Source organism: Deltaproteobacteria bacterium, assembly GCA_016210005.1.
In the GTDB taxonomy this organism is placed as follows: domain Bacteria; phylum Desulfobacterota; class Binatia; order HRBIN30; family JACQVA1; genus JACQVA1.
The window spans coordinates 1-42,826 of record JACQVA010000144.1; the positions used below are offsets into that span (position 1 = coordinate 1).

31 protein-coding genes and 2 pseudogenes are annotated in these 42,826 nt (G+C 65.1%); 4 read left to right on the forward strand and 29 right to left on the reverse strand.

What is annotated here, in order from left to right:
• The first annotated feature begins 118 nt into the window (after positions 1 to 118).
• Positions 119 to 727 (forward strand): DUF1329 domain-containing protein, encoded by a 609-nt coding sequence (locus HY699_13665; protein MBI4516854.1) that lies wholly within the window; start codon positions 119 to 121, stop codon positions 725 to 727.
• A 261-nt stretch (positions 728 to 988) separates the two neighbouring features.
• Here HY699_13665 and HY699_13670 read toward each other — a convergent pair.
• The 28 genes and pseudogenes from HY699_13670 to HY699_13805 all read right to left on the reverse strand — a co-directional run bounded on the left by HY699_13670 (position 989) and on the right by HY699_13805 (position 37,890).
• Positions 989 to 1,325: pseudogene (locus tag HY699_13670) on the reverse strand (DUF86 domain-containing protein).
• A gap of 45 nt (positions 1,326 to 1,370) precedes the next feature.
• Positions 1,371 to 1,628 (reverse strand): annotated as a pseudogene (locus HY699_13675) (nucleotidyltransferase domain-containing protein).
• A gap of 401 nt (positions 1,629 to 2,029) precedes the next feature.
• Positions 2,030 to 2,398, reverse strand: coding sequence for a DUF5615 family PIN-like protein (locus HY699_13680; GenBank protein ID MBI4516855.1), 369 nt, complete (start codon positions 2,396 to 2,398; stop codon positions 2,030 to 2,032).
• The gene (locus tag HY699_13685) at positions 2,395 to 2,646 is read right to left on the reverse strand and encodes a DUF433 domain-containing protein (protein ID MBI4516856.1); all 252 of its coding nucleotides are present in this window, start codon (positions 2,644 to 2,646) and stop codon (positions 2,395 to 2,397) included. The genes HY699_13680 and HY699_13685 overlap by 4 nt, the downstream gene beginning before the upstream one ends.
• Before the next feature lie 677 nt (positions 2,647 to 3,323).
• A complete protein-coding gene (locus HY699_13690) occupies positions 3,324 to 4,910 on the reverse strand; it encodes a hypothetical protein (GenBank protein ID MBI4516857.1) in 1,587 nt (528 codons plus the stop codon).
• A gap of 346 nt (positions 4,911 to 5,256) precedes the next feature.
• Positions 5,257 to 5,904, reverse strand: a complete 648-nt coding sequence (locus HY699_13695) for a hypothetical protein (protein MBI4516858.1) — start codon at positions 5,902 to 5,904, stop codon at positions 5,257 to 5,259.
• A 19-nt stretch (positions 5,905 to 5,923) separates the two neighbouring features.
• Positions 5,924 to 6,409, reverse strand: coding sequence for a hypothetical protein (locus HY699_13700; GenBank protein MBI4516859.1), 486 nt, complete (start codon positions 6,407 to 6,409; stop codon positions 5,924 to 5,926).
• A complete protein-coding gene (locus HY699_13705; GenBank protein ID MBI4516860.1) occupies positions 6,406 to 11,142 on the reverse strand; it encodes a hypothetical protein in 4,737 nt (1,578 codons plus the stop codon). Before HY699_13705 ends, HY699_13700 begins: the two co-directional genes overlap by 4 nt.
• Positions 11,143 to 11,427: 285 nt before the next feature.
• Positions 11,428 to 11,805, reverse strand: coding sequence for a four helix bundle protein (locus HY699_13710; GenBank protein MBI4516861.1), 378 nt, complete (start codon positions 11,803 to 11,805; stop codon positions 11,428 to 11,430).
• A gap of 54 nt (positions 11,806 to 11,859) precedes the next feature.
• The gene (locus tag HY699_13715; GenBank protein MBI4516862.1) at positions 11,860 to 12,210 is read right to left on the reverse strand and encodes a type II toxin-antitoxin system PemK/MazF family toxin; all 351 of its coding nucleotides are present in this window, start codon (positions 12,208 to 12,210) and stop codon (positions 11,860 to 11,862) included.
• A gap of 3 nt (positions 12,211 to 12,213) precedes the next feature.
• Positions 12,214 to 12,465, reverse strand: a complete 252-nt coding sequence (locus tag HY699_13720) for a toxin-antitoxin system protein (protein MBI4516863.1) — start codon at positions 12,463 to 12,465, stop codon at positions 12,214 to 12,216.
• Positions 12,466 to 12,704: 239 nt separating this feature from the next.
• A complete protein-coding gene (locus tag HY699_13725) occupies positions 12,705 to 15,563 on the reverse strand; it encodes a DEAD/DEAH box helicase (GenBank protein ID MBI4516864.1) in 2,859 nt (952 codons plus the stop codon).
• Positions 15,564 to 15,578: 15 nt separating this feature from the next.
• On the reverse strand, positions 15,579 to 15,839 hold the full coding sequence (locus tag HY699_13730; GenBank protein MBI4516865.1) for a type II toxin-antitoxin system RelE/ParE family toxin: 261 nt from the start codon (positions 15,837 to 15,839) through the stop codon (positions 15,579 to 15,581).
• Complete coding sequence (locus tag HY699_13735; GenBank protein ID MBI4516866.1) at positions 15,832 to 16,029, reverse strand: hypothetical protein; 198 nt, start codon at positions 16,027 to 16,029, stop codon at positions 15,832 to 15,834. Before HY699_13735 ends, HY699_13730 begins: the two co-directional genes overlap by 8 nt.
• Before the next feature lie 96 nt (positions 16,030 to 16,125).
• Positions 16,126 to 21,210 (reverse strand): DEAD/DEAH box helicase, encoded by a 5,085-nt coding sequence (locus tag HY699_13740; GenBank protein ID MBI4516867.1) that lies wholly within the window; start codon positions 21,208 to 21,210, stop codon positions 16,126 to 16,128.
• A 184-nt stretch (positions 21,211 to 21,394) separates the two neighbouring features.
• Positions 21,395 to 24,244, reverse strand: coding sequence for a molybdopterin-dependent oxidoreductase (locus tag HY699_13745; protein ID MBI4516868.1), 2,850 nt, complete (start codon positions 24,242 to 24,244; stop codon positions 21,395 to 21,397).
• Positions 24,245 to 24,407: 163 nt separating this feature from the next.
• Positions 24,408 to 25,184, reverse strand: coding sequence for an SDR family oxidoreductase (locus tag HY699_13750; GenBank protein ID MBI4516869.1), 777 nt, complete (start codon positions 25,182 to 25,184; stop codon positions 24,408 to 24,410).
• A gap of 168 nt (positions 25,185 to 25,352) precedes the next feature.
• Entirely contained in the window at positions 25,353 to 26,246 is an 894-nt protein-coding gene (locus HY699_13755) for an alpha/beta hydrolase (GenBank protein MBI4516870.1), read from the reverse strand.
• A gap of 1 nt (position 26,247) precedes the next feature.
• The gene (locus HY699_13760) at positions 26,248 to 27,579 is read right to left on the reverse strand and encodes a DUF1329 domain-containing protein (protein MBI4516871.1); all 1,332 of its coding nucleotides are present in this window, start codon (positions 27,577 to 27,579) and stop codon (positions 26,248 to 26,250) included.
• A 9-nt stretch (positions 27,580 to 27,588) separates the two neighbouring features.
• Positions 27,589 to 29,634, reverse strand: a complete 2,046-nt coding sequence (locus HY699_13765) for an FAD-dependent oxidoreductase (GenBank protein MBI4516872.1) — start codon at positions 29,632 to 29,634, stop codon at positions 27,589 to 27,591.
• Positions 29,635 to 29,842: 208 nt separating this feature from the next.
• Positions 29,843 to 30,211 (reverse strand): hypothetical protein, encoded by a 369-nt coding sequence (locus HY699_13770; protein MBI4516873.1) that lies wholly within the window; start codon positions 30,209 to 30,211, stop codon positions 29,843 to 29,845.
• 189 nt (positions 30,212 to 30,400) lie between these two features.
• Positions 30,401 to 31,675 (reverse strand): hypothetical protein, encoded by a 1,275-nt coding sequence (locus tag HY699_13775; GenBank protein MBI4516874.1) that lies wholly within the window; start codon positions 31,673 to 31,675, stop codon positions 30,401 to 30,403.
• A gap of 3 nt (positions 31,676 to 31,678) precedes the next feature.
• On the reverse strand, positions 31,679 to 31,834 hold the full coding sequence (locus HY699_13780; protein ID MBI4516875.1) for a hypothetical protein: 156 nt from the start codon (positions 31,832 to 31,834) through the stop codon (positions 31,679 to 31,681).
• Between the two features lie 214 nt (positions 31,835 to 32,048).
• Positions 32,049 to 33,344 carry a hypothetical protein gene (locus tag HY699_13785; protein ID MBI4516876.1) on the reverse strand — a complete coding sequence of 432 codons (1,296 nt, stop codon included), beginning with the start codon at positions 33,342 to 33,344 and terminating at the stop codon, positions 32,049 to 32,051.
• 136 nt (positions 33,345 to 33,480) lie between these two features.
• A complete protein-coding gene (locus HY699_13790; GenBank protein MBI4516877.1) occupies positions 33,481 to 34,791 on the reverse strand; it encodes a hypothetical protein in 1,311 nt (436 codons plus the stop codon).
• A gap of 22 nt (positions 34,792 to 34,813) precedes the next feature.
• Complete coding sequence (locus HY699_13795; protein MBI4516878.1) at positions 34,814 to 36,118, reverse strand: hypothetical protein; 1,305 nt, start codon at positions 36,116 to 36,118, stop codon at positions 34,814 to 34,816.
• Between the two features lie 20 nt (positions 36,119 to 36,138).
• Positions 36,139 to 37,155 (reverse strand): NAD-dependent epimerase/dehydratase family protein, encoded by a 1,017-nt coding sequence (locus HY699_13800; GenBank protein MBI4516879.1) that lies wholly within the window; start codon positions 37,153 to 37,155, stop codon positions 36,139 to 36,141.
• Between the two features lie 294 nt (positions 37,156 to 37,449).
• The gene (locus HY699_13805; GenBank protein MBI4516880.1) at positions 37,450 to 37,890 is read right to left on the reverse strand and encodes a PaaI family thioesterase; all 441 of its coding nucleotides are present in this window, start codon (positions 37,888 to 37,890) and stop codon (positions 37,450 to 37,452) included.
• Positions 37,891 to 37,983: 93 nt separating this feature from the next.
• Between HY699_13805 and HY699_13810 the strand changes: the two genes are divergently transcribed.
• The 3 genes from HY699_13810 (at position 37,984) to HY699_13820 (ending at position 42,254) form a co-directional block, all read left to right on the forward strand.
• Complete coding sequence (locus tag HY699_13810) at positions 37,984 to 38,763, forward strand: hypothetical protein (protein ID MBI4516881.1); 780 nt, start codon at positions 37,984 to 37,986, stop codon at positions 38,761 to 38,763.
• A 42-nt stretch (positions 38,764 to 38,805) separates the two neighbouring features.
• Positions 38,806 to 39,723 carry a transketolase family protein gene (locus HY699_13815; GenBank protein ID MBI4516882.1) on the forward strand — a complete coding sequence of 306 codons (918 nt, stop codon included), beginning with the start codon at positions 38,806 to 38,808 and terminating at the stop codon, positions 39,721 to 39,723.
• A gap of 119 nt (positions 39,724 to 39,842) precedes the next feature.
• Positions 39,843 to 42,254 (forward strand): response regulator, encoded by a 2,412-nt coding sequence (locus HY699_13820; GenBank protein ID MBI4516883.1) that lies wholly within the window; start codon positions 39,843 to 39,845, stop codon positions 42,252 to 42,254.
• A gap of 140 nt (positions 42,255 to 42,394) precedes the next feature.
• Here HY699_13820 and HY699_13825 read toward each other — a convergent pair.
• Positions 42,395 to 42,826, reverse strand: a 432-nt coding sequence (locus HY699_13825) for a MoxR family ATPase (GenBank protein MBI4516884.1), incomplete at its 5' end; no start/stop codon positions are given.

Here is a 42,826-nt window from a genome sequence, read left to right on the forward strand (position 1 = left end):
AACACCGGCCCCGACCCGCCGCGCTGACCGGTGGCGGCGCAGCCGGTTCCCACCCCGCTGATCCGTCGCTCCGTCTCGGTGGCCCGGTCGCAACCGATCGCCCCGGGAAAATCGAGCTATGCATGCTCACCGGAAGGACACCTCCGACGACGCCTACGTGTGGTACGGCAAGAACCAGTCGATGAGCTGGAAGCTAGTGGGCCAGCAGGACATCTTGGTGCAAACGGCGCTGCCCGACCCGGTGCCGCTGGTCGCCGGGCCCGAGGGCGACGGCGGCACCTCGTGGATCTTGCGCAAGGACTTCCTCGGCGCCAAGTTCGGCTACGAGACCCCGGGCTGGACCGGCGCGCCCTGGGCCATGACCAACATGATCTGGGTCAAGCGGCCGGTGTGGGTGGTGGAAGCCTTCCCCAAGGACCCGTACTACAATTACGGCCGTCAGGTCATCTACGCCGATCGCGAGAACGGCCTCTTTTACTACAAGGTCAATTACAACCGCGCCGGGGAGTATTGGAAGCTTTCTCTGGCCGACTCATCGTTGGCGTGGTCGCCGGACGGCAAGCACCGTTACTACAACACGTGCGTACAAATGGACATTGACGACCGCAGCGATCACGCCGGCGTCGGTACCGGCACCGGCACTCAAGGCAACATCTCCGAGTACAACACCAGCCGCCTGCGCCCGGACATGCTCGCGGTGGACAGTTTGCTCAAATGGGGGAAATAGGGGGCGCTTACGAGCAACCCTGCCCGGGGCACGGTCCGCGTGCTCCGGGGCGGGGTTGCGTTGCGCCCGCGTGCAGGAAGCCAGTCGGCACTGGCCACGGATTGCCTGGGGTATCGCTCTCGAACCTACTCCTCCGTCAGGCGCACTGCGGGAGCAGCGGGGGTTTCGCCGCAACGATGTCTTTCAGCATGTCCACGTCCCGACAAGCCATCGCAGCGAGTCGTCAGGGTATGCCTGGCTCCCGCCTCCCACGTGATTTGCTCACGTCGAGGCACCTGGGCGTGGCAGCTGCGCCTTGAGCTGCGGCAGATCGCGCTCGATGTCAGACGATGTCGAGATCAAGGCCGAAGTACTCATGGACGATGCGGTTTCGAAAACCCGCGATCCGGTGCCACGAGATGTCCGGATGCGCGGTGACGAACTCGGCGGGCATGCGACGTGCGGCCTCACCGATGATTTCGAGGTTCCGCACGACGGCGTCGATGGTCTTGTGGTCCGCGAGGAACGCCTCGCGGGTGACGCCACGCGTATAGCTGTCGATCTTCTCGATCGCCGCGAGAATGTCGTCGATGAGGAGATCGGCGTCCCGCTTAGGCATCGATGAGCTCGGGCTCGATACGCTTCCACAGGGCCGGTTTGATCGCGCGGCGGGAAACCGGGAAACCAGATCGACGTGGCGGCCCAATGCCTGCTCAATCTCGTCCGCGAGGTCGACAAACCGCAGCCCAATGGAGCCGTCAACCTCCACGAGGACGTCGACGTCGCTGTCTTCGCGCGCATCACCACGCGCCCACGACCCGAACAGCGCCAAGCGATGGATGGGATAACGGGCGCTGAGCAGCTCGTGCTGCCGACGCAGCGTAGCAAGGATCTGGTCGCGAGCGCTCATGTCGGTAAGCATATACGAGCAGGCCGAGCGGATGCCAGCGCCGGGCGGTGGGTGGAGCCGAGGGTGTCGCGGGTTTGGCCGCGGTCGTTTTGGTGGAAGCCGTGGCCAGGGTCGAGAGCCTGCCCTGAACTACTATGACCGAAAGTCTTGCCGTGGTGCGCAGAATCTCGCACAACGCCTCGTCCGTCATTCCCGCGATCGTCTGGCGGGAATCCATCCCAAGCCCGCCGCCCATGGATGCCCGCCAACAAATTGCGGGCATGACGGAAGATGAATCTCATGGTTGGGTTGCGGGCGCGAGCCCGCGCTAGGCCCGTCGAAGGGTCGGTCCAGCCGTAACAGGCGAGGATGGTGCGGTCCATCGCGGCGTGCAGCTCGCGCAGGCGGGCGATGTCGGCGCGAATGGCCTCAGCTCACTCGCCGGATGTCGGGGCTTGGGGAGGCCGGACTCGCACGCGGCCAGGCTCGACGGTGATAATGGCACCCCGTTGCAGGTCAGCCTGGTACTGTTCGAGAACTCGAAGACACACGACCGCTTGTCGTGTGGCGGCTTGATTGACCAGCCGAATGATTCCGCAGTGCAAGTGGCCACGGATGATCGCCAGCTCACCGAAGTCCTTGTCCAACGTAACGACGATTCGTTGCTGCTGGCGGGCGATGACGAGGATTTCGTCGTCGCCGGGGTCTTCCGCCCAGTCGCCGGCCCACACGACGTCGTGCCCCGCAGCGCGCACAACCTCGGCTGCACCACCCCAGACACAGGCGTCCAGGAGCAGCTTCATTCGTGATCGGTAACGATTGCAGGCTCGACGCGCTCATGGGCAACCAGGCGTCGCGCGTAGAGCAGACAGGCGCGAATATCCTCGGCCTCCAGCCACGGGTAGCCCTTGAGCAGCGTTTCGGGACTATCACCCGCGGCCAGCATGCCAAGGACGTGCTCAACCGCGAGCCGACGGCCGCGCACGAGCGGCTTCCCGCCAAAGATTTTCGGATTCACCGTGATGCGTTCCAGGAGCTCTTCCTCATTCATCCGTGAAGCCTCGCGCTGACGTGAGTCTACCCTGCCGCGCCGGCGATTGCGAATTGCTTACGCAGCCTCGGCCGGGTGCGCCACGCGCGGGTCGGCTGGCGGTGGGTCGAGACGGGTTCCGTACGGCTGGCCGGTTTCGATCGCCCGCTGCATCGCGTCGTAAATTTCCAGGATCACGCGCTTGGTGTCGCCTACGCTCCATAGCTTCGGCGACGGAGCGCGGTACTCGCCTGCCTGCGCCGGGCCTCCGGCAGGCAGGCCGAACTGGGCTTCGTCTTTGCGCTGGACGATGCTCTTCTTCGTGGGTCAGACGGGCGGTTCGAGTAATCCGGTCCGGACATCAGCTCGTCGGCCCCGTCAACTCGATGGCTTCGGCGGCAAGCGCGTCGAGCCACTGCCGGCCCTTTCACGTGTACCTGGTCGTACCGGGGCGGCGACGACGATGCGGTCATTCTCGTGTCTTGTGGACCTGCCAAGTGACGCCGCACGCGCTCGCGGAGCCTGCCGCGAGACCGCCTCCGTTGCCCCGGATTCAGTCGTCGGTCTCTCCGCTTTGCTTTCGCGCCTTTGCCAGCACAGCATCCACATCCTCAACACCGTATTCTCGGCGCATGCTCTCAGGCCAGTTCTTCACCTCCTGCGCGGCCTTCTCGAGTTGGCGCCCCAGCCATCCCGGCCTAAGCATTCCTTTCGCCTCCCTTTGTGCGCTCATATCTCAACCCCTTCTCCACGAGTCGCTTGAGAAACTCCGTGGCTGTCGCCTTTTCTCGCTCCAAGTACCCAACGGCGGACGGGAATCGCACGGTCGCCGCAGCCTTCTTCCACTCCACACGCTTTCCCTTCTCTTTACGCGCGGGCATCGTGAATAGATCAATGTACCGCCTCGGCGCAACCCCGACGAATGGCCGAAACTGCACGTGCCCCTCACAGCTGCTCGGCGTCGCGTCCACAGCGATCGAATCGAGATAGAGGTCAGGAGCCAAGCTCTTCGGATAGGGCTCGACGTACACCACTCGCCGAATACCGGCCGCCACGATGTGCTTGGCGCAGTCGTGACAAGGGAACGTGGTCGAATACAGAGTTGCGCTCCTGACGGCCGCTCCCCGCGAGGCGGCATCCATGAGCGCAGCCATCTCCGCGTGAACCACGCGACCGAACTCGATGAGATTCAGAAAGTGTGCACCTTTCATATGAGGCGGATCGTCGTCGGCGCGCGTTTGCGTGATCAAAGTATCCAAGAGCCCACTCGCCCCGTCAGGGTCGGGCCATGATGCGGTCTTGAGGCGCTCGAGGATGTCGATGAAAACGCTCCGCTTGATCCGATCGTTCGAATCGTACCCCAGTTGGAAGTCGCGTTGGTCGGGGCTGTCTCCTTCCCAGTACAGGCCCCCGCCCGCTTTCGGAACCTCGTTTGTGCCCAGGGCGACAACGTCGCCGTCTGAAGTGGCGATTGCCGCGCCGACTTGTCGGCCGAGCGACGCGGAGCGCAATGCTGCCGCGCTCGCGAGGTACATCCCGTATTCGTCCCGCGTCGGCGTATGGAACGGGTGACCGAACAGTAGTTCGATGAGCCGGGCGGCCGACCGCCGGAGCGCGTCGGCGTCACCGGCATCGAGAAAGGCATCTGCAAGCGGAAACGTGTCACGGACGTTCTGGCCAAACGGCTTCTCTACGTCGGCTTCATCGCGTTGATTGATCGCTTCTGCCTGCTGCCGGAAAGCCTGAGATTGGGCTGCATTTCGAGAAGCTGCGATGCGTGACGCCAAGCGGGTGATCCGCGCTTCGCGCGGGGCGTACGCAGCCACGAGGACAAAGCCCGGGCCGTACAGTTCACGCAACGCGGTAATTTCGGACGGATGCTTGAGGGAATTGAGCACGTACGCAACACGTGGCGGGGTAGAGCCCGGACTCGAGGTCAGGCTGTCACGGGCATCGGCGATGGCGGTTACGGCGAGCAACGCAACCGCATCCGTGCCGATCATTTCACGCAGCTCGTCACCCGCATTCATGTGCTGCTGGATCCGCTCATCTTCAAACTGGGTGGAGGCGAGTCCTGCCCACTTTGTGATGCCGTGCAGGAGCGTGCTGATTCGGATCGGCACCACGGTGTAATCGAGCACCTCAAGTGCTTCGTGGAGCGCGTCCGAGACCGCCTGCAGGTCGGTTCCCACAGCACCGACCAAGCCGATGAAGAGTTCTCGCTGATGGGGGAGACGCGGACTGTCGGCAACAGGTTGTTCGACCATGAGCGAAATTCCGGTCACATTTCAATTCGCACAAGGTGACTTTGCTCCCAGGCCCCGCCGGGGTCAAGTAAAGGCCGTCTCCGCACACCGTCACGCTTCACAATATCCACCGGCTTCTCGCGCAGCGATTTCCAAATTTAGCTCTAGCAGCCGCCGCAGCAACTCCCGCCGCGCGGTCGGGCTGATCGTGTACCGCGTCTGGCCGCGCTCGTTTTGGTGGAAGCCGTGGCCAAGATCAAGAGCTTGCCCTGAGCCTGTCGAAGGGTCGGTCCAGCCGTAGCAGGCGAGGATGGCGCGATCCATCGCGGCGTGTAGTTCGCGCAAGCGGGCGATGTCGGCGTCGGTGCAGTCCTCAGGCAGATCCTCAGCGCGCCTTGAAGTTCTTGAACGCCTCCTGGAAGGAGCTCTTCAGCCGACTTGTGGGTACAGGTTCCGACGGTACGACTCGGTGCTCCCACCTTCTCTTCTGGTGGGCAAGGAGGCGTTCTGCCGAATCCGAGTTGGTGTTGGTCACAAAGAAGCAGCGGTCAGCCGTGAAATCCGTGCAAAGGCCGAGAAACCCGCGTGCGAGGCCAAGGCCCAGGCTGGTCGTGTAGAACTTGCACTCGACCGTCAGGATGAGCGACGCGCTTCTCGGAGCCACTCGGTTCTGGCGGCAAGTAGCAGCTTCGACCCGCGAGAGGACGGCAACGTCGGCTTCGTGCAGGACGCCGGATTTCCCGGTCACGAAAACTCCAAGATGGGCCTCAAGCTCAGGCTTGCCAGGAAACTGCACGACCGCGTGGGTATACGGCCGTGTTGGGGACCAGATGTGTCCTGGGCTGGTTCGGAACGTGAGAGCGTTTGTCCGCGCTCCATCAACGTTCTCGAACGTGACGGAAGCCCCCTCATCTACTGCCGCCCTGAGAACGATCGAAAAGGTGTACGCCTCGAAGATGTCTGCGGCGGCCGATGCGTTGGTGAGATTGGGCACGAGCGCGGCGCCCACCGCGGAGCGTATCTCGTTCAACATGCCTGCGCGGACTGGCACGTCACACCTCGCCCTTCAGCTCCTGGAGGAGTCTCCGCAGCTTGCCGGCACTGTCAGCGCGAGTTGCCCCCTCGGCGTGGCTGATGGTTCTAACGGTCGGTTCGGAACCCTCGCGAACGAGGGTCGTCTCCATCTGTGGCCCTTGCGAAAACTGGCTCCGGAGTTCTGCTTCCATCTCGGCGGTATCGGCGATTGCCGCCTCCATAGCGTCGATCCATACCTTCAACGCCTCGCGAGCTTCATACTCTCGTGTGCTGAGGAATCTCGCCTTTCGACCACGAGGATACGTCACGGGAGGTAGGGAGAGAGACCGACGTTCACCTGAGCCCGCAGGTGAATACCTCTCGCCAAACGTTTGAATCTCTTCCTCCGTCGTTTTCCCAAGGCGCAAGTGTTGCTCGACCTGCTCGATGACCCACCCCAGGTTGTGGTGTTTGAGGACGTCGGCGAGATGCCGTCGCCATTCTGCTACCTCATCTTCGGTCATTGGTTTGCCTCCGCGTCCGTATCATCGACACGCTCCACCGTTTCTACCCACTCGGCGTCAACGACGTCATCTTCGGTGGCGGCAAAGGTTGGGAACTCGGGATTCAGAGAAATTAGCCGCGCAGGATCTCCCGACTCGCCCTGGCGGCACTCCTTCACAACGAAGCGGCCGCCGCGTTCTGGGTCTTCAGCTTGCTGGCGTCTCACAAGGACTCGTGTGCCGTTGCGGAGGCTCGCCGGACGCCGAAACAGGCAGTACGCGCCGTCTGGGATTTCTGGCTCCATGGAGCGACCGGTGACCTGTGCGACGAAATAGAACCTGCCCGCCCCCTGTTGGTACGGCTGAGAAGTGCGCACGAGAACCTGCGTGGCCGAACCCACCGCTTGCGCCTCCTCAAACGGACCGGCCGCAGCCCGCAGATCATAGAGGGGCAATCGGATCATGGCTCCGCCTCGAGCCCTGGTCTTGGTCTCTATGGAGCGCACGGTTGTAGCGAGGTCGGCGAGTACTGTGCGACGTGCGTCGTCTTTCCCCGTGTGCGCTACGCGCGGATCGGCGGGCGGAGGGTCGAGGCGGGTTTCGTACGGCACGCCGGTGGCGATGGCGCGCTGCAGGGCGTCGTAGATCTCCAGGATCACGCGCTTGGTGCGGTACTCGCCTGCCTGCGCCGACCCGTCCTCCGCAGTAGCACAGCTACGGAGGGAGGAGGCTTCGGCAGGCAGGCCGTACTGCGCTTCGTCCTTGCGCCGGACGATGGGGAAGGTGTCCATGATGTAGGCGGCGGCGTCGCGTGGGGTTGGGAAGTGGCGCAGCAACTCGGCCGGCTGTGCACCCCATTCGTCCGCGGTGCCGAGGTAGAGATGGAAGAACGCCGCGTCCAGCTCGCAGCGCAGCAGGAAGCGCCGGGCTTCGTCCCAGCGAAACGGCGGACCGTCGTAGCCGCAGTCGTGCGCGAAGGCGGCGAGGTCCCACGCGGTGTAGGTCAGCTCCAGGACGCGCGCCAGCAGCCAGTCACGCACGCGCTCGTGCGGCAGCCAGGGTACCAGCTGCTCGTAGGTTGTCGGCGCAAGGACCGGGAGCTGCTTGAACACGTGATACTTCAGATGTGTGCCACCGACCTTCTGTCTCGCAGCGAAGTCGAGCGGGAAGCTGTCGAGGCATGCGGCACACAATCCCGCCTTGGTGAGTGCGTCTTCACTCGGCAGCATCAGAAGCACTGTGTCGCCGGACGCCACCTGCGGCAGGACGCTGGCGATGACCGTGCGCTCGTCGGTGCTGCGACAGATGTCGCGCCAGCCGAGCAGCCAGCCACGCTCCCAGCGGTCGCGCAGCCGTGCCTCCACTTCGCTCCCCGGCACCCAGTAGCGCGGCAGCACGACGTAGTCCGGGTCCTGCAAGTGCTCCAGCGGCACCTCGGGCAACGCTGTGCTTTCGGAACCTGCCGGCTTATCCGCGTAGTCGCCGAAGCGATGATCGAAGTGATGGATCATCTTGGCTTCGTACAGCGGCAGGTACCGCGACAAGGTCCTCTCCCCTGTTGCCACCCTTCGACCTTGCTCAGGGCGGGCTTCCGGCAACGGGGGAGAGTCAGAGAGGGGGCGGCCCACGAACACGTTGCCCTCCAACCGCCAATCTTCGGCTTCCAACTGCGCCCGCGTGCGGAACAGGTGCGAGTCGTTCGACATGTCGAACAGCCTCATGAACGACACGCCCCAGGGGTTGTTCTCTGAAGAAGACGCGGAGACGCGGTCGGCGGAAGACGCGGAGCCCCCACCCCTCTCCGCGTCTCCGTATCTCGCCGTCTCCGTGTCTTGTCTCGTGTCTTCCCTGACCAGCACCGGTACGCGGCGGTAGATGGCCTTCGTCAGCTCGGCGTCGCGCACGCTGCGGAACACCGGGCAGGTGCGCGTGTTGGGGTTGAGCAGGGCGATGTCGGCGGCGCTGAGGGTGAAGCGGCGGTCAGGCGCCCGCAGCTCATCGGGTGAGCGCAGATCGAATGCGAACTCCGCCGCCCTGGCGCCCCGACCCGCGGCGGCTGCGCTCGTGAGCAGGCAGAATGGGTTGCGACTGTCGGTGCCGATGAAGATGCGCCGAGTTTCGAAGAAGCTGAAGAGGCTTACCAAGTCCCCGGTGCTGATGAGATCGGCGAAGAAGAACTTCGTCGTATCGTCAGTCGCGATGCCCGAGGGCACGATGCATCCCAGACGGCCGTTGGGTGCGATGAGCTGGCGCATGGTCTCGGCGAAGACGGCGTAGGTGTTGATGTCGCCGCGGCCGGTGAGCGGGCAGCGGCCGCTGTGGCGCAGAAATGCGCTGGCGCCGGCCGCGGCCCGCAGCGCCTCGACGAACTCGCGATGCAACGGCGGATTGCGTTGCAGCAGATCGCGAATGAGGCGTGCGCGCGCGGCCTTGTTCGGTGCGGTAGCGATCGCGGCGTCGCGCGCGGCGAAGAACTCCTGCTCCTGCAGCTTCACGCGCTCCCAGGGGGGATTGCTGAGGACCACGTCGAAGCCAGACGCGGAGACGGGGAGACGCGGGGACGCGGAGAGGGAATGCTCGGCAAAGACTTCCGGGAATTCGAGCGGCCAGTGGAAGAAGCGGTACCGCGTCGACAGATCGAGTGCCATGCCGGTCAGACGCGCGTCGATCGCGCGGCCGGCAAGGTGGTCAGCGAGCACGCCCGAGGTGATGGCCGGTACATTGGTCGCGAACTGCTGAAAGAAGGCCGCGGTCCACAAATCGCAGGCTTCCCGTTGCCGGAGCCACGCCGGATCGGCGTGACTCTCCTCGAAGAGCCGGCGCTTGCGACGAATCGCGTCGGGCGTATCGTCGCCGATCGCGTCGACCTCGCGGCTGTGCTGCGTGAGACCGGCGAGGGCAGCACCAGGGCTCCACGCGAAAAGATCGTGTTGGCCGCGACGTTCGTCGCGATTGCGCTTGGCAAGCTGGCGGGCGGCAACCTTGTCGTCGCCTTCCAACGGTTCGAACGCCTTGTCCGGAATGCCCGCTTCAAGCACGCGCAGGTCGAAGACGCCCACCAGTGCATCCCCGCAGCGGATGCGATGATCGAGAAAGGTGAGCGGCTTGCCGCCGGTGTGGCTCTCCAACCACAGCGCGACGCGGCACAGGTCGACGGCGAGCGGATTCTTGTCGACGCCGTAGATGCAGTGAGCAATGACTTCGCGCGTCGCCTCGCGCGTGCGTTCGGGTGCGGGCTCGTCCTCGCCGGTGCGCACGCGCGCCAGCTCCTTCCCCAACCGCCGCGCGGCGGCGAGGAGGAAGTGCCCCGACCCGCAGGCCGGATCGCAGATGCGGATGGAGAGGATCGCTTCCTCTGGGAAAGACGCGGAGACCCCGCCCGTATCCGCGTCTCCGTGTCCCCGCGTCTCCGTGTCTTGCCTCACGGTCGCGAGCCGGTCGCGGATGACGGGTTCGAGCGCGGACTGGATCAGCTCGTTCACCAACTGGGGCGGCGTGTAGTACGAACCGGTTGTCTTGCGCTCGGAACCAGCGAGCAGCGCGAAGACCGGTTGCCCGGCGGCGTCGGAGTCCACTGCCGGATGAAAATCGAGCAGGCTCTCATAGACGGAGCCGAGTTCCTCGACGTCGAGCGCGGCATAGTTCACGCGGCGCGGTGCGGCCGACGGGCTCTCCTGATACCAGGCCAGGCGCCAGAAAGCGTCAAGCAGATCGCGATTGCTGAGCGTGAAGCCGTCGAGCGCTTGCGGCGCGAACAGCTCACCGTTGAGCGGAGCGAGTTGCAGAATGGCGGCGAGCTTCTCGTCGCTGAGCGCCTTCCAGAGCACGCGCAGCGATTGCCACAGGTCGTCGTGATCGCTGTACGCGGCGCGGCTGTCGAGCAGGCGGCGCAGGCGCGCGATGCCGTAATGCTCGCGGTAGATCGGGTCGGGGCTCAGCAGCCCGCGGTCCTCGGAGACAAGCAGGAACAAGAACCGATAGACGAGCCGGAGGATCTGGCGGTAGAGGTCTTCCGCGGACAGAGGAGACGCGGAGACTGGCAGACGCGGAGACGCGGAGACAAGGAGGCGCTGGCGCAGTTCGTCGTTCACCGGATGGCGCAGAAATCCGTTGGCGAGACGCTGGATGCACTCCTCGACACCATCGCGCAGCCGATCCCGCACGCGGCCGCCCTGCTCGACGCTGTGGCTGTAGTATTTCTCCAGCAGGCAGTCGCTACCGTCGGCCATCCCGCGCGGGAGACGTGTGCGGTGCAATAGCCGATACAGCGCAGCGAAGTCGTGGAAGCGTTGCTCCTCGAAGATGCCGGTGAGATCGAACTCGACGTACGCCTGGCGCCGCACGAGTGTGCAGTCGCGGAGGAGGCGGAGCGTCAGACCGTTGGTGACGAGACCCCAGACGTGCTCGGTGCGGTTCAGGTACTCCTGCACCAGCGAATGCGGCGCCAGGCGCGGCCGTCCGCTGGCGGGCACGCGACCGAGTTCTTGCCCGGCGCCGACGATGTGCACGGGAGGGAAATCAGACGCGGAGACTTCGAGACGCGGAGACGCGGAGCGGGGCGGCGGGTTCTCCGCGTCTTGCCCGCGCGTCTCCGCGTCTCGACCAGCAAGGCCGGCGCCGTGGGAAACCGCAAAGGTCAGGCCGTCGACTTCGAGCGCGCGGGGGTGGCGGATGAGTTCGTAGCCGAGGAGGCCGAGGAACGGCACCATCCACGCGTCGCGGGTGACCGTGGTGCCCGGGTCGCCTTCAGGCAAACGTTCCCGGCGGTGTTGGAAGACGCCCCACAGCGCGCGCGCGTCGGCGAAGGCGGCGGCGATCTCGTCGGTCAGATTCCGTCTCGCCTCCAGACCGAAGTCGGTGGGGCGTTGGCCCGGGAGATCGCCGGCTACGAGCTGATCGAGGAGATCGGGTCCAAGCAGACCGCCTTCGATGCGAACAGAGGGAAAGCTAGAAGAAGACACGGAGACACCCAGACGCGGAGACACGCTCTGAAGAAGACGCGGAGATGCGGAGACGCGGTGACGCGGAGAGGCATAAGGTCATCGGATCGTCCATTGCTCTGGATGAGCGGCCATGGTGGTCAGCATCGCGAGGATTTCTTCGTACGCGCCGTCTAGCCTGGCAGCAGTGTCGGCGTTGAAATAGCTGCAGCGTAAGGCGATCTCGACGTGGGTTTGCGTTTCGGCAGCTTCGCCTTCGGCGTCGTTCAGCTTGCTGACAAACGCAGCGCGATAGCGGCGTTTCCGCCACGCTTCGGCAATGTTCGCGGCTACGGAGCGTGACGACCGCCGGATCTGGTCGGTCAATGAGAATCGCTCCTCCGGTGGAAACTCGCGTGTCCGGCGAAAGATATCCATCGCCGCATCCATCGCCCGCTGCCAGACGGTGAGTTCCTTGAACGACCGGATGTTCCCCATCTCCCCTCTCCGCGTCTCCGTGTCTTCCGATCTCCGTGTCTCGCTGTCTTCGCGTCACAGACCCAAGATGCCACGCACTCGGTCTTCGACCTGGCCCATCGCAGCCTCAGACAACACGCCCCAGCGCCGGACCAAGCGCCCCTTGGAGATCGCCCGGACGTTCTCACACATGATGTCCGACGGCTGCCGCAAACCGCCGTCAGGTGGATCCACCCGGACGTGAAAGCGGATGGGGCGAACGGTCGAGGTGATTGGCAGGACAACAACCAAGTCGGCCGGCCCGCGGTTGAACTCGCTGATCGACAGCACGAGAACCGGGCGCTGGCCCGATTGCTCCCGCCCGCGCGTAGGGGCGAGGTCGACCAGCCAGACTTCACCGCGGGCGGGTGAAGGGCGCGACGCCACGGGTCAGTCGAGTCCCGCGAGCCCGTCGTTCAGAGTGGCATCCCACTCCGACAGCTCGCGTTGGTAGGCTGCCCACGCCTTCTTGTCGCGACGGAGCCGGGCGAGATCGGCGTTCGCCTTGCGGACGAACCGCTCGCGCCGGTATGTCTCCAGCGCCGCATCGATTACTTCTCCCACCGGCTTGCGGCACTCACGCGCGAGCTCGGTCACAAGGCGCTGGCCTTTCGCACTCAATTGTATGCTTGCTGCACGCATGGAGACGGCTCCTTCTCTTCCGCGAATTGCCTCGATGAATTCATCGCCAGACCTGAAGCCAAGTTCATCGAAGCGTTGCTTACAGAACCCAACCCAGCGTTCCCAGCCATCATCGCGGTGTGCCGTTTGCTTCGGGCGGCCCTTGAGCCGCCGCTTTTCGGCTTTTCGCTTCCGGGTGTCCGCAATGGCTGCCTTCATGTCCAGAAGTATGAAATTCCCTTCGCCGCAACGCAACCGCCTTACAAGACAGCGGGCGTCAGTACCAACAATCCGAGCAAATCCGGCGGCAACTGCGGCTTCACCGTCAAGCCGCGCACCTTGAGCGAAACCGCTTGACGAATGCGGCGATGCGCCTCAGCCAGTGCCTCGGCGCGCTGCTGAATGCGATCGGGCAGCGCGGCTGCGACGCGCGCCCAGCCATCCAAAGCACGGCGCGTCAGCTCTTGCTTCTCCGCCATCGGAACATTCGCGTCGGGTTGAGCGGCTTCGAGCAATCGCAACCCGTCGTCGTCCGACAACCACGCGGGATTCTCCGGGACGCCCGACTGCCCGACGACCTGCACCTCCTCGGCCAATAGCGGCGTGCGCTCCGGTTGCTCGACCAAGAAGCGCACGCGCAGCAGATAGAGAGTGGTGAGCCGCTCGACAGCGCGCGTGCGAATGACTCCACAGCGCGTCGCGCGCGCGGCACCGGCCTTCGTGAGCGCCTCCTCCATCAGGAATTGCGCCAAGGTGGCGACGAAGCGGTGGTTGCGGCCGAGGTACTCGGCGCCTTCCGGCGTTGGGGAGACGAAGCTGACCGGCCAGTGACCGGACTTGGTCTTCGGCAGGACGAAGTCGATCGCGGCCGGCAACGTGGCTCGCGCCTCAGGGGTGCCGGCGATTCGAAAGACGTCGGTGCGGCGGTCAGGAGTGATGCTCAGACCAATTCGCTGCGCTGCGTTCAGCACGAAGCTGCGCACCGCCTCGGGATCACCGAGCACCGCGTCGGTTGCTTCCAACTCGCGCCGAACTTCGTCGGGCTTCAACGCGCGCTGCGCGAAGCGCGTGCGGTTTTCTTTCTCCCGCGCAGCATCGAGGTCCCAGCGGCGATGCAGGTTGTTCACCTCCGGCAGATCGAAGGCGAGTTGCAGTTGCTGCGCCGGCGTCTCCCGACCCCGTCGCAAGAACAACGCGTTCAAAACGGCCTGGGTGACCGTCTCGCTTTCTGCGGGCACGGGGACATGTGTGCCGAGCGTGCGGTGAATCTCGCGTGCCTTGTTCAGCAGAACGTCGAGCACGACGCCATCAACGGGATTCTCCGGACTAAAGAAACGAATTGTCTTGACCGTCGGCGCTCGTTGTCCGAAGCGATCGACGCGGCCCTCTCGTTGTTCGAGCCGGTTGGGGTTCCACGGTAAGTCATAGTGGAGAGCGGCATTGAAGGCGTCTTGCAGGTTGATACCTTCGCTGAGGCAGTCGGTCGCGACCAGGACACGGCACTTGTCTTGCGCCAGCTCGTCGATCTTGACGCGCCGCTCGTCATCGCCAAGGGTGCCGGTCACGGCAACGACACGGACTTCTCTGAACTCGCTGCGCAACGCACGCTGCAAACCGGTCGCGACGTAGTCGGCGGTAGCGATGTACCGGCACCACACGATGGGGTGAAGACCGTTTCGCAGCAACGACGCAACGATCTCAGTGCAACGGGCCAGCTTGGTGTCGGCGGCGTCATGTGTCAGCCGACCCGCAAGACGGGCGAGATCACGCAGCTGCCGCCGTTCGGTCTCCGGCAACGTGGCCTCGGCAGATTCAACCGCCGGGGTTGGTGCACCGTCGTTCGGTTGCTCATCAGTCGGCTCCAACACGTACCGTTGAAACTCGGTCTCTTCGTCCACTTCCAGGCCGCCGTCGTGACGTCTCTCCAGCGCCGCGACGGCAGCAGCGGGGCTCGACATCACGCAGCGGAGCAGTGCGAGCGCAGCCCAGTAGCGGACCCGCTGTTGGCGTCTCGCAAGAGTCTGGCCGGTACGGACCATCTCTGAGCAGAAGCCATAGGTCCTTGAGAACAGCTCCCGGTAGCCGGGTGAGAGCGCGTACGGTTCGTCGGCCGGATCGCGGGTCGGAAAGCAGTGCTGACCCTCCCAGTCTCGTTCGATGTCACGGCGCGTCCGCTGGACAAAGTGGCGCGCCAGCTCGATGCGTTGTGGCTCGGTCAGCTGACCGACCTGCCAATCGGCGAACTCGGGACGCAGGAGGCTGAGCAGGGACTGAAACGCCGCCTCGACACCGCTGTGCGGCGTCGCCGTCAGCAAAATCACGTGGCGGTTCTGATTCGCAGCCAACTCTTCTACCAGCTCATGGCGTTGATGCTGAGCGCTCGAATTCGTCGCTGACGCTGAGCCATGGGCTTCGTCCACAATGACCAGCTCGGGGCAATCGAGCAGAAAGAGATGACGGTTCCGATCGCTCTTCACGAAGTCAATGCTGGCGACTTGGATCGGATAGTGGCGGTAGATGCTCTCGTTGCTGGTTTTGCGCCGCTCCAGCTGGTTCACGGTCCCCGAGCGGATCAGCACCGACTCAAGGCTGAACTTGTCTTGCAGCTCCGTCTGCCATTGCTCGCACAGATACGGCGGGCACAGCACGCACACGCGCTTGATCTCGCCGCGATCGAGCAACTCGCGAGCAATCAGCAGCGCCTCGATGGTCTTGCCAACGCCAACGTCATCGGCGATGAGCAGCCGAACCGGATCGAGCCGCAGCGCCATGAGCAAGGGAACGAACTGATACGTGCGTGGACGGATCGAAACGCGACCGAGCGAACGAAATGGCGTCGCGCCTTCCCGCAGCGTCAACCGCGCCGCCTGCCACAACAGATGCGCCGAGGCCGCGTCGGAGAGATCGTTCACCGTCGGCAGCGGAAAGGTGGCTGGTTGGACGCGTTCTTCCGGGATCGTGTAGCCGATCAAGTCGCTGAGCTGCTTCTGCAGGGCGACGATTTCGTCGTCGGCGCCGGTCAGCGGGCGAAGCTGTATCAATTCGGGATTGTCGCTGGGGAGCAGCACCCAGTCGCGGTTACGGCAACGAACGATCGAGCCGGGGTTCAATGCGCTCATGGGCCGGCATTGCGCCTAGCGATAGGCGTCCTTGCGATGCCGAACGTGGCTGATATCGATCAGCCGGCGTGCGTCGTCGATTCGGTAAATGATGCGGTACTCCGCGAGGCGAATGCGCCAGAGGTCTTTGGCACCGCGTAGCTTGCGCACCCCACGCGGCCGTGGGTTGATGGCCAGATCGTCGATCGCCTTCACCAGCCGAGGATGAAGGGCGGCCGGAACGGCATCGAGGTCGCGCTCGGCTGGGCGCGAAAGGACAACGCGGTAGTCAGTCACGGCGAGCGTGTTTCTTCAGCAAGCGCTCTCGCACCGTCTTCCAATCGACGCGAGGCTCGCGCGCGCGGCTTTCTGCCACCATGATGTCGTAGAAATCCTCCCACACTCTACGGTGCCGCTTCAGGTCGATCAGCACCCCCGTGCGATTGCCTTCGGCATCTGAGACGAACTGCACTCCTCGCAACGTCATGTGTACCCTCCGGGCCTGGGCGACATCCTATAGGCTGACTGGCCAACCCGCGCAATTCGAGCGTTCTCATGTTGCCCTGTGGTGACGTCGTCCCGCTCAATTCGAAGCCAGGCCAAACACGTCAGCATGCGCGGCGATCTGCTCCGCGAGGGGGTGGTCATAGCGGATGACGATGACGCGATAGCCACGATTGACCAACTCCGTCCGAATCCCCCGGTCACGCGTCACGACCTCCGGTTGATCGTGGACGCTGCCGTCGCAGAACACGCACACGTTGGGCGCATAGAAGAAGTCGGGGATGCAGTTCACCTCTCGAATAGGTCGTTGAGCTTCATCAGGCAGGCGGTGGCGACCGGACGCGAGCGCATCCAGGAAGCGGCGTTCCAGCTCGGAGCGCGAGTCGGTGAGGGAGCGCAACCAGGCGAGGTGCGCGGCCCAATCGCGCCCACCGAGGCGAGGGAAGGTCACGCTCGCGGCGAGGTCGAGCAAGTGCTGGCGCACGCGATGGCGGTCGAGCAGGGGTGCTTCGAGTTGGTTGGCGAATGTCATGAGGCATTCGTAGCAGGCGGCCAAACAGTCCGGTTTCAGATCATTGCCGCTCTCATCGAAATGGCAGCGGGCAAGCGCCTCGCGCGCCACGCGGGCAATCGCATCGGCCTCCTCCACTATGCGTCGTAGCACACCGGCGCCGCCCTCCGCCGCTTCGTAGAACAGGATGGCACGATGTGCGTCCCTGCCAATACGTTCCGCGGCGAGTTCCGCTTCCTCGATCTGGAAGAGCTGCTCGCAGCCGCGTTGCAATGCATACTGCAAGCTGGCTTCAATCTCCGGATCGGCCGTCAGTTCGGTGCGGATCAAGCGAGCGAGCAGCACGTTCTGCGTTCCGTGAACCGACAGGCGCACGTTTTCCGTGCGATGCGGACCGGGCGCCGGGCGCCGCCGCGGCGGCGTGTTGGGTGTCACAAGGTCGCCGCTGTCGAGGTCGATGAGGAATCCCGGCTGTGGCGCGCCGCGCGGGCAATGGTTGATGCGCACTACCGTTGCGGCTGGGCCGAACACCAGGCGCAGCACTGCCGTCTCGCGCGTGATAACATCAGCCTCCCATGTGCGCGGCTCACCCCCTTCGGTCGCAAACTCGAAGTGTGTCGTCAGATCGAAGCCACGCCGTCTTCGCTCCTCTTCATCGCAAGTGATGCGTTCGCGCCGGATCGTGCGGGTGTTGGGCATATCGAGCACCTGCACCAGCTCGCTGTTCGCACCGTCGAAGCGCGTCGTACAGTAGGGGCAAAGGTCGAGGGCGTCGCCGCAAATCGAACCGCACGTGCGACAGAGTCGCCGCCGCTGCCGCCGATCATCAAGCCCACCCGGCGGTGATTGGAACCCATTGATCTCGAACTTGGCGCCCTCGTGATAGACGATGTTTCCGGGAGCAAACTCCCGCAGGGCGAGAAAACGTGGGCGGCTGATGTATTCGCCATCCCCGCGCCGCACCCAAGCCCGCACCGGCAACGCAGGGAAATTGTAGCCTGGCAGAAAACCCTCGCTGGCGAGATAGCGATAGGGATAGAAATCGCTCTCTTCGCGCCGGGTGTTCTGTTGTCGCAGCAGGTTGAGCTGTCGGAGCGCTTCGCCCTGACGGAAGAGCGCTTGCGCTTGCTCTTCGCGGGAGCGTGCACGCCGCAGGGCGTTCTGGGCGTCGGTGAGCTGGCGGTTGGCGGAACGGTACAACTCACGCCAGCGGTCGAACGCCTCGTCGAATCGGCGCGGAGCGTCGCGGACGACATCCTCGATCCACGCGTCGCTGAACCAGCCCGTCGCATCCAGCACGGCGCGGTCGGCGGCGAACAGACGCTGGGCAGATGCGACGACTTGGCGGAAGGCCTGTTGGGAAAGCTGAATCTGCCCGGCTGCGTTGGTGTTGAGCGGGATCGCCGGGTCATCCGTGTCGAGCACCTGTTCCAGGGACTGGCCGAGTGGAAGTCGCACCGTTGCCAACCACACCGCGTGGACGTGGGCACGTAACAAGTCGGGGTTCGCCAGATCCAGACGCGGTGGGCGAACACTCCCCGCAACCATCTCCGCGCGCCGCTGGAAGAAATACTGGTCGTGGCTATTGAGCGATCCGCAGTACGTGAAGATCAAGCCTGGCTGCCCTTCGCGTCCGGCGCGGCCGCTGCGCTGGGCGTAGTTGGCTGGCGTCGGGGGTACATTGCGCAGGTGGACGAGGTCGAGGTCCTTGATGTCCACGCCAAGTTCCATTGTCGGGGAGCAGACCATATACGGAAGACGCCGTAGGCCCTCTTGCTCTTTGGTTCGGTCGTTTTCGCTCCAGCTGAAGCGACGCTCGCGGCGTTCGCGCTCGCCTGGCTCGACAACCTGCGCGGTATGTTCGCGGGCTTCCAGGGCGGCCAGGGTGCGCCCCGCTTCGCGGTAGAAGTCCTGGAAGAATCGGTTGGCACGCGGCGGTGGCGGAGTGTAGACCGCACTTGTTGCGCGGCGCGAGTAAAGCGGATCAGGCGGCGGAGGGCTGCCGTCGCCGAGGCACCACAGCAGTCGGCCGGCGTTGAGTTGCAACACCTGATGGTCATCGACTAGCTCAGAGCGTAGAAAACCTTGGCCGGCGAGCAACGCAACGAATTCCCGCACGAAGCCGGTGTAATTTGCCGTGCTGAGTTGCGGCTGTCGGCGAAGGTACACGCCGAGAGCGCTGCGCTCGCCCAAGCTGAACGCTTCCACGACTCTGTTTGACTGGCCGAGCAACACGAAACGTTCCGAGGGTCGCAACTCGTTGGTCTCCGGGTCAAGTCCCCAATACTCGTTGAGGTGCTGGTCGGCGCGGCGGCGGAGTTGCTGCTGCGTGGTCTCTTGGAGGCACGACGCGGCGATCGCTCGCTTGCGGCGGAAATGATCCAAAACCGTGTGGGTTAACTGCAGGCGTTCGCCCGGTGTCCACGATGCCAGTTGAGGATGAAAGCTCCAGAGGGTTCCGTCGTCGCAGAGCACGCCGAGCCCGGCGTAGTCGAGGCGCAGCAACCCGACCTGTTCGAGGTTCGGTTGCGTGAAGCGCCAGCCCCGGCGGAGGTCCTCATACAGGCGATATTCCGAGAGGTCCGTGAACGCCTGCATGACATCGCGCGCTGCGGGCGAGGTGGGATCGAGGTTACGGTCGCGGCCGACTTCACGCACGCCCAGGCCGCTCGCAGCGACCACGGCGGCGGCCACCCGATCGAAGGTGAGCTGGCCCTCACGCTGCAACGCCGCATGCAGAGCGCTGCGCAAGACCGCGACGTGAATGAAATCGTTGAAGTGGCCGGTTTGGAGCGACGCGTCCTGTCGGTTGTCGGTGAACGTCAGCAACTTATTACGAGCGACGCCTGTATCACCGGCATGTTGCAGTACGGAGCTGGCGATGACCGTGGTGGCGCTGCTGCGCCCTTCGTTCGTGAGCGTGGCGAGCTTCGTCAGCTCGCTCTGACGAGCGGTATAGAACTCGCCGCACCCAAGACAGAGGGAGAAGGGCTGTGGTTGGTACCACACCTTGATCGCGCCGTCGCGAACGTCGCTGGCCAACGAGCCGTCGGGCGCTACCCACAGCGCAGTCGGCACACGGTCGCGGTACGTGCTCTTCAGGCGACCCCGGCGGTCGCACCAGTCGTCGGGGATGTCCGATTCGCTCCAGTCGCGCTCATCACGGGCCAGCATGAAGTAGCCGGCGGTGCCCGGAGCGGCGGTCGGATCAACGACGCCTTCCGGATGAGGACGGAAGCGCGGCGGACTGTCATCGCGCAGCACGTGGTAATAGTCTTGCCCGCACTGCCGGCAAAAGCGGAGTGGCAAGAACACCCGGCCGGCGCCTGCGAATACCTGCCCTTCGACCGAGAACTCGCGCCGGTCGATTGGCTCTACGGTGGCATAGAGCGCACGCCCTTGCGCGACAAACTGGTGCAGCTTCATCGCGAACGCCCGTCCTTCTTCCGGCAGGCGAATCCGGCTTCCGCACAGAAGCGCATCCCGCAGCGCTTCCCGGCAACGCGCTTCTTCCACTGCTGAGTCTGTCGCCAGTTGCGACGCTGCGTCGATGAGCGTTCGCGGTACACGCCGCCGCAACTCGCCGGATGCCTCGGCTTCGAATCCGAGAGCCCGCTCGGCCCAGCGGGCAAGTGGATGCTGACGGAAGGCATCGAATTCTCCCGGAAGCGGGCTGCCGATTGTGCCGGCCAGTTCGTCACGCGACGGAGGTTCGCTGCTGCCGGTCGTCAGGGGCTCGATAACTTCTTCCACCACGTTGTCCGGTGCGACCAGCTGGCCGAACAAGCGCGTTGCGAAATCCGCGACGGCCTGTCGACGGGCTGGCGGCGAGGCGCTGCGATCGGACACCATTGTCGCACTCGTGCCGATACACAGCAGATCGGGCCGCGCACAGCGTTCGCGCAAGCGGCGAACGAGCAACGCCACGTCGGCGCCTTGTCGACCACGATAGGTGTGCAGCTCGTCGAGCACGAGGAAACGGAGGCTGCGCTCGAGACCGAGCAAGCGGTGGTCTTCAGGACGAACGAGTATCAGCTCGGCCATCACGTAGTTCGTCAGGATGATTTGTGGCGGGCGTTGCTGGATTTGCTCGCGCTCCGGGTCGCGCGTCTCGCCGGTGTAGCGCGCGAAGGTGACGGGGAAGTCGCGGCCGGTGCGGCGCGCAAAGCCCTCGCGCAACGTCTGCAGTGCCTTGAGTTGCGAGTTCACCAAGGCATTCATCGGATAGATCACCAGCGCCGCCACGGCGTCGGTTGGCTGACCGGACCGGCACAGGGCATCGACGATCGGAAGAAAGTAGGTGAGGCTCTTGCCGGAGCCAGTGCCACTGGTGACCACGTAGCTGACCCGGCGCGCTGCAAGCTCCAACGCCGCGCGTTGGTGCTCGTACAAGCGAAACGGTTGCCCGTCGGCGTTTCGAAAGATCTCGCCGCAATCGGAATGAAGTGCGCCAGTGCGGGCCAGCTCAACCACCGTGGTGTTTCGGCGATATGACGGACTCAGCTGCAGCAGGAAATCCGGCCACAGCCGTGCTTCATCCGCCAGGGCCTGATCGACGAATGCCCGAGCGCGATCGTCCGCGATCGTGAAGAGCGACCGGACGTAGTCCTGGTAATCACTGAGGACGCTGGCGTGGAGGTCAAAGACGCTCATCGGTGGCGCCGACGCACTGTGGATCTCGCGCGTGGGTCACCGACATAGAGCCGAACGGGGGCGGTTTGCAACTCGCGTCCCCATCCGCCTGCGGTCACGTCTGCCTGAGTGCCGGGTCCCACAGCCTTGCGTGCAGCCACTCTTCGATCAGCAGTCGTGGCGGTGTGCGGGGCATAGCGTCATGTCATCGGTGGGAGGCCACGCCTGCGCGCGCCACTTCGACCGTCGTGCCGCGGGGGGTGTAGCCGGGGGAGAGGTAGTACATGCGGTAGCTGATGTGGCCGTAGTCTCCGACCAGATGTGTGCGTTTGAACGGCGTCGGGATCACTTCCTGTGCGCTGTGCCAGTCGGCGAACTGAAACGGCTCCCAGGCATGGTAGATGATGAGCTGCCCCGGCTGCACCGCGGGCGAGAGCTTGACGCGAACGGCGAAAGTGCCGGCGTCGTTGTGCGCGGTCACCAGCGCGTGATCGCCGATGCCGCGAGCGGCGGCGTCGCGGTCGTTCATGTAGGCGACCGGCTCGCCCCGTTGCAGCCGCAGCATGTCATGCTGATCGCGCCAGATGGCGTGGATCGACCAGCGCGTGTGGCCGCCGGTGATTTTCAGCGGGTACGCGCCGCCGAGCGCCGGCAGCGCCTGGAAACAGGGCAACTCTTCGCCGGCTTCGAGGAACCACGGGTGATCGAGATAGAACTGCTGGCGTCCCGTGAGCGTGGGCCAGGGCTCCTTCTTCTCGACGAACCACTGCGATGGGTAGACCGTTTCGCCCGGCTGGAAGTCGCTGCAGATGCCGCTGCCCGGGCCGTACATGCCGATGTCCTCAATCCGCACCGCGCCGGCCTTCACGCCCTGCTCCCAGGTGCGGCCGCCGACAACTGAAGCGGAGTTGTCCATGATATACGCCAGCGCCGAGGTGTCGTCGTCCGGTGCAAAGCGCCCGTCGCCGCTCCACTGGTCGTAGATCGCCGCCAAGTCCTTCTCGTGGCCAAGTGCGTCCCGATACGGGCCGACTCCCCGTTCTCGTGCCCGCTCCTGAATTCGGCGCGCGAGCAGCCCGTAGATCTGCCACTCGCCCTTGGCCTCGCCGGGAGGCTCAACCGCTTTGTCGCCGAAGACGACGTACGGGACGTAACTTTGCGCGTACTTGATGCCGCGCTTTTCGTAATAGCCGGCGGCCGGCAACACGATGTCCGACTTCATCGCCGTGGTGGACAGGCGGAAGTCGACGGTGACGACCAGATCGAGCTTCGGCCACAGGTGCTGCTCGATTACCTGCGGCACCGGCCAGCGCCGCAAAGCGTTGGCGCCGGTCGCAAAGAAAATGCGCGGGCGCTGCCCCGGCGGCGGGAAGACCTTCATCCAGCCGCGCTCGCACGCCTCGCGCACGGCCGCCGCCAGCTCGGGATGCGTCCGGCCGATCGATTCGTCGAGGCCACCGTGAAACCAGAGCCACAGCAGCATCGGCTGGAACGGGACGCCCTCGCGAACGAACTGCCGCAAGTGCCTCTCGATCGTCTGCGGTGATGGACGGTAGAAGCGCAGCGCGAGTTTCTGCCACCACGCCGGCTCTTGCGCGCCCGCCAGAAACTCGAAGCCGCTCAGCGACCACATCGCGCTCAGGCGCAAGCCGCCGCCGCGCTTGCCTTGATTGCCGGTGAGCGCGAGCAGGAGAATCATGCTGCGCTGCAACAGGTCCGTGTGGTAGTGCTTGCACGAGCCGAACGAGGCCAAGATCATCGCCGCGCCGGCCTTCGCCATGCGCCGGGCCGTGTCTTCGATCACCGCCGCGCCGACGCCGGTGATCGCGGCAACCTTCGCGGGTGTGTACTCAGCCAGGCGCTCTTTGAGCAGGCCAAACACTGGGCGGACGCTTACCGCCTTGCCGTCCACGCTAACCGAGTAGGTTCCTTCCAACGCCGGATCAATTTCGCCGAGCTGGAGCGTGGCGCGCCATTGTCCGGGGGTGCCGGGCGCCGGAGCGATACGCTGCGTCTTGGTGTCCCACACGTAGAACACGTCATCGCGTCCGCCGGGCGCGAGGTCACGCTCGCGTAGAAACTCGCGGGTGTCGTCGCGGACGAGAAACGGGAGATCGGTTTGCTCCTTGAGGTAGTCGGCGCGGTAGAGCTGCTCGTTGACGATAACCGCGGCCATGCCGAGGGCGAGCGCGGCGTCGGTGCCGACGCGCGGGTTGAGCCAGCGGTCGGCGTGGATCGACGAGGCGTTGAGGTCGGGCGCAATCGAAACCACGGTCGCGCCGCGGTAGCGGGCCTCCCACAGGAAGTGAGCGTCGGGGATGCGGGTGTAGACCGGGTTCATGCTCCAGACGACGATGAAGTCGGAGCAGAACCAGTCGTCGGACGAGCCGTCGACGGCGCCCAGGCCCCAGGTCTGCAGCGCGCCGATGGGCAAGTCGCCGGTGCCGGCGAGCGCGTCCAGCATCGGCACGCCGAGCAGCATGAACAAGCGCATCTGCGCCGCTGCGCTCGGGCCGAAGTCCATGTTTCCGAAATCCCAGGAGATGCACTGCGGGCCGTCCTGCACGCAGACGTCAACGATGCGATCGGCGATTTCGGTGAGGGCGTCGTCCCACGAAATCCGTTCCCAGCGCCCCGACCCACGCGGGCCGACGCGCTTGAGCGGATACTTCACGCGGGCGGCGCTGTGCGACAGCTCGGTGTAGCACGCGCCCTTTTGGCAGCCGCGCGGGTTGAAGTCGGGCAGGCTGGGATTGGTCTGCGAGTACACCGCCGCCTGCTCCTCGCGCCAGACCACGCCGTCCTTGACAAACACGTCCATCGCGCAGGCCGAGGCACAGTTGGCCCACAGATGCGTGCCGCGGGCGATCCGGTCCCACTGCCACTGCCGGCGGTAGAGGTCTTCCCAGTCGCGGTAGGCGGGCCGCTCGCCTGCCGGCGCCAGCGCAGCGCGCGGCGTGGCTCCTGACGCGACCAGTCGCAGCCCACTCAGGGAGAGCGTCAGGGCGGCAGTTCCCTTCAGCAACTCTCGGCGCGTGATCGTCGGGGCTTTCATGCGCTGCTCACACTGCTCCGATTGAGCGCAGAGAACGAACACCACGAAGAACGAAGAGCACGAAGAGGAGATCGAAGACCTGGTCTCTTGTCGTCGTCTTCGTGCACTTCGTGTTCTTCGTGGTTTGTCATCTGCCGCTCAGCCGCGATGATCCCGCTTCTTCCTACCCCTTGATGCTCTTGCCGCCGTCCACGACCAGCGCGTGGCCGGTGACGAAGCGGGCTTCGTCGGAGGCGAGGTAGAGCGCGGCGTAGGCGATATCCTGCGCCTCGCCGACACGGCCGAGGGGAATGGCCTCTTCGTACATCTTCCGCACCCACTCGTCCTGATAGTAGTTCGACATCGGTGTGGCGATAGCGCCGGCGATGATCGAGTTGGCGCGAATATTTTCACGGCCGTAGCCCACGGCGATCGCGCGCGTGAGCGCGACCACGCCGCCCTTGGCGGCGGTGTACGCATGAATCGGGAATCCGCTGCCTTGAATCGCCGCGGCCGACGCGGTGTTTACGATCGCTCCGCCGCCACGTTTGATCAGCTCGGGGATGGCGTGCTTGCAGCCGAAGAACACGCCCTTGAGGTTGATGCTGTGGGTGTAGTCCCAGTCGTCGGCTTCCAGATCGGCAACTAAAGCATCGCGGCCCTCGCGAATGCCGGCGATGCCGGCGTTGTTAAACATGATGTCCAAGCCGCCGTAGGTAGCGACGGCGAACTCCACCGCCGCTTTGACCTCCGCTTCCTTCGAGACATCGACGGCACAGAAAGCCGCCGAGCCGCCCGTCTCTGTGATCGCCCGGACGGTCTCCTCGCCGCCTTCACGGTTCCAGTCCACCACCACCACGCGCGCGCCTTCTCGGGCGAACAGCTGTGCGCTCGCCCGCCCCATGCCCGAGCCCGCGCCGGTGATGAGCGCAACCTTGCCTTCAAGCCTTCCTGTTCTCATCTGCATTGTCCTCGCAAGAGCAACAGAAAAAGGAACCACCGAGGCACAGAGCGCTCAGAGGCTGACGCGCTTGACCCCGTCGACGAGGCGCTCAACCTTGAAGTTGATGAGCAGGCCACGCTTGAGTCCCCACGGTGTCCTCGGTGCCTCTGTGGTTTACCTGTCCGGTCATGCAAGGCTCGGCAGGTGACGCTGGAACCACTCACGCGCCGCCGCCGTCACCTGCTCCAGCGCATCGCCGAGGTAGAAATCGACGTGAGTGACGCCGGGGAGAAGTAGGAGCTGCTTCGGCTCACCGGCGCGGGCGTACAGGCTGCGCGCCTCGTCGGGTGAAACCAGGTCGTCGTTGCCGGCATGGATGAAGAGGATCGGCCGCGGTGCGATGTTAGCCACCACGTCTTCCGGAGCGAACTGCGTGATCGCGTCGGCCGACTCCAACGTGATCGCGGCCTCCTCGCCGGTGAAGACGCCGCTCTGCGCCGCGGCTTCCATCAGCTCGCGGATTGCCGGGCTCGGCGGCACGACGTCGAACGCCTTCATCCGCCGCGAGCTGCCCATCCGCACGCGATCGCGCCGGTCACGTTCGAGCAGCGCCTCGAACTCTTGCCACTCCGACGCGCTGCGCAACGAGCGCAGCCAGCGCCGGCCGTTGCCGATCGCCAGGCTGGCGACGGTGCACTTAACCCGCGCATCCATCGCGGTGACGTGCACGACGTTGGCGCCGCCGAACGAGGTGCCGTAGAGCCCGAGCCGCTCCGGATCGACGCCGTCTTGCAGCGCCAGAAACGTGAGCGCGTTGCGGATGTCCTCCGCTTGTTCGAGCGGCATCAGCCGATCGCGTGGCCCCTCGCTCTCGCCCCAACCGCGGTAATCAAAGATCAGACAGGCGTAGCCGGCTTCGCAGAACGCCTGCGCCAGGATGGGGAGAAACATCTCCTTGGTGCCGGTGTAGCCCTGGCAGAGCACGATGCCGGAACCGCGTCCCGACGGGCTGTCGGGTGCATAGAGCACGCCCGCCAATTTCGCCCCGCCGCTGAAGAAGTGAACCGCTCGCTCGTGCACGTTACTTCCCAAAGCGGATGAGGGCTTGCGAGTCGAAGAACCGAGGCTCCAACCGGATGCCGTAATCCGTCGGCGCGTTCTTCATGCCCGTCGGCGGCGGCCCCGCAATCGTCGCGCGCCCGAGCTTGAGGCTCTCGGAGCCCTGCCACGTGGTGGTGAAGCCACGGAAGTAGTTCTTGCCGTCGGGGCTAACGTTGAGGAGCCCCACGACTCCGTACACCGTCACCAATTCCCCACGCCAGTCGAACTTCCTGTTGAACGCACCCTGGTAGGTCTCTTTGTCGATGTACAATTGCACCTTGCCGTAGAGGTAGTACTTGTCCTTTGGAACGCCCTCGATGATCCAACACTTCCTCTTGGCGAGCGCCATGCTCACCGGCGCCCACGCCAGGCCTTTCCACGCCGGATCTTGGTAGCCGACCATCGGCTGATCCCCCAGCACGATACGCCAGCCGCCGGTGTCGAGCGCGTGCGTCGTGACCTCTCGCTTCAGGCTGTACGGATCGCAGAAGCGGTAGATGTCGGCTTCACCGACGAACTTCCAGGTGAAGTCCTCCGGTTTGCCGTCGAAGAACGGGCCGTCATCTTGGCTGAGGTCGGAGCCCAGGAACCCGTCCGACCGGTTCGCTGGGCTGATCTGGCGCACGCGCCGCAAGGCGGGGACAAAGGCCCAGACACCGTCTCGTCTCTCCGGGTCGCGGTAGCGCCAAGTCAGTGCGGCCGTGCCCTGCAGATCGGCTGGCGTCAGGGTGGTCGCCAGCATCTGACTCATCAGATTGCTCGGGTTGCTCGGCGGCCTGCGCCACGCCGGTTGGCCATCGTAGTAAAGGAAGTAGACCTCCTGACTGAGCGCGCGATCGAGACCGGCACGGCCAACCAGGTTGAGCATGGTGACGGTCCGGTTGTTTCCCTGGCTCCAGAAGCCGTAATAGTGGTTCCACAGGATCTTGACGCCGGCGGCAGGATCGTCCGGATCGATGCGCGGGAAGGGAACGCCGGCGATGAATGCCGGCTGCTGCCCCGTGCTTTTCTCGACCACGGTTCCCTCGGCCGTAACCGCGAACCGATCCGCGTTGGCGCTGCGGGACGCTTTGAAGTCTTCGTCCCACTCCATCACCCCCTCGGGCCACTCCATGATGCGGTTGGCGTACTCGCCTCGGCGGTAATGTTCCAGGATCTCCGGAGGCAGGAAACCTTCGGCCTGCTGCCAATTATGCTGATCGAGAACCTCTCCCGGCCGCAGACGCTGGTCCTGTTCCGCACTTGCCGGCAGCGGGGCGAGCAGCGTGAGCAGGAATGCTGCAACGAGCCTCGTTCTCAACTTGCAGGGCATCACCAGTCCTTACAATCGCGCCGCGAGCTCGAAGGCCTCGCACGCGGCGGGCAGCGACTTCCGCGGCCAGCGCGCATCGCCGATGGTGTGCGTGCGGATTCCTTCCGCCCGGAGCTTCTTTGCGAGCGCTCCGTCCCGGCGCAGCTTGCACACCACGACGGCATCGACGTTACTGAGCACCCGTCCGTTGCTCAAGGTGACGTTCCCGCGGACGGCATCACTGACGGTGCAGTCTCGAACGATCTCGACGCCGCGTTCGGCCAGCTTGATCCTCAGGTAGAGAGCAGACGCGGTTACCTCCATGACATCCAGCGGGAAGAAGCGAGGAAGCTCCACGGCAATCACGTCCTTTCCGAGCTGCGACAAGTACAGACTGACGCTCAGGCAGTAAAGGTCATCGCCCCACACGACGAGCTTCTTATCCGCGCCGTTACCGGCGACCGCCTCGTCCATGCTCAGGCAGCGCACCTGCGCGTGCCACGGCGGCAGCGACGGTCTTGCTCCGGCGGCGACGATGACGGTGTGCGGGTTCAGCACTCTGATCTTGGCCACGCTGGCGTCTTCTCGCCGGACAGTGACGTTGAGCCGCTCCAGCTCCTTCTTCATGAAGTCGAGGAAAGTCCTGGTTTCGCCGTTGCCTGGCACTTGCGCCATCAACTGCAAGCGCCCACCGAGCTGGCCCTTCTCGAACAGGATGACCTCGTGGCCTCGACGCGCGAGCACTTCGGCGGCCGTCATGCCTGCTGGTCCGCCGCCGACGACAACGGTGCGCTTTTTCTCGGCCGGGGTAACGCGTAGTCTGCCCTCGGCGCCGAGCTGCGGGTTGACCAGGCAGTGAATGCCGCCCTCCAGTCCCTCCGAGATTTCGAGGCACTGGTTGCAGCCGATGCACGTGCGGATCTCGTCAAATCGACCTGCCTGCGCCTTGTTGGGCATCTCCGGATCGGCGAGCAGCGCGCGGCCCATGATGACCAGGTCCACCTGGCCGTTTCGCAGCAGCGACTCGGCGTGCACAGGATCGACCACGCGAATCCCGCCCATGACGGGGATGCGGACGGACTGCTTGATTGCCTCGGCGAGTGGCACGAAGGCGCCCGGCGCGTCTGCCATCGGCGGGATCATGAACGGATACGAGCCATACAGGCCGGCGGTGACGTTGATAACATCGGCCCCCGCGTCCTCTGCCCACGCGGCCATGGCCTTGGCGTCGGCGAGCGTGGCGCCGCCGTCGACGAAGTCGGCGCCGTTGAGCCGCAGCGAGATGACGAGGTCCTCACCGGCAACGCGCCGGACTTCGCGGATCACCTCCAGTGTGAATCGCGCCCGCCCCTCCAGGCCGCCGCCGTATTCGTCGGTGCGCTGGTTCAACAGAGGAGAGTAGAACTGGTTGAGGAGATACCCGTGGCAGCAGTAGACCTCGACGCCGTCGCCGCCGATGGCTTTGACTCGCCGCGCCGCCTCGCCGTGCTTTCGGATCAGATGGCTGATTTCGTCCTGCGTGAGGGCTTGCGGCCGCGCCTTGGAGATGTGCTCGAACACCTGGCCGTGCTTGCGAAACCCCCACGACGGCGGTCCCGCCGACGGACCTTTCGGTTGGCGCGCGAACCTCCAGGCCGAACCGAACAATCTTGCATACGCGCCCGGGAAGTATTTTGGAAGGGACACCGCCAAGCGCTCCAGGCCCGGGACGTGCGGTAGGAGGTAGAACAACGGAGAGTAGATCGATCGCCGCCCGCCGTGGCCCAGTTGAAAGAAGAGCGCCGTCCCGTGTTCGTGCACGACCTCGGCGAGCCGGGCGAGCGGCGGGATGAAGCGGTCGTGGTCGATCAGCGGTTCCATCAACGGGATGACGTTGCCGGTGCGGTCGATCCCGGTGTGCTCGAAGATGATCAGGCCGACGCCGCCGCGCGCCTTGGTGCGATGGAACTCGATGTGACGTTCGCTGATGCGCCCGTCGAGATGGCCAAAGCCGGTGCCCTGACCGGGCTGGACGATGCGGTTCTTGATCGTCTTGCCGCGGATGGTGATGGGTTGGAAGAGGCACTCAAGGTTCATATGCCCGTGCCTTGGAGTGCGGGAGCCTGCTCCCGCTTTGGGGTGGTGTGTGGCGCCGGAGCGCGGCCCGAAAGCGGCGGCAAGCCGCCGCACTCCACATTGACAACTCTGCGCAGTTCATTGGCCCGCCAGGGCAGCGCCGCCCGCCGCCTGCTCCCTCTCCTCCCAGGAGAGGGTCGGGGTGAGGTGATGAAGAATGCCACGAATGCTAGAGGCCGGCGTACGCGATGACCATCCCGAAGGTGAGTGCCGCCGAGCACCAATACCGGACGAACGACGGCGGGCGGCTCAGCCACCATTCGACGAATCGTTGGAGACGCGCGGCGCCCAACGCGAGCAGCGCCACCGCTCCAACAAGCTCGAGCGCTCCGAGGACGCGGACAAAGCTCGGGAAGCGACAAGACGACGCTGCCAGGATGAAGAGCACTCCGAATCCGAGCCGCAGGGCGAGCGTCACCGGAAGCCCGGTGAGAACGCGCCAACGAGAGAGGAGGTTGGCCAGCTGGCGTGGAGCAGCAACACCGAGCAGGCCAACTCCCGCAACGCCGATGCCCGCGAGAGAAACCAAGAGCGCCATACCCAGATCCTCCTCGGGTTTCACGATCTAACACGCAATTATATGCGGCGAATGAACTCGATGGCCGGCGGCACGGGAGCAGCGCTCCCGCGCTCAAGTTGGGGAGCGCGGACGTACCCAAGCTCCTCGCGGCGTGGAGCGGCGTTCCACGCCGCGTCCCGAAGCAACTGACCGCACGCACCTTGGAGCTCACGCGCATTGGGCGCAGTCGCAGCCGTCGAGCAGCCGCATGAAGTCGAGGTCGCAGCTCCAGCTGTTACACCGGGCGCAGGGATAGACATGCCCCTGACCGTGCATGCGGTGCTCTTTGATCAAGCGGTAGCGTTCGTAGCCCACTCGGATGAAATACTCCGCCGGCGGTTTCGGCCGGCCGTGGTAGGCGGCGCCTTCGGTGGATTGCCACACGGTGGTGCGCGGCAGGACGCCCTTCTGAAGCAACGTCGCGAAGCACCGCCGCCACGCCTCCAGCCCTTCCTCGGCGTCGCGGATGCCGTGGTCGGAAACCGTCTCGACGCCGACCACGAAATTGCTCTGCACGTTGCCGGCGCCGAAGATGCCGACCGCCCGCTCCAACGCCGCCAGACAACTATCGCGCCCGATGTAGCGCGACTTCGCCGGCACGATCTCGGGCCACAGGCGCGCCTCCCAGGTGTCCATGTGATGCGCCAGCACGTTGAGGCCGGCGTCCTTGAGCCGCCGCTGGTCGGCTTCCGCCATGGCGGACACGCAGGCTTCGAAGCAGGCGGCGCTGCCCAACTCGTCGCGTACCGCCTTCAGCGGCGCCAGAATCTTGCTGTAGTGCGCCGCCTCCTTGTGCGTGTCGCGCAGGCTGCCCCCGGTGAGCGATACGTGCCGCACGGGGCCGTGCGCCAAGGCACGGCGAAATCCTTCGGCCCAATGATCGGGGTGCGCCGAGATCGAGTACTCGAAGCCGCGGCGCTGGAAGTCGTCGACGGTCGAGTCGAGGCTGCAATAGCGGCACTGCTCATCCGTGCGCGAGTATTCGCAGTAGCGCAGAATGCAGCCGAAGAGGCACGAGCGCGAGAACAGCTGAATGACAGTGGGCAGCAGTTGTCCGTCGCCCAGAGCCGTCATGTACCAGTCGGGCCGGGGCTCGAAGGCGATCGGCTCGATTTCCTCGCCCTCACGGCACAAGACGTACTGAACGGCGCCGGACTTGCGGATGGTGTACGGGCTGGTCTTTTCCAACACCAGCTTGACCGGCGTGCCGTCGGCCAGGTCGAACTTCCACGGTACCATCATCATCCGCTCGTCGTCGGCCTTGGGGTTGTCTGCGTGTACCGGGTTCCACAGCAGGAAGAACGGCAGCGACGAGCCCCCGGCCTCTTCCACTTCGGGCGTGTACTGCACCCCGTCACGCAGCAGCTCGGTCTTGAGCAGGATGCTGCGGGGAAGGCCGGGGAAGGTGTCGGACAACTGGGCGAGGCGTGCTTGCCCTTGCATGGGTCACTCCACGCCGTCGATCAGCCGGGCGAAGTCGCGCGGCAGCGTGTAGACGCCGCACTTGTAGCAGCCGGCATCGAGGCCGACGTCGTAAGTCAGGTTGCAGCACTCCGCGATCCGGTCTCTTTGCGGCACGCTCCGTGGCACCACGCCGATCATGGCTTAGCCCTCCTTTGAACGGTCCCTCGACAGAAACAAGCGCCAACCCCTTGGAGTGCTCCGGTGTGGAACGTGGGAGCTTGCTCCCGCTTTGGCCGCGGGCAGCCGGCCGCCCGATGCCCAGCAGCGAAAAGCGGCGGCAAGCCGCCGCACTCCACCATGGTGCGTCCGTACTATCACTGGCCCACGTCTTCTCCGCCGTTACACTCTTTCCCTACGCGCAGTCCTCGCACGAGCAGCCGTGGACCAGACGGCGGAAGTCACTGTCGGTGCTCCAAGCCGAAGCCTTGTACAGATGGTGGCGCATGTAGCCGTAGGTGCCGGCCGCCGCCATCGACTCGTGATGCGCCTGCGCCACTTGCAGGAAGTATTCGGTCGGCGGCGGCTCCTTGGCCTCCCATGGCGAGCCGACCTCGACTTCCCACTGACTGGTGGAGGGAATGATCTCGTTGGCGAGCAGCCACTGGAAGCAGCGGCGCCAGGAGTCCACGCCCTCGGCTGGGCTCTGAAAGCCACCCGGCGCCACCATCTCCGGACCGATGACAAAGACGCTGTACACGTGGCCCTTGCCAAACACCTGGTGACAAGTCCGCAGCGAATCGATCCACATCTGGCGCCCGACGAACTTGTGCTTGCCGGGGACGATCACCGGCCACAGTCGTTCCTCCCAACAGTCCATGTTCGGGCCGATGTAATCGAGCCCGGCATCCTTCAGCCGTTGCACGGTACCGAGGTCCGGCGGCGGCGTCATGCAGGCGGTGAAGTCGGTCTTGGCGCGGCACTCTTCACGCACGCGGTTCAGCGCCTCGTACAGACCGACGTAGCGCGCTGACTCCTTGGCGGTGTTAAGCAGGCTGCCGCCGGTGAAATCGAGATGGCGAATGCGGCCCACCTCGGCGAGCGCGGCGCGGTAGGTCTCGGCGGCGCTGTCGGCCTTCACGGCCAAGTCGTACTCGATCCCTTGGCGCTGGTACTCCTTGAGGTTGGCGTCGAGGCAGCAGTAGACGCACTGGTCGCCGGACTTGGTGTATTCGCAGTAACGCAGCGCGCAGCCGAGCAGGGCCTCGCGCGTCCAGGACAAGAACACCGACGCCATCAGCGTCCCGCCAGACGTGCTTTGGAACAGCCAGTCGGTTCTCGGCTCGAAGCTCACCGCTTCGAGCACCTCGCCGTCGCGCAGGAGCGAGTAGCTGCCGTTGGTCTTGCGGACCTCGTACGGGCTGCTGCGGGAGAAGCGCACGACGACGGGTGTGCCATCACGCAGATCGAACTTCCACGGGATGGTGATGAGCTGCTCGCCCGCGGGCGCCTCTTGTGGATTCCAGCGATGGTGCGGATTCCAGATCAGGGAGTGCGGAAAGGTGGTGGTGCCGGCCGCCTCCAAGTCGCGCGTGTAGCGCGTCCCTTCCCGGAGGATATCCGCCTTGATGACGATGCTGCGCGGAATCGCGGGGAAGGTCTCGCACAACTGAGCGATGCGTTCGTGTCCGCGTAATCCACTCACTGTCATGGGTTGCTCCTCTCCTGCTGGTGAAGTTGGCCGCAGGTGTAGGACGCGGCTGTGGTGGAAACAATCGGCCGGCGGGTTCATTTCTCGTGGTTCGGAAGTACCGGTACGAACGGTTCAGCCGCCGGCGCGTCCTTGCTCATACGGTGGCCTCCTGCGAGCGGTCTTCGCTGCCACCGAGCAGCCACTGGAAGTCGGAGTCGGAACTGAGGTAACCGCAGCGGTGACAGGTCGACGAGTAATGCGGCCGCGCGTCGGTGGGGAAGTACATGCCGTGGCGCGCCAGGATTTTGTGGCGTTCGAGTCCGATGGTGAGAAAGTACTCAGTCGGCGGCGCCTGCCGCGGCTCGTAGAGCGAGCCGGGCGTGTTGCACCAGATGTGAGTGCGGGATTGGACGCCGCTCTGGGCGCACCACTCGATGCCCTCGAGCACCGACTTGATCCCGTCCGCATAGCTAGCAAAGCCGTCCGCCACCAGCTCCACGCCGACGACGAACTGGCAGAAGGCGCGGCCACGGCCGAAGCGCGCCACCGCGCCCTCCAGCCGTTCCATCCACTCCCGACGCCCGATGTGGCGGTTCTTGCCCGGCACGATCTCCGGCCACAAGCGCTCTTCCCACACTTCCATGTTGAAGCAGACCTCATCGACGCCGGCGTCCTTGAGCCGGTCCTGCCCGTCGTCATCGAGTGCCGCGGACATCACCTGGATGGTGAGATTGGCGCCGCGCTCAGCGCGCACGCGAGCTAGCTGCTCGGCGACGCGGGCGTGAATGTCTGCCTCCTTCTGCTGATCGCGCAAGGCGCCGCCCGTTAGCGTAATGTGCCGAATCTCCATCTCGTCGAGCGCGGCGGCGAGACACGTGGCGGCCGCCTCGCCCGACATGATGACGTCGTGATAGCCGTCGCCTTTGGCGATATTCTTGCCCGTCGGGTTCAGGCAGCAGAAGCGGCAGATGTCTTCAGGCTGGTAGTAGGCGCAAAACCGAATCGGGAAGCCGAGCAAGCGATCGGGTGATGACAACACGAAAACGCTGGCCATCTGGCGGCCATCTGCCAGACGGCGCGATAACCACTGCGGCCGCTTTTCGAAGCTGATGGGAATGACCGGCTCGTCGCCGTGGCGTAGCCAGAAGGCCCCGTCGTGCTCGCACATCTCATACGGGCTGGTGTGGTGGCGGACGAAGTCATAGATGACTTTGGCGGTGATGCCTTCGGGAAAGCTCATGCTGTGCGGCAGCCACGCCCAGTCTTGCCCCACCAGCGCATCCTCGATGGCGGTGTAGTCTTTGTGCACCTCACGGTCCCAGGGCAGGAACTCCGGGATGGCCCACTTGCCGATGTCGAGCGCCAGCGGCGTGAAGCGCACCGCCTCGCGCAGCACGTCGGTCTTGATCACGATCGAGCGCGGAATCTCCGGAAACTGGCGGCACAAATCGTCGATGCGGCTCATGGGATGCTGCCCTTTCGCTCGGCTATGCGGCCATCGGACTGTGGCCAGCGGGCGCGCTCGCCAGGTCCGCTTCCAGACTCACCGTGCGGCACTTGCGGCAGGTGCTCTGGAGCAGCGGGACGCGATACTGCCGATACAGCTCGCGCTGCAGCTGCGAGATCTCGAGAAAATATTCCGTCGGCGGCGGCGGGGAGTTCTCCCACGGCGAGCCCGGCGCCGGCGTCCAAAAGGTGAACCGCGGCAAGACGCCGTGGTCGAGGAAGAAGGTCAAATACTCCCGCATCGACTTGACCGCCGCACTGATGGTCGGCAGGCCGTGCGGCTGAACCGTCTCGCAGCCGGCGACGACCGTCGTCGTCGACTTCCACGGGCTCAGCAGCTTGGCCGCGCGTAGCATGGCTTGAATCCATTCGTCACGGCCGACGTACTTCGCCTTACCCGGCACCAAGACGGGGTAGAGCTTCTCTTCCCACACCTCCAACGGGTGACAAAGCGTGATCTTGCCGCGGCCGGCCTCGACCACGCGCCGCTGATCGTCTTCGTCGAACGCCTGGGTGATGACGTGCCAGGGCAGCTCGTTGTCGGGGCCGAGCCGCTCCATCATCTCGTCGAGGAAGCGGACGTAGAGCGACGCCTCCCGCTGCCGATCGAACAATCCACCACCGGTGAGATTGAAATGCGCGACCGGATGCTCCTCGCTTGCGGCCCGATAGACTTCGAGCACCCGGTCCACCGTCGGCTTCATCGTCCGTTCGATGCCGAGCTCGCGGGCGTGATCGACCGACGGCACGATGCAGCAGAACACGCATTGCTCGTTGGTGTTGAAGTACTGGCAATGGCTCAGCAGCGTGATGGCGAAGATGCAGTTGCGTCCCGCTGTCGACACGATCTTGCACATCGGCGTGCCGTCGCGCGCGCGGCGCATGAACCACTGCGGCCGCGGCTCGAAGAAGACCTCCTCGACCTCCTCGCCATCGCGGCAGAGCATGTAGCGGGTATCGCCCGGGAGGATCTTGATCGTGTACGGGCTGTCGGCGGCCAGCTTGACGATCGTGCTGGTGCCGTCGCGCAACTGAAAGAGGCACGGGAGCAGCACCCAGCCTTCGGCGACTTCGAGCTTGTCGTCGAGATGGTCGTGGTCCCAGTCGAAGATCATGTGGGTGTGCGGAATCGCCCAGCGGCCGATGACGTTGAGATCGGGAGTCCACGCCACGCCCTCGCGGAAGGCGTCGGCCTTGACGATGGCGGAGCGCGAAATGCCGGGAAATTGCTCGGCCAGCTGGTTGATGCGCTCACACCCTTTCTTGCCGTTCTCGGCGCGAATCATGGTGCCCTCCTCGCTGCCCGTTACAGCCCGCGCACGGTTGCCAGGCTCCGTTTGTTGGCGATGTAGCCGTTGTCGCGGAACCACCGGATCGTGTCGCGGATGCTGTCCTTGAGATCACGAAAAGCGAGGCCAAGCTCGGTGACCGCCTTCTGGTTGCTGTAATGATACGTCAGGTCGGACATCCGCACCCGCGGAATGCTGAGAATCGGGCGGCGGTGGGTGACGTACTGCGACACCAGCGGGGCGACTACACCGATGGGATACAGCAACTGGTGCGGCAAGCGGAAGCGCGGCGCCGGAATACCCGTGACTTCTTCGATGAGCCGAAAGAAGTCGCGGAAGCTCATGTTCACGTTCCCCAAGATGTAGCGCTCGCCGATGCGGCCCTTCTCGGCCGCCAGGATGAGACCCTTGGCGCAATCGCGGGCATCGATGAAATTCAACCCGCCGGCGGGATAGCCGAGTACCCGGCGATTGGCGTACGCCACCATCAGCTGCCCCGACGGTGATGGGATCGGATCGTTCGGCCCCATCAGAAACGTCAGCGCCACGCTGAGCGCCGGACAGCCGCGCTGTGCCGCCTTGAGAGTTTCCACGTAGCCGAGGAAGAGCGAGATCTCGGTGTGGTTGGCCAGGTGGAGGAGGTTGAGGACCGACTCCTCGTCGAGCAGCTCGCCGTTGTGACTGTGGCCGACCGAGGTGACGCCGTTCACGTGGATGAACTTCTCCACCCCGGCGGCGGTACTGGCCTCCATGAAGTGGCGTTGCCCGAGAACGTTGGCGTCGTACACGTCCTGCGTGCGCTCCGACCAGAACAATGCCCCCACACTGAACACCCACCGGCACCCCTGCACCGCCGCGCGCAACGACGGGGGATCGCGGAGATCCCCCACCGCCTTCTCGATGTCGAGCCGGTCGATCAACGAGCGGTTACTGCCCGAGCGCACCAAAGCGCGGACGCTATGCCCCTGGGCGAGCAGCTCCTCGACCAGAGCGTAGCCCAGCAGGCCCGTTGCCCCGGTCACTAGTGCACGCATACGACTACGAGACCGCTGGCGCGGGCGTGCCCGACAATTGATTTGCGCGCGTCCGTGGATTGAGCCGCCGCAGCGACGAGCGTGGTCATGCTGGGCATTGCTTCCGATTCGCTAATACTGCTTATTACTCCGACCGCGGGATATCATGAGGCATGTCATCCGCCGGCATGACGCGACTCACCCGGCGATCGCGCGGCCGGCGGCCAGGTACCCACGGACCAGCCAACGGGGGTTGCCTCGACTGACGGGAAGCCGATGTTGACCAGCGCGGTACGTTCTACGGTCTCCGCGGCATCACGCCCCGCCGGGGCCGCCCCGGTCGCGGAAGATGCCGAAGGTGCCGAGGGCTTTGGCGATCAGCTGGCCGTCTTCGGTGAAGCACTCGCCCTCGACCGCTGCTACGGTGCGGCTTAAGCGCAGTACGCGCGCCTTGGCGAGCAACGCCGGCTGCCGCGAGAAGGTGACGTAGTTGAGATTGAGCGCGTGCGTCGCCGTGCGGTCGTAGGGGCCGATGTTGCAGGCGACCGCCGCGCCCAGCGCGGTATCCAGCAACGCCGAAATCGCCCCGCCAAATACCGCCCCGAAGGGCGAGAACATTGCCGCCGGCACATCCATCCGCATCACCACCTCCTCGGTCGATACGCTCACTACCTGCATACCCAGCAGCCCGAAGAACGGGGGCATCTCGAGCTCGCGCTCGCGTAGATCCAATGGATGCGGTGGACGGTTCGCCATATGACCTTGACGCGCGCGCAGCTTGCCCCGACCGTGTGGTGCTTTGCAAGCGAGTTTGTGGCACCGTGCGAACCCGGTCGGAGAGAGGACAGCATGGGGCGACAGAGATTATCGGCGGTCGGCTTAGCCTTGGTCACGGTCATGGCTTTGGCCCGGCCGCAAACCGTGGTGGCGGCGCTCTTGGACGGGCTGTTCGCCAAACCCAGCTGGACCGTGGTCACACAACGCTCGCGCACGGGTCTGCTGGCGGCCGGGCACCCACTCGAGACCGTGACCACCTATCTTACCGACGACCACGTGATCCAAGACCGCCCCGCCCGTCGCACCATCGTGGACCTGCGAAAGCAGACGATCACCTTCATCGATAAGGAGAATCTTGCCTACGGGGTTGCCGGCTTCGCCGAGCTACGCCAGGCCCTGGCTGCAGCCGATGCCCGCCGCGATCAAGATACCACCTATCAGCGCCTGGCAGCTCCGAGCCGCGCCTTCCAGCCGCAGCTCACGGACGAGACCGCCAACATCGCCGGCCAGCGCGCCCGCAAGTATCGCGTGATGCGGGGTGCGGCGACCACGGACATCTGGATGAGCAGTGACCTCGATGTACCCGCCGCCGTCAAGCAGTGGGCCGATATGGATACCGTGCTGGCTCCGTCGGGTTCGGCGGTGATGGCCGAGCTGTCGAAGTTGGATGGCCTGCCGCTGAAGACGGAGAGTTGGGTGCTGCTGGGTGAGCAGAAGCAAGGGCTACTGGTCGAGGCTAGCGAGATCCGTCAGGCCGGGCCACCGGCTTCGATGATCAACGTGCCAGCGGGGTATCGTACGGTTGACTGGCGCCAGCTGGTGTGGCCCGGGCGCGCCGGCGTGCGGCCGTAACCCGGTTTATCTTTGCCTCGATCGAGGTTAGAAGGGGATCCCATGAGCGGCTATATCACCACGATGTTGTCGGCCGACGTACTGGTCGAGCTGGCGGAACAAAACCCCGACATGGTGTTGGTAACCCAGGACTTTGGGCCGATCGGCTCGTTCACCGAGCGCTTTCCGGCGCGCCACTTCGATGTCGGCATCACCGAAGAGAACCTCGTCGGCGTAGCCGCCGGGCTGGCCCATGCAGGCAAGCTGCCGTTCGTGATTGCGATGGCGCCCTTTGTCACCATGCGTGGCTTCGAGCAGATCCGCGACGACTGCGCTTACAACCGCAACCGCGTCAAGATCATCGCCCCGTTCGCCGGCCTCGAGGCCGGGCCCTGGGGAGCGACGCATCACGCCATGGAGGACATCGCGTTGCTGCGCGTGATTCCCGGCATGACAATACTGTCGCCGGCCGATACCGCCGAAGCCTTCCGCGCGGTGCGGGCGGCGGCAACCATCGACGGGCCGGTGTACATCCGCATGGGCTTTCTCAGCTCGATCGACGGCTACGATGCGCCGCTGCGCGTGGGCGAAGCGGTGACGATGCGGGAGGGCAGCAACCTGACGATCATCGCCACCGGCAGTTGCGTCGGCGCCGCCCTGGCGGCGCACGAGGCGCTGAAGGCCGACGGCATCGGCGCGCGGGTGCTCAATATGCACACGCTCAAGCCCATCGATCGCGCGGCGATCGAACGCGCCGCCCGCGAGACCGGCCGGATCGTGACCGCCGAAGAACACTCTGTGATCGGCGGACTCGGCGCTGCGGTGGCGGAAATCGTGGCCGAACTCGGGGTCGGGCGGGTCCACCGCGTCGGAATCAACGACGTGTTTTGCACCGAGGTCGAGCCCTATCCCGAATTGCTGCGTATTCACGGCCTCGACGCGGCGGGCATCGAAGCGGCTGCGCGCCGGCTGCTGGTGTAGGCGGTGCCGGCAGCGGCGCAGGTGACCGGTCAGGTGCGTGCGCATCCTCCCATTGTCATTGGCCGCCGGCTGCCGTAAGGAAAGGACCCGCTCGCCGCTGGTGACGAGCACCGATCGAAATGGCTACACCACTGCGGCTCCTGCTGGTCGAGGACTCTGAAGACGACTGCACGTTGCTGCTGCACCAGCTGCGCGAGGCGGGCTACCAGGTCACCTGTACCAGGGTCGAAACCGCCGCCGCCTTGCACGCGGCCTTAGCCACCGGCAGCTGGGACATCGTCATTACCGATTACTCGTTGCCCCAGTTCAGCGGCCCGGCCGCGCTGCAACTGGTGCAGGAGAGCGGCCGTGATCTGCCGGTGATCGTCGTCTCCGGCGCCATCGGCGAGGAAATCGCGGTGGCGATGATGAAAGCCGGCGCGCACGATTTCGCCCGCAAGGGCCATCTCACCCGCTTGGGAGCCGCGATCGAACGCGAATTGCAGGCGGCCCAGCAGCGGCGCGAGCGCAGGCGGGCCGAGGAGGCTCTGCGCCACAACGAGGCGCAGTTCCGCTCCCTGATCGAACACGCGCTCGACCTCATCAGCATCCTGACTCTCGACGGCACAGTGCGTTTCGCCAGCCCATCGTACGAAGCCGTTCTGGGATATGCCCCCGCTGCGATCGAGGGTGGCAACCTGTTCGACCAAGTGCATCCGGACGACCTGCCGGCGACGCGCCAGGCGTTCGCGCAACTGCTCGCCCATCCCGGCGACACCATCACGACCGAAGTGCGCTTACGTCACCGCGACGGCTCGTGGCGAACCCTGGAAAGCCTGGCGACTAATCTGCTCGCCGACCCGGTGGTGGCCGGCATCGTCGTCAATGCCCGCGACATCAGCGAACGCAAACGCGCCGAGCAGGCGTCGCACCAGGCCAAGCTCGCCGCCGAAGCCGCCAGCCGCGCTAAGAGCGAGTTCGTCGCCGAGGTCAGCCACCAGATCCGTACCCCGATGAGCGGCATCATGGGCGCCGCCGAGCTGGTCTTGGCCAGTCAGTTGAGTGCTGACCAACGCGAGTGCGTCGAGCTGATCAAGACCTCGGCCGAACAGCTGCTGACGGTGGTCAACGACATGCTCGATGTGGCCAAAGTCGAGGCCGGAAAGCTGGACCTTGTCACCGGAGATTTCTCCCTCCAGGCCGTCGTCCACGCCGCCATCGAGCTGGTGGCACTGCGAGTGCGCGAAAAGGGAGTGGAGTTCATGTGCCAGGTGGCTGCGGAGGTGCCCGACGCACTCAGCGGCGACGGCGATCGCTTGCGCCAGATCCTGACCAATCTTGCCGACAGCGCCGTCAAAGTCAGCCGCGGCGGTGACGTGGTTATGCGGGTCGAGCTCGAATCCCAAACCGATGCCGCCGCCACACTCCATTTCTCCGTCAGCCAAAGCGGCGGCGACCTCGTCGCCGAGCACCAGCAGGTGCTGTTCGACACGGTCGAGCCGGCGAACTCGGCCACGGGGGCTGCGGCCGGCAACGAGATCGGCGTGGTCATCGCCGCCAAGCTGGTGGCGATCATGGGCGGACAGCTGTGGGCCGCGCGCCGGCCCCGAGGCGACAGCGCGGTGCATTTCACCGCTTGCTTCGGCCGCGCCACCGCACCGGCCGCCAGCCCCGCGGCGGTGGAGGCGCTGCGTGATCTGCCGGTATTGGTGGTCGATGACAACGCCGCCAACGGCCGCTTGCTAGAAGAAATGCTCGGCAGTTGGGGCCTGCGCCCGAGCGTGGTCAACGGCGGCTGGGCGGCGCTGGCCGCCATGGCGCAAGCGGTGGCCGCGGGCGAACCCTTCCCGCTGGTGGTGGTCGATGCGCAAATGCCCGAGATGGACGGCTTCGCTCTGATGGAGGAGATCAAGAAGCGGCGCCGCTTGGCCGGGGCGACCGTGATGCTGCTGCCGGTCGCCGCCTCGCCCGAGGAGCGCGCCCGCGGCCGCGAGTCGGGGGCCGGTGACTTCGTGATCAAACCGGTTCAGCCGGCTGAGCTGCGGGCGGCGGTACTCGCTGCGCTGGCGGGGCACGAGCGCGCGGTGCGCCGGCGGCCGGTGCGGCCGGCCCCCGAGCTGCAGCCCGAGCAACGGCCGTTGCGCGTACTGCTCGCAGAGGACAACTTGGTGAACCAGCACCTCACCGTGCGGCTGCTCGAAAAACGCGGCCACCACGTCGTCGCCGTCAGCAACGGCCGCGCCGCCCTTGCTGCGGTCGAGCGGGAAGCCTTCGATCTTGTCCTGATGGACGTGCAGATGCCCGAGATGGACGGGCTGCAAGCCACCGCCGCGATCCGCGCCGGAGAACGCACCACCGGCGCTCACCTGCCCATAGTCGCGCTCACCGCGCGGGCCATGAAGGGCGACAACGAACGCTGCCTGGCGGCGGGCATGGACGCCTACGTCAGCAAACCGCTCCAAGCACACAAGTTGTTTGCAACCATCCGCAGTGTCCTCGCCGACGAGGCGAAGTACCGCAAACCGGCCTCAGGTACGTTACCGGCGAGTTAGGGTCCCTCGCTGGCGGAGCGGGGGCGTGGTGCTCGCGGATAGGGCAAGGCACGACGATGAACCCTCACCGCTCGCGAGCTATACAGCAGGACGCCGGCGACCCAATTCCAGCTCGGGCCGCGAGCGCAAGCGAGTGCGGTCTACTGATTGTACTTGGGCCCGAGATCTTCCCAGCGCTGCGGAAACCGGCCGCCCTGACCGCTGAAGCGCTGCAGGGCGTCGACGTCCTGCTCCTTCTTCAGCAGCGCACCGATGAAGGGGATGTGAGCCTCGATCTTCTCCATGCTGATCCCTGAACGCAACAGCGCGCTGATCCAGTCGATCAGCTCGGAGGTCGACGGCTTCTTGCGCAGCTCGTTCTGCTGGCGCAGCCAGTAGAACTTGATCAGCACCTGATCGAGGAGTTTGGCGTCGAGGTGGGGGTGGTGGACGTCGATGATCTTGCGCATCAGTGGCACGTCGGGAAACTCAATGTAATAGAAGATGCAGCGGCGCAGGAAGGCGTCGGGCAGCTCCTTCTCGTTGTTCGAGGTGATCATCACCACCGGGCGGTGCTGGGCGCTGACTTCCTC

What these genes read in the sequence shown, in the direction of transcription:
- HY699_13710 (MBI4516861.1), bottom strand. Translation starts at nt 11,805, where the DNA reads ATGGGGAACATCCGGTCGTTCAAGGAACTCACCGTCTGGCAGCGGGCG.
- HY699_13790 (MBI4516877.1), bottom strand. Translation starts at nt 34,791, where the DNA reads ATGAGCCGCATCGACGATTTGTGCCGCCAGTTTCCGGAGATTCCGCGC.
- HY699_13800 (MBI4516879.1), bottom strand. Translation starts at nt 37,155, where the DNA reads ATGCGTGCACTAGTGACCGGGGCAACGGGCCTGCTGGGCTACGCTCTG.
- HY699_13780 (MBI4516875.1), bottom strand. Translation starts at nt 31,834, where the DNA reads ATGATCGGCGTGGTGCCACGGAGCGTGCCGCAAAGAGACCGGATCGCG.
- HY699_13770 (MBI4516873.1), bottom strand. Translation starts at nt 30,211, where the DNA reads ATGGCGCTCTTGGTTTCTCTCGCGGGCATCGGCGTTGCGGGAGTTGGC.
- HY699_13665 (MBI4516854.1), top strand. Translation starts at nt 119, where the DNA reads ATGCATGCTCACCGGAAGGACACCTCCGACGACGCCTACGTGTGGTAC.
- HY699_13815 (MBI4516882.1), top strand. Translation starts at nt 38,806, where the DNA reads ATGAGCGGCTATATCACCACGATGTTGTCGGCCGACGTACTGGTCGAG.
- HY699_13740 (MBI4516867.1), bottom strand. Translation starts at nt 21,210, where the DNA reads ATGAGCGTCTTTGACCTCCACGCCAGCGTCCTCAGTGATTACCAGGAC.
- HY699_13695 (MBI4516858.1), bottom strand. Translation starts at nt 5,904, where the DNA reads ATGTTGAACGAGATACGCTCCGCGGTGGGCGCCGCGCTCGTGCCCAAT.
- HY699_13765 (MBI4516872.1), bottom strand. Translation starts at nt 29,634, where the DNA reads ATGAACCTTGAGTGCCTCTTCCAACCCATCACCATCCGCGGCAAGACG.
- HY699_13805 (MBI4516880.1), bottom strand. Translation starts at nt 37,890, where the DNA reads ATGGCGAACCGTCCACCGCATCCATTGGATCTACGCGAGCGCGAGCTC.
- HY699_13785 (MBI4516876.1), bottom strand. Translation starts at nt 33,344, where the DNA reads ATGACAGTGAGTGGATTACGCGGACACGAACGCATCGCTCAGTTGTGC.
- HY699_13680 (MBI4516855.1), bottom strand. Translation starts at nt 2,398, where the DNA reads ATGAAGCTGCTCCTGGACGCCTGTGTCTGGGGTGGTGCAGCCGAGGTT.
- HY699_13745 (MBI4516868.1), bottom strand. Translation starts at nt 24,244, where the DNA reads ATGAAAGCCCCGACGATCACGCGCCGAGAGTTGCTGAAGGGAACTGCC.
- HY699_13700 (MBI4516859.1), bottom strand. Translation starts at nt 6,409, where the DNA reads ATGACCGAAGATGAGGTAGCAGAATGGCGACGGCATCTCGCCGACGTC.
- HY699_13750 (MBI4516869.1), bottom strand. Translation starts at nt 25,184, where the DNA reads ATGAGAACAGGAAGGCTTGAAGGCAAGGTTGCGCTCATCACCGGCGCG.
- HY699_13820 (MBI4516883.1), top strand. Translation starts at nt 39,843, where the DNA reads ATGGCTACACCACTGCGGCTCCTGCTGGTCGAGGACTCTGAAGACGAC.
- HY699_13735 (MBI4516866.1), bottom strand. Translation starts at nt 16,029, where the DNA reads ATGACGTTGCGAGGAGTGCAGTTCGTCTCAGATGCCGAAGGCAATCGC.
- HY699_13810 (MBI4516881.1), top strand. Translation starts at nt 37,984, where the DNA reads ATGGGGCGACAGAGATTATCGGCGGTCGGCTTAGCCTTGGTCACGGTC.
- HY699_13760 (MBI4516871.1), bottom strand. Translation starts at nt 27,579, where the DNA reads ATGCCCTGCAAGTTGAGAACGAGGCTCGTTGCAGCATTCCTGCTCACG.
- HY699_13720 (MBI4516863.1), bottom strand. Translation starts at nt 12,465, where the DNA reads ATGCGTGCAGCAAGCATACAATTGAGTGCGAAAGGCCAGCGCCTTGTG.
- HY699_13795 (MBI4516878.1), bottom strand. Translation starts at nt 36,118, where the DNA reads ATGATTCGCGCCGAGAACGGCAAGAAAGGGTGTGAGCGCATCAACCAG.
- HY699_13775 (MBI4516874.1), bottom strand. Translation starts at nt 31,675, where the DNA reads ATGCAAGGGCAAGCACGCCTCGCCCAGTTGTCCGACACCTTCCCCGGC.
- HY699_13685 (MBI4516856.1), bottom strand. Translation starts at nt 2,646, where the DNA reads ATGAATGAGGAAGAGCTCCTGGAACGCATCACGGTGAATCCGAAAATC.
- HY699_13725 (MBI4516864.1), bottom strand. Translation starts at nt 15,563, where the DNA reads ATGAGCGCATTGAACCCCGGCTCGATCGTTCGTTGCCGTAACCGCGAC.